The sequence below is a fragment of the Streptomyces sp. NBC_01474 genome (assembly GCF_035918215.1).
Classification (GTDB): Bacteria; Actinomycetota; Actinomycetes; order Streptomycetales; family Streptomycetaceae; genus Streptomyces; species Streptomyces aureus.
This window is the reverse complement of sequence record NZ_CP109449.1, coordinates 1,310,443-1,368,113: the sequence shown is the minus strand read 5'-3', so window position 1 is coordinate 1,368,113 and position 57,671 is coordinate 1,310,443. Positions and strand designations below refer to the sequence as shown.

General features: G+C 71.1%; 45 protein-coding genes and 2 pseudogenes (2 of these 47 only partly in view). 22 read left to right on the top strand and 25 right to left on the bottom strand.

The features are described from left to right. On the bottom strand, positions 1 to 529 hold the 5' portion of the coding sequence (locus tag OG758_RS06545; protein WP_326709080.1) for a GntR family transcriptional regulator. Its footprint begins 242 nt before the window's first position; only the first 529 of its 771 coding nucleotides appear in the window; its start codon is at positions 527 to 529; its stop codon lies beyond the left edge, outside the window. Between the two features lie 269 nt (positions 530 to 798). Here OG758_RS06545 and OG758_RS06540 point away from each other — a divergent pair, with 269 nt between their 5' ends. Together OG758_RS06540 and OG758_RS06535 are read left to right on the top strand one after the other, a co-directional pair. Continuing rightward, on the top strand, positions 799 to 2,466 hold the full coding sequence (locus tag OG758_RS06540) for an FAD-dependent monooxygenase (RefSeq protein ID WP_326709079.1): 1,668 nt from the start codon (positions 799 to 801) through the stop codon (positions 2,464 to 2,466). A 100-nt stretch (positions 2,467 to 2,566) separates the two neighbouring features. Next, positions 2,567 to 3,235, top strand: coding sequence for a DUF2238 domain-containing protein (locus OG758_RS06535; RefSeq protein ID WP_326709078.1), 669 nt, complete (start codon positions 2,567 to 2,569; stop codon positions 3,233 to 3,235). Positions 3,236 to 3,373: 138 nt separating this feature from the next. On the opposite strand, the gene OG758_RS06530 is transcribed toward OG758_RS06535, so the two are convergent. The 3 genes from OG758_RS06530 to OG758_RS06520 are packed head-to-tail and all read right to left on the bottom strand — an operon-like array spanning position 3,374 to position 6,282. Beyond that, complete coding sequence (locus OG758_RS06530; protein ID WP_326709077.1) at positions 3,374 to 3,694, bottom strand: hypothetical protein; 321 nt, start codon at positions 3,692 to 3,694, stop codon at positions 3,374 to 3,376. Positions 3,695 to 3,737: 43 nt separating this feature from the next. Then, entirely contained in the window at positions 3,738 to 5,240 is a 1,503-nt protein-coding gene (locus OG758_RS06525) for a long-chain-fatty-acid--CoA ligase (protein ID WP_326709076.1), read from the bottom strand. Next, positions 5,191 to 6,282, bottom strand: coding sequence for a TauD/TfdA family dioxygenase (locus OG758_RS06520; RefSeq protein ID WP_326709075.1), 1,092 nt, complete (start codon positions 6,280 to 6,282; stop codon positions 5,191 to 5,193). Before OG758_RS06520 ends, OG758_RS06525 begins: the two co-directional genes overlap by 50 nt. A gap of 243 nt (positions 6,283 to 6,525) precedes the next feature. On the opposite strand from OG758_RS06520, the gene OG758_RS06515 reads away from it, so the two are divergent. The 7 genes from OG758_RS06515 to OG758_RS06485 all read left to right on the top strand — a co-directional run bounded on the left by OG758_RS06515 (position 6,526) and on the right by OG758_RS06485 (position 14,583). Continuing rightward, complete coding sequence (locus OG758_RS06515) at positions 6,526 to 7,545, top strand: AraC family transcriptional regulator (RefSeq protein WP_326709074.1); 1,020 nt, start codon at positions 6,526 to 6,528, stop codon at positions 7,543 to 7,545. A gap of 169 nt (positions 7,546 to 7,714) precedes the next feature. Further along, positions 7,715 to 8,773 carry a 3-keto-5-aminohexanoate cleavage protein gene (locus OG758_RS06510; protein WP_326709073.1) on the top strand — a complete coding sequence of 353 codons (1,059 nt, stop codon included), beginning with the start codon at positions 7,715 to 7,717 and terminating at the stop codon, positions 8,771 to 8,773. 123 nt (positions 8,774 to 8,896) lie between these two features. Beyond that, on the top strand, positions 8,897 to 9,868 hold the full coding sequence (locus tag OG758_RS06505) for a quinone oxidoreductase family protein (protein WP_326709072.1): 972 nt from the start codon (positions 8,897 to 8,899) through the stop codon (positions 9,866 to 9,868). Between the two features lie 33 nt (positions 9,869 to 9,901). Next, positions 9,902 to 10,777, top strand: a complete 876-nt coding sequence (locus OG758_RS06500) for a TauD/TfdA dioxygenase family protein (RefSeq protein WP_326709071.1) — start codon at positions 9,902 to 9,904, stop codon at positions 10,775 to 10,777. Positions 10,778 to 10,781: 4 nt separating this feature from the next. Next, positions 10,782 to 12,047 (top strand): MFS transporter, encoded by a 1,266-nt coding sequence (locus OG758_RS06495; protein WP_326709070.1) that lies wholly within the window; start codon positions 10,782 to 10,784, stop codon positions 12,045 to 12,047. Continuing rightward, positions 12,044 to 12,637 (top strand): RBBP9/YdeN family alpha/beta hydrolase, encoded by a 594-nt coding sequence (locus tag OG758_RS06490; protein ID WP_326709069.1) that lies wholly within the window; start codon positions 12,044 to 12,046, stop codon positions 12,635 to 12,637. The genes OG758_RS06495 and OG758_RS06490 overlap by 4 nt, the downstream gene beginning before the upstream one ends. After that, on the top strand, positions 12,634 to 14,583 hold the full coding sequence (locus OG758_RS06485) for an acetoacetate--CoA ligase (protein ID WP_326709068.1): 1,950 nt from the start codon (positions 12,634 to 12,636) through the stop codon (positions 14,581 to 14,583). Before OG758_RS06490 ends, OG758_RS06485 begins: the two co-directional genes overlap by 4 nt. A 114-nt stretch (positions 14,584 to 14,697) precedes the next feature. On the opposite strand, the gene OG758_RS06480 is transcribed toward OG758_RS06485, so the two are convergent. Continuing rightward, positions 14,698 to 15,819, bottom strand: a complete 1,122-nt coding sequence (locus tag OG758_RS06480) for a PP2C family protein-serine/threonine phosphatase (RefSeq protein WP_326709067.1) — start codon at positions 15,817 to 15,819, stop codon at positions 14,698 to 14,700. A gap of 293 nt (positions 15,820 to 16,112) precedes the next feature. Between OG758_RS06480 and OG758_RS06475 the strand changes: the two genes are divergently transcribed. After that, on the top strand, positions 16,113 to 17,141 hold the full coding sequence (locus OG758_RS06475; protein ID WP_326709066.1) for a helix-turn-helix domain-containing protein: 1,029 nt from the start codon (positions 16,113 to 16,115) through the stop codon (positions 17,139 to 17,141). A 223-nt stretch (positions 17,142 to 17,364) separates the two neighbouring features. Further along, entirely contained in the window at positions 17,365 to 20,754 is a 3,390-nt protein-coding gene (locus tag OG758_RS06470) for a S8 family peptidase (protein ID WP_326709065.1), read from the top strand. Between the two features lie 133 nt (positions 20,755 to 20,887). Here OG758_RS06470 and OG758_RS06465 read toward each other — a convergent pair whose 3' ends face one another. The 6 genes from OG758_RS06465 to OG758_RS06440 all read right to left on the bottom strand — a co-directional run bounded on the left by OG758_RS06465 (position 20,888) and on the right by OG758_RS06440 (position 30,118). After that, a complete protein-coding gene (locus OG758_RS06465; RefSeq protein ID WP_326709064.1) occupies positions 20,888 to 21,493 on the bottom strand; it encodes a GOLPH3/VPS74 family protein in 606 nt (201 codons plus the stop codon). A gap of 217 nt (positions 21,494 to 21,710) precedes the next feature. Beyond that, on the bottom strand, positions 21,711 to 22,691 hold the full coding sequence (meaB, locus tag OG758_RS06460) for a methylmalonyl Co-A mutase-associated GTPase MeaB (protein WP_326709063.1): 981 nt from the start codon (positions 22,689 to 22,691) through the stop codon (positions 21,711 to 21,713). Between the two features lie 12 nt (positions 22,692 to 22,703). Further along, positions 22,704 to 24,890 (bottom strand): methylmalonyl-CoA mutase, encoded by a 2,187-nt coding sequence (scpA, locus tag OG758_RS06455; RefSeq protein ID WP_326709062.1) that lies wholly within the window; start codon positions 24,888 to 24,890, stop codon positions 22,704 to 22,706. Next, positions 24,890 to 26,698, bottom strand: coding sequence for a methylmalonyl-CoA mutase subunit beta (locus tag OG758_RS06450; RefSeq protein ID WP_326709061.1), 1,809 nt, complete (start codon positions 26,696 to 26,698; stop codon positions 24,890 to 24,892). Before OG758_RS06450 ends, scpA begins: the two co-directional genes overlap by 1 nt. Positions 26,699 to 26,997: 299 nt before the next feature. Next, positions 26,998 to 28,509 carry an amino acid permease gene (locus tag OG758_RS06445; RefSeq protein WP_326709060.1) on the bottom strand — a complete coding sequence of 504 codons (1,512 nt, stop codon included), beginning with the start codon at positions 28,507 to 28,509 and terminating at the stop codon, positions 26,998 to 27,000. A 262-nt stretch (positions 28,510 to 28,771) separates the two neighbouring features. Beyond that, complete coding sequence (locus OG758_RS06440; RefSeq protein ID WP_326715826.1) at positions 28,772 to 30,118, bottom strand: diaminopimelate decarboxylase; 1,347 nt, start codon at positions 30,116 to 30,118, stop codon at positions 28,772 to 28,774. A gap of 493 nt (positions 30,119 to 30,611) precedes the next feature. On the opposite strand from OG758_RS06440, the gene OG758_RS06435 reads away from it, so the two are divergent. Then, positions 30,612 to 31,853: an RNA-guided endonuclease InsQ/TnpB family protein gene (locus OG758_RS06435; protein ID WP_326709059.1), complete on the top strand. Its 1,242-nt coding sequence runs from the start codon at positions 30,612 to 30,614 to the stop codon at positions 31,851 to 31,853. On the opposite strand, the gene OG758_RS06430 is transcribed toward OG758_RS06435, so the two are convergent. After that, complete coding sequence (locus tag OG758_RS06430; protein WP_326709058.1) at positions 31,850 to 33,508, bottom strand: PucR family transcriptional regulator; 1,659 nt, start codon at positions 33,506 to 33,508, stop codon at positions 31,850 to 31,852. The genes OG758_RS06435 and OG758_RS06430 overlap by 4 nt on opposite strands. 255 nt (positions 33,509 to 33,763) lie before the next feature. On the opposite strand from OG758_RS06430, the gene OG758_RS06425 reads away from it, so the two are divergent. Then, a complete protein-coding gene (locus OG758_RS06425) occupies positions 33,764 to 35,278 on the top strand; it encodes an SDR family oxidoreductase (RefSeq protein ID WP_382061319.1) in 1,515 nt (504 codons plus the stop codon). Between the two features lie 96 nt (positions 35,279 to 35,374). Here OG758_RS06425 and OG758_RS06420 read toward each other — a convergent pair whose 3' ends face one another. Beyond that, positions 35,375 to 36,007, bottom strand: a complete 633-nt coding sequence (locus OG758_RS06420; RefSeq protein WP_326709056.1) for an amidase family protein — start codon at positions 36,005 to 36,007, stop codon at positions 35,375 to 35,377. 173 nt (positions 36,008 to 36,180) lie between these two features. Here OG758_RS06420 and OG758_RS06415 point away from each other — a divergent pair, with 173 nt between their 5' ends. Beyond that, on the top strand, positions 36,181 to 36,639 hold the full coding sequence (locus OG758_RS06415) for a hypothetical protein (RefSeq protein WP_326716291.1): 459 nt from the start codon (positions 36,181 to 36,183) through the stop codon (positions 36,637 to 36,639). Continuing rightward, positions 36,528 to 36,914, top strand: a complete 387-nt coding sequence (locus OG758_RS06410; RefSeq protein ID WP_326709055.1) for a class I SAM-dependent methyltransferase — start codon at positions 36,528 to 36,530, stop codon at positions 36,912 to 36,914. The genes OG758_RS06415 and OG758_RS06410 overlap by 112 nt, the downstream gene beginning before the upstream one ends. Before the next feature lie 512 nt (positions 36,915 to 37,426). On the opposite strand, the gene OG758_RS06400 is transcribed toward OG758_RS06410, so the two are convergent. Further along, positions 37,427 to 38,701 carry a glycoside hydrolase family 10 protein gene (locus OG758_RS06400; RefSeq protein WP_326709054.1) on the bottom strand — a complete coding sequence of 425 codons (1,275 nt, stop codon included), beginning with the start codon at positions 38,699 to 38,701 and terminating at the stop codon, positions 37,427 to 37,429. Positions 38,702 to 38,820: 119 nt separating this feature from the next. On the opposite strand from OG758_RS06400, the gene OG758_RS06395 reads away from it, so the two are divergent. The 5 genes and pseudogenes from OG758_RS06395 (at position 38,821) to OG758_RS06380 (ending at position 44,227) form a co-directional block, all read left to right on the top strand. Next, positions 38,821 to 40,110, top strand: a complete 1,290-nt coding sequence (locus OG758_RS06395; RefSeq protein WP_326709053.1) for a peptidoglycan recognition protein family protein — start codon at positions 38,821 to 38,823, stop codon at positions 40,108 to 40,110. 867 nt (positions 40,111 to 40,977) lie between these two features. Further along, positions 40,978 to 41,253 carry a hypothetical protein gene (locus tag OG758_RS06390; RefSeq protein WP_326709052.1) on the top strand — a complete coding sequence of 92 codons (276 nt, stop codon included), beginning with the start codon at positions 40,978 to 40,980 and terminating at the stop codon, positions 41,251 to 41,253. 426 nt (positions 41,254 to 41,679) lie between these two features. Beyond that, positions 41,680 to 41,832 carry a hypothetical protein gene (locus tag OG758_RS06385; protein ID WP_326709051.1) on the top strand — a complete coding sequence of 51 codons (153 nt, stop codon included), beginning with the start codon at positions 41,680 to 41,682 and terminating at the stop codon, positions 41,830 to 41,832. Positions 41,833 to 42,205: 373 nt separating this feature from the next. Then, positions 42,206 to 42,552, top strand: a pseudogene (locus tag OG758_RS48840) (IS481 family transposase); the annotation flags it as partial. A gap of 202 nt (positions 42,553 to 42,754) precedes the next feature. Next, a complete protein-coding gene (locus OG758_RS06380) occupies positions 42,755 to 44,227 on the top strand; it encodes a sialidase family protein (protein WP_326709050.1) in 1,473 nt (490 codons plus the stop codon). A 148-nt stretch (positions 44,228 to 44,375) separates the two neighbouring features. Here OG758_RS06380 and exaC read toward each other — a convergent pair whose 3' ends face one another. The 7 genes from exaC to xylB all read right to left on the bottom strand — a co-directional run bounded on the left by exaC (position 44,376) and on the right by xylB (position 53,550). Continuing rightward, positions 44,376 to 45,899 (bottom strand): acetaldehyde dehydrogenase ExaC, encoded by a 1,524-nt coding sequence (exaC, locus tag OG758_RS06375; protein WP_326709049.1) that lies wholly within the window; start codon positions 45,897 to 45,899, stop codon positions 44,376 to 44,378. 54 nt (positions 45,900 to 45,953) lie between these two features. Further along, on the bottom strand, positions 45,954 to 47,252 hold the full coding sequence (locus OG758_RS06370; protein WP_326709048.1) for a GAF domain-containing protein: 1,299 nt from the start codon (positions 47,250 to 47,252) through the stop codon (positions 45,954 to 45,956). A gap of 157 nt (positions 47,253 to 47,409) precedes the next feature. Next, positions 47,410 to 48,006 (bottom strand): N-acetylmuramoyl-L-alanine amidase, encoded by a 597-nt coding sequence (locus OG758_RS06365; RefSeq protein WP_326709047.1) that lies wholly within the window; start codon positions 48,004 to 48,006, stop codon positions 47,410 to 47,412. Positions 48,007 to 48,066: 60 nt separating this feature from the next. Beyond that, positions 48,067 to 49,098 (bottom strand): acetamidase/formamidase family protein, encoded by a 1,032-nt coding sequence (locus OG758_RS06360; RefSeq protein ID WP_326709046.1) that lies wholly within the window; start codon positions 49,096 to 49,098, stop codon positions 48,067 to 48,069. After that, entirely contained in the window at positions 49,095 to 50,588 is a 1,494-nt protein-coding gene (locus OG758_RS06355) for an APC family permease (protein WP_326709045.1), read from the bottom strand. The genes OG758_RS06360 and OG758_RS06355 overlap by 4 nt, the downstream gene beginning before the upstream one ends. Before the next feature lie 240 nt (positions 50,589 to 50,828). Continuing rightward, positions 50,829 to 52,034 (bottom strand): ROK family transcriptional regulator, encoded by a 1,206-nt coding sequence (locus OG758_RS06350; protein WP_326709044.1) that lies wholly within the window; start codon positions 52,032 to 52,034, stop codon positions 50,829 to 50,831. A 76-nt stretch (positions 52,035 to 52,110) separates the two neighbouring features. Next, entirely contained in the window at positions 52,111 to 53,550 is a 1,440-nt protein-coding gene (gene xylB, locus OG758_RS06345) for a xylulokinase (protein ID WP_326709043.1), read from the bottom strand. Between the two features lie 166 nt (positions 53,551 to 53,716). On the opposite strand from xylB, the gene xylA reads away from it, so the two are divergent. Further along, entirely contained in the window at positions 53,717 to 54,883 is a 1,167-nt protein-coding gene (gene xylA, locus OG758_RS06340; protein WP_326709042.1) for a xylose isomerase, read from the top strand. Between the two features lie 247 nt (positions 54,884 to 55,130). Beyond that, a pseudogene (locus tag OG758_RS06335) lies at positions 55,131 to 55,247 on the top strand (GNAT family N-acetyltransferase); the annotation flags it as partial. Positions 55,248 to 55,271: 24 nt separating this feature from the next. Here OG758_RS06335 and OG758_RS06330 read toward each other — a convergent pair. The 4 genes from OG758_RS06330 to OG758_RS06315 form a co-directional block, all read right to left on the bottom strand. After that, a complete protein-coding gene (locus tag OG758_RS06330) occupies positions 55,272 to 56,666 on the bottom strand; it encodes an NADP-dependent succinic semialdehyde dehydrogenase (RefSeq protein WP_326709041.1) in 1,395 nt (464 codons plus the stop codon). 91 nt (positions 56,667 to 56,757) lie between these two features. After that, on the bottom strand, positions 56,758 to 57,222 hold the full coding sequence (locus tag OG758_RS06325; protein ID WP_326709040.1) for an NUDIX domain-containing protein: 465 nt from the start codon (positions 57,220 to 57,222) through the stop codon (positions 56,758 to 56,760). A gap of 18 nt (positions 57,223 to 57,240) precedes the next feature. After that, positions 57,241 to 57,378, bottom strand: coding sequence for a hypothetical protein (locus tag OG758_RS06320; protein ID WP_326709039.1), 138 nt, complete (start codon positions 57,376 to 57,378; stop codon positions 57,241 to 57,243). Positions 57,379 to 57,430: 52 nt separating this feature from the next. Beyond that, positions 57,431 to 57,671: the end of a cation:proton antiporter gene (locus OG758_RS06315; protein WP_326709038.1), read on the bottom strand. The gene runs 1,052 nt beyond the window's last position; the window shows 241 of its 1,293 coding nt (coding positions 1,053–1,293); its start codon lies beyond the right edge, outside the window; the stop codon is at positions 57,431 to 57,433.

Sequence of the window (57,671 nt, the reverse complement as noted above, 5' to 3'; positions counted from 1 at the left end):
CCGTGTTCTCCAGATCGCAGCCGAGCAGGTCACCGCCGACATCCATGGGCAGATACGACAGGTCCAGGGACAGTGGCAGTCCGTCGAGTCGGCGCAACCGCTCGATGCAGAGCACGTCGGTGTGGTCGGGCAGACCGAGCCGGCGCGCCACGGGGCCGGGAGCGCTGACCGGTCCGACGGTCCGGACCTCGTTGGTGACCCGGCCGTGCTCGTGCAGGGTCTCGGCCAGGCCTTGCAGCCGGTCGAGGCGGTGCGGGTACTTCTCGCAGACCACGACGGTGCCGACGCCGGCCTTCCGCTCGACGAGCTGCTCGACGCGCAACAGGTCGAGGGCCTGTCGGACGGTGTTGCGGCTGGCCCGGTAGTCGGCGGCGATGACGTCCTCCAGAGGGAGGACGCCGCGCGGGAATCCGCCCGACAGGATCTGGTGGCGCAGCAGATCCGCGAGCTGCCGGGCCTGGTCCGCACGCAGCCGCCGACGGCGCGCGGCGGCGACCGGAAGCGAGGCGGGGATACGTTCGGCTGGCATGGCAGGGAACGTACCGGCGCCGCGGCTCCGATGGTGTTGCGGCAGCATTGCGCCACCTGACGGCTCCAGCCGCACCGCTCTGACCTGCTGAATCGACGGCCGACGAACAAGATCCGCCACTTGACCGCCCACCACGTGGACAGTGGTCGACCGCGGCGCGGTCGGGGGAGTGCGGGCAGGAGGGCGGGCGGCCGGCTCGCCCCCGGCGCGGCGGCGGGCGACGATGGAGGACGGGGCCGGTTCCGGGGGCCAGGTACTGGGAGGTGCCCGTGGAGCACGCCCGAACAACCGACGTACTGATCGTGGGCGCCGGCCCGGTCGGGCTGAGCGCGGCCGCGGAGCTCCGGCGGCACGAGGTGCGCTGCCGTCTCGTCGACCGCCTGCCGGCCCGCCTTCCGTACGCCAAAGCGGTCGGCATCCAGCCGCGCACACTCGAGATCTGGGACCGGATGGGCCTGGCCCGCGCCGCCCTGGAGGCCGCCGTCCCGATGCGCGGCCAGCTGATCTACGTCAACGGCCGGGAGCAGGCCCGCATCGACCTCGTCCTGCCGCCCGAGGTGCCCTACGGATTCGCCGCGCTGCCTCAGTACGAGACCGAACGCCTCATCGAGGAGTACGTCGGCGGCCTCGGTACGTTCGCCGAACGCGGCACCGAACTGCTGTCGTTCAGCCAGGACGAGGACGGAGTCACGGCTCTTCTGCGCACCGAATCCGGCGCCGAGGAGGAGCTGCGCGTCCGCTATCTGATCGGCTGCGACGGAGCGCACAGCACCGTCCGCAAAGGGCTGGGCCTGAGCTTCGAAGGCGGGGCCTTCGACGAGGGCTACATGCTGGCCGACGTCGAGGCCGACTGGGACATGCCGCACGGCTACGGCGTACGGTCCATGCACCGCGGCGACGACGGCTCCACCGACGACGTGCTGGTCTGCATCCCGCTGCCCGGAAACGGCCGCTACCGCATGTCCACGCTGGTCCCGCCCGAGCTCTCCGAGCCGGGCGCCGACCGCGGGCCCGCACAGGGGGACGGTGTGGCGCACGGCCTGCAGAGCGGTGGCGCCCCCGAGCTGTCCCACATCCAGGCCGTCGTCGACCGCCTGGCCCCTACGCCGGCCACCCTCTCCCACATGCGCTGGTCGTCCGTCTTCCGCATCAGCCACCGCATCGTCGACCGCTACGCCGACGGACGCGTCTTCGTCGCGGGCGACGCCGCCCACATCCACCCGCCCACCGGTGCTCAGGGCATGAACACCGGCATCCAGGACGCCTGCAACCTGGCCTGGAAGCTCGCCCTCGTCGTCCGGGGCGAGGCGGGACCCGCCCTGCTCACCAGCTACGACGCCGAGCGCCGCCCGGTCGGCGAGGAGGTCGTCGGCCGGACTGTGCGACACGCCACGAAAGGCATCGAAGCCGACCCCGACGACCCGCGGACCATCATGCTCCGCGAGGCCCAACTGCTCATCGGCTACCGGGACGGACCGCTCGCGGGGAGCCCGCACGGGTCCGCCGACGCGCCCCAGCCCGGTGACCGCGCCCCGGACTGCACCGGGCTGACCGAGCCCGTGGCCGCCTACCCGTTGCGCCTGCTCGACATCCTGCGCGGCCGCACGGCGCACGTCGTGCTCCTGTACGGGGCCGGCGCCGCCGGCCTGGCGGAGGCCGCCGAGACCGTCCGGGCCGAGGGGCTGCCACCGACAGCCGACGGGACTGTCCAGGACACTGTCGCCGTCCTCGCCCGTGAAGCCGAGCCAACTGGCCTCGACTCCCTGGCCGTTGCCGGATACCGCGACGCCGCAGGGGAGTTCGCCCGGCTCTACCGCCCCGACGGCCCCACCGGGTTCGTCGTACGCCCCGACGGATACCTCGGCACCCGCTTCCCCCTCGCAGACACGGTGGCGGCCCTGTCCGAGTACCGGGCGGAGCTGTCGTCGCTGACGTGATCACCACCGCCACTCGCCCGCTCCTGATTGAGTAGCCGTACTCAGGCCACCCGGCTTCTGGGCCGCCACGATGAGGCGACCGAGAAGAAGGAGTGCCCCGATGTCCCTGATCGCCACTGTCCGTCGCCGGGCGGCGAACACTCCGGCCCCCTCCCTGGCCCCGTCGCCGGTGTTGCCCGGCGTCTGCGTCGCCGTCGTGGTCGCGGGGGTCGCCCTCTCCGCCTGGGCACCGCGCGACCGGACGACCTGGCTGCTGGAAGTGGTGTGGGTACTGATCGGACTGCCACTGGTCCTCCTGACCTGGCGACGCTTCCCGCTGTCGGGGATGCTGAGCTGTCTCCTCGCGGCGCACGCGCTGGTGCTCGCGCTGGGCGGGCACTACACGTACGCCGAGGTGCCGTTGGGCGAATGGGTGAAGGACGGACTGGGGCTGTCCAGGAATCCGTACGACCGGTTCGGGCACCTGCTGCAGGGCTTCGTACCGGCCATCCTGGTCAGGGAGTTGCTGGTCCGGACGTCTCCTCTGCGCGGCAGCCGATGGCTGGCGCCGCTCACGGTCTGCGCGTGCCTGGCGTTCAGCGCCGTCTTCGAGATGTTCGAGTGGGTGGCGGCGGTCATCGGCGGGCACGCGGCGGACGCCTTCCTCGCCACCCAGGGCGATGTGTGGGACACCCAATGGGACATGTTCTGCGCGCTGATCGGCGCCACCGTCTCGCTGCTGCTGCTCAGCAAGTGGCACGACCGGCAGCTCACCCGCCTGACCGGCTGATGCCGGACCGCCGCGTCAGCATCGTCACGGGCTCTACGCCGTGCGCACCCCTGAGAAGCTGTCGCGCATCGACCGCGAAACCGCCGTGAGCCGCTGACCCTGTAGCGAGATAGCCGCGTCGGACAGGTTGCCCGTAGGTCACGCGGGCTCGGAGGCGGGTGGCCGGGTGGGGCCGGGAAGTCGGGCGGGGCGGCCGTGTTCGTACTGGTCGGCCTGGAGGCGGTACATCTGCGCGCGGCGGCCGGCGGGTTCGGCGGCGAACAGTTCGGCGTGACTGCCCTCCTCGATCAGCCGGCCGTCGTCCAGGACGAAGACGCGGTCGACGCGGCGCACCGCGGCCATGCGGTGCGTGACCAGGACGAAGATGCGGTCCGGCCCCGCGAGGCCGAGGATCTGGGCGAACGCACGCTGCTCCGCGTCCGGGTCCAGGGCGGACGCCGGCTCGTCCACGATGATCACGCAGACGACAGGGAAGTGGGCGCGGGCCGGCCCGGTCGCCGGGTCAGGTTCCCGAAGGCTCCGGCGGGGCGAGCGCGATGTCCCGCTTCAGGATCTTGCCGGTCGCCCCCTTGGGGAGTTCGTCGACGAATCTCACGATCCGCGGGTACTTGTAGGCCGCCACCCGCTGTCGTACGTAGTCGCGCAACTCGTCCGTCGTGATGCGGGCGCCGGGCCGGAGAACCACCACGGCGGCCACCTCCTCGCCGCGCGTCGGGTCGGGCACACCGATCACCGCGGCCTCCGCGACGTCCGGGTGCCGGTACAGAACCTCCTCGATCTCGCGCGGATAGACGTTGTAGCCGCCGCGAATGACGAGGTCCTTCTTGCGGTCGACGATGAAGTAGTAGCCGTCGTCGTCGACGCGGGCGAGATCACCGCTGTGGAACCAGCCCTCCTGGAACGCCCGCGCGGTGGCGTCCGGCCGGTTCCAGTACCCCTTCATGACGTTCTCGCCCCGGATCGCCAGCTCACCCACCTCGCCGGGGCCGACCACACGGCCGCCCTCCGCGACGAGCCGCAACTCGACCCCCCGGACAGGGAGCCCGATGGAACCCGGCTTGCGGGGCCGGTCCGGCGGGTTGAAGCACGCCACCGGCGACGTCTCCGACAGGCCGTAGCCCTCCAGCACCGTGACCCCCAGCTCGCGCTCGGCGGCGTGCAGCAGTTCCACAGGGAGTGCGGAGCCGCCCGAGACTCCCAGCCGCAGCCGCGGCAGGGCAGGCCCGACGCCGCTCTGGAGCAGCGCGGTGTACATCGTCGGCACGCCGAGGAAGACGGTCACCTCGTCGCGGCGCAGTATCTCCAGTGCCGTGGCCGAGTCGAAGCGAGGCAGGAGGGTCAGACAGGCACCCGCCGCGATCGCGGTGTTCAGGGCGCAGGTCTGCCCGAAGGCGTGGAACAGCGGGAGCCCGCCGAACAGGACGTCGTCCGGTCCCACGCACAGCAGCGTCCCGGCCGCCGTCAGCGCGTTGCTCACCAGGTTGCGGTGCGTCAGCTCCGCTCCCTTGGGCGTCCCCGTCGTGCCGGACGTGTAAAGGATCACCGCGGTGTCGTCGTCGGCGTTCCCGGCCGCTCCGGTCATCGGCGGGGCCAGGCGCAGCTGCGCGTCGAGGGTGGCCGGGTCCGCGACCAGGTATTCCACGCCGGCCATCGCCGCCGCCGGAACGGCCTCGTCGGCAGAGGACGGCGAGGCCACCAGGAATCGGGTGGCGCAGTCACGCAGCACGAACGCGATCTCGTCCGCCTTCAGCAGCGGATTCATCGGGACGACGACACCGCCCGCGCGCAGGATGCCGTAGTACACGACGGGAAAGTGCAGGACGTTGGGGAGGACCATCGCCACGCGGTCGCCCGCCCGCACGCCCCTGGCCCGCAGCAGCGCCGCGAACCGGGCGGTCAGGTCGTCGAGTTCCCCGTACGTGAGGACGCGGTCGCCCTGACGGACAGCGGTCCGGTCAGCGTGGGACCGGGCGGATCGCGCCAGAAGTGCGCAGAGGTCGGACATGTGGCTTCCCTTTCGTCGGGGGGTGCGGGGTGATCACGTCGCGCGGCGCGACCCCGCCGCGCCCGCCGGTGCGGGAATGCTCATCGCCCCAGAACACCGGTGGCAGTGAACGTGGTTGATGCGGCGTCAGCCACAACTGGAGGAGATGAAAGGAGTGTTCGCGGTCCGGATCGTCCTCGCGCGGCGCGCGGGCGTGCAGGACCGCGTGGTTGTTGAGCAGCAGCAGGTCGCCGGGGGCGAGGTCGATGTCGAGGCGCAGCTCCGGGGAGGACGCCGTCTCGTCCATGAGGTCGAAGAGCTCCCGCTCCGTCGAACTCAGACGCCGTACCTCGGGATACCGCTGCGCGGACTCCAGACGGCCGCGGTCGTAGCGCAGGCTGAGCCTGTCCCCGTCCCGGTGGGCGAGCGGCACCGCCTGCCAGGGGAGCCCGCCCGGGAGCTGTTCTCCGCGGCGGTCGAGGAAGTGCGTACGACTCAGGCAGTCGAGCAGCTCGGGCCTGTGAGCCAGTACGGCATTGTGCACCGCCGCCGAACTGGCGAGCGTCGTACGCCCCCGGGAACCGGTCGCCTCCAGGCACAGCAGCGCCAACGCGTCGGCGGCCTCGGTGCGTGGCGACAGCGCGGCCCGGGCGTCGGGCCCCTCCCGCAGATGCCCGAGCATGTGACCGGTCGCGTCCTGCGACACCGGGATCCCGAGGTGCTGTCCGACACCCCACAGGAGGACAGCGGCCGCCTCCTCGCTGTACCGCTCCACCGGGATGCCTCGTACCAGTACGAAGCCCCGGCCGTTCTCCAGCTCGTCGGCCGCACCGCGCAGCTCGCCCGCAAGGGTCGGCAGCGGGAAGTGGTCGGCGGTCACCTTCAGCAGAGGGGTGCCCCGGGCTCGCACCGTCCGCAGGGCCGCGTCCAGCTCGTCGAGCCGCGCCGGTGACAGGTGCAGCGCCCAGGCCGGGGAGGCCGAGAGATCCCGGCCCCGCCACACGGCCGGACCGGTGCAGGGGCGGCGGGGGAGTTCTGGGAATTTCCCACGCACCATATTCATCCTTTCTCCGCCGGGGAATTCCATGAGAAATAAGCACCGGGACCCGGATTCGCCGACTCTTTCGCGGCCTCTTCGTCGCGGTACCGACCCCTTTTCAAGGAGCCTATGCTTTGCCAAGGTGTCTTCCATCGGAATTCCGTGCGGCCTTCGCGGTGGTGCCACGCTAAGTGACGGCCCCGTGCCGCGCTTGACCTCACGGGACGGATGACTTATCAATCTGGGACACAGCTCTGGAGCGCGCCGATGAAACCGCTGGTCCGCAACGCAGCCCTGAGCAGCTACATCGAGCTCAGCCAGTCCCTGGGTATCGACCCCCGTGCCCTCATGAAGCAGGTGGGTCTCGACCCCGTAGGGCTCGCCGTCCAGGACCGCTGGATTCCCGGCGCGGCCGTCGCCGAGCTGCTCGAACTGTCGGCGGCGACAGCGCGGCGCGAGGACTTCGGCCTGCTCCTCGCCGAGCGGCGCCGCTTCTCCAACCTCGGCCCGATCAGCCTCGTCCTGCGCGAGGAACCGGACGCGCGCAGCGCCGTCCGGCTCCTGGTGCGCCAGGAGCGCATGTACAACGAGATGCTGCGCAGCCGGCTCACGGAGGCGAACGGGCTCGCCACCTTGAAGGTGAGCCTCGCCCTCGGCGAGGTGCGTGAGGCCCGGCAATCCGTCGAGCTGGCCGTGGGCGTGCTGCATGGGTTTCTCCGGGTGTTCCTCGGCGCCCGCTGGCAGCCACTGTCCGTGTGCTTCTCACACGGCGCCCCCCACGACATGGCCGCACACCGGCGTTTCTTCGGGCCCGTAGTGGAATTCGACCAGGAATTCAACGGCATCGTTTTCTACGCGACCGAACTCGACACCCCCAACACGATGTCCGATCCCCTGCTGCGCGGCTACGCCCGGCAGTATTTCGACTCCCTCGCGGTCTCCGAGGACACCACCGAGCTCGACCGGGTGCGCGAGCTGATCGAGGTCCTGCTGCCGACGGGGCGTTGCTCGATCGAACAGGTCGCCGGCAGCCTCGGCGTCGACCGCAGGACCGTCCACCGGCACCTCGCCACATCGGGCGAGACCTTCTCCTCGCTCGTCAACGCCACGCGCACCGAGCTTGCCGAGCAGCTCGTGGCGAATCCGAGCCGTTCCCTCACGGAGATCGCGGGACTCCTCGGCTTCTCCGCGCCCAGCGCCTTCTCCCGTTGGTTCCGGGATCAGTTCGGCAGCAGCGCCCGCGAGTGGCGCGCCCAGAGGTCCGACCCCGGCCCTGTCCCCAACTGACAAGTCTCCTGTCACCTGCGGTAAAGCGCCGCGCGTAACCCGCTCTTAACGTGGCCGTACCGCAAGGGCCACTTCGGCTCTGTCGATCAAGGCCCTTGCCCCAGCCACGAGTCGGGTCGCTGTGCCCACGAAGGCCTGCCCCGGCGCGTCCGCGTACCAGGAGATGACGATGCACTTCCTCGATGACTCCCTGCTGCCCGAGAACCAGCAGAAGCTGGTGATCCAGGTCGCTCCCTACGGCCCCGAGTGGCTCCCCGGCGACGCCGACGACCTCCCCCTCACCATGGACGAGCATGTCCAGGCCGCCGTGGACTGCTACAACGCCGGTGCCACCGTCCTCCACATCCACGTGCGGGAACTGGACGGGCACGGCTCCAAGCGCATGTCCAAGTTCAACGAACTCATCGGCCGGCTGCGCGAGGCCGTACCGGACATGGTCCTGCAGATCGGCGGATCCATCTCGTTCGCCCCCGAGGACGAGGGATCCGAGGCGAAGTGGCTCAGCTACGACACCCGCCACCTGCTGGCCGAACTCGACCCGCGGCCCGACCAGGTGACGATCGCCATCAACACCAGCCAGATGAACATCGTCGAGATCATGTCCGACGACGACCTCGCCGGGACGTCCATCGCCAAGCCCGACTACTACGCGGCGTACCGGGACATGGTCGTCGAGGCGGGCCCCGACTTCTACCTTGAACACCTCAAGCGCCTGCACGCGAACGGTATCCAGCCGCACTTCCAGCTCGCCACCCTGGCTCAGCTGGAGACCGTCGAGCGCCTCATCCGCAGCGGCGTGTACACCGGCCCCCTGGTCCTCAACTACGTGGCCATCGGCGGTGGTTTCTCCGGGCGGCACCCGGCCGACCTGATCGAGTTCGTCCGCCGTGTCCCCGACGGTGCCGTCCTCACCATCGAGTCCTCGATGCGCGCCGTCGCCCCCATGAACGCCATCGGCATCGCCCTCGGCGTCCACGTCCGCGTGGGCAACGAGGACAACCTGTGGGCCCGCAAGGGTGAGCGCATGAGTTCCGTGCAGCAGGTCGAGCAGATGGTCAGCATCGCCGACACCCTCGGCCGCGACGTCGCGAACGGCGCGGAGGCCAAGGAGATCTACCACATCGGCGAGTACTACTCCGGCACCGACCAGACCCTGGCCGCACTCGGCATGGTGCCCAACCGGCGTCCCGGACAGCGCGGCTTCATGCTCGGCGGCACCACCGGCTGACGTCGACTACGTCGCCAGGTCGTCGCCGAACAAGCACAGCGAGCCCACCGGCAGCATGCCGGGCCGGCACATCCCGCACCCAAGCACAGCAAGCCGAACAACCCGAACGAAGAGAGCATTGCCGTGGCATACGCCATCCGCTTCCACGAGACCGGCGGCCCCGAGGTTCTGCGCCGTGAACAGGTGACCGTCGGCGCCCCCGGCCCCGGCGAGGTCCGGGTCCGGCACGAGGCCGTCGGCCTCAACTTCGCCGACACCTATTTCCGCACCGGCCTGTACCCGGCCCCGCTGCCCGCGGGAATCGGCGTCGAGGCCGCCGGCGTCGTCGAAGCCGTCGGCCAGGGCGTCACCCACGTCGCCGAGGGTGACCGTGTCACGTACACCGGCAGCCCGCTCGGCGCGTACAGCTCCGAGCGGGTCATGCCCGCCGACTCCCTGATCCGGCTCCCCGACGGCATCGACTTCGAGACCGCGGCCGCCATGACCATGCGAGGCCTCACCGCCTCGTACCTGCTGCGCCGCATCCACCCGCTGAAGCCCGGCGACACGATCCTGCTGCACGCCGCCGCGGGCGGCGTGGGACTGATCGTCTCCCAGTGGGCGAAGCTGCTCGGCCTCACCGTCATCGGCACCGTCTCCACCGAGGAGAAGGCCGCACTCGCCCGCGCCCACGGCTGCGACCACACCATCCTGTACCGGCAGGAGAACGTCGCGGAGCGCGTGCGGCAGCTGACCGACGGGGCCGGTGTCCCGCTCGTCCTCGACAGCGTCGGCAAGGACACGGTCGCCGGGTCCATGGCCTCGCTGCGCCGCCGCGGCCTGCTGGTCTGCTTCGGCACCTCGTCCGGAGTGCCGCCCCTGGACGCGATGAAACTCGTCCAGCACGGATCGCTGTTCGTGACCCGCCCGGCGCTGGCCGACTACATCGCCGACCCCGCCGAGCGGGACGACCTCGCCGGAGAACTGTTCGGCCACGTCGCCGCCGGCCGCATCGGGATCCGCGTCGGCCAACGCTTCGCCCTCGAGGACGCCGTGACCGCGCACCGCACGCTCGAAGCGGGCCGCACGACGGGCTCGTCCATCCTCATCCCCTGAGCCACCCGTCCCCCGTACCCCAGGAGAGCACCCATGCCCCGGACCGCTGCCCGCACCCGGATCCAGGTCGAACCGCTGACCTGCACCATCGGCGCCGAACTGCACGGCGTCCAGCTCAGCGACGCCGTCCACGACGACGCGCTCTTCGCCAAGATCAAGGAACTCCTGCTCCGCCACAAGGTGCTGTTCCTGCGCGACCAGGACATGAGCCGCGCCGAGCACGTCGGGTTCGCCTCCCGCCTCGGCCCGCTGGAGGACCACCCGGTCCTCGGCAGCGACCCCGACCACCCCGGCCTCGTCCGCATCTACAAGGACCTGGACAGCAAGCCCGAGCACTACGAGAACGCCCTGCACTGCGACGCGACCTGGCGCGACCGCCCGCCCATGGGCGCCCTGCTCCGCTGCGTCGAGACGCCCGACGTCGGCGGCGACACGATCTGGGTCGACATGGCCGAGGCGTACCGCAGGCTCCCCGAACACATCCGCACCCAGATCGACGGGCTGCGCGCCCGGCACAGCATCGAGGCGAGCTTCGGCGCGGTCATGCCGACGGAGCAGCGCCACCAGCTCAAGGCCCGCTACCCGGACGCCGAGCACCCGGTCGTGCGCACCCACCCCGAGACCGGCGAGAAGATCCTCTTCGTCAACTCCTTCACCACCCACTTCGTCAACTACCACACCCCCGAGAACGTGCGGTTCGGCCAGGACCACGCGCCCGGCGCGAGCCACCTGCTCAACTACCTCACGAGCCAGGCGGCCGTCCCCGAGTACCAGGTCCGCTGGCGCTGGACCCCGAACAGCGTCGCCCTCTGGGACAACCGATCCACCCAGCACTACGCGGTCCAGGACTACTGGCCCGCCATCCGCAAGATGGAGCGTGCCGGGATCGCCGGTGACAGGCCCTGCTGAGCCGATGACGCGTCGCTACGCGTGGTTGGTGTTCGCCCTCAGCTTCGGGCTCCTGCTGTCCGACTACATGTCGCGGCAGGTCCTGAACGCGGTGTTCCCGCTGCTGAAGGCCGAATGGCTGCTCTCCGACACCCAGTTGGGAGCGCTGAGCGGCATTGTCGCCCTGATGGTCGGCGTGCTGACCTTTCCGCTGTCGTTGCTCGCGGACCGGTGGGGCCGGGTCAGGAGCCTGGTCCTCGCGGCGGTGGTGTGGAGCCTGGCCACCCTGGGCTGTGCCGTCTCCGCGAGCTACGGCGAGATGTTCCTGGGCCGTTTCATGGTGGGCGTCGGTGAGGCGGCCTACGGGAGCGTGGGCATCGCGGTGGTGCTGAGCGTGTTCCCGGTGGGTCTGCGGGCCACGCTGTCGGGAGCCTTCATCGCGGGCGGCGCCTTCGGCTCCGTACTCGGTGTGTCGATCGGCGGAGTGGTGGCCCAACACTTGGGCTGGCGCTGGACGTTCGGCATCATGGGCCTGTTCGGGCTGGTCCTGGCCGCGGTCTACGGCGTCGTCGTGACGGAGCGGAGACTCGCGCCGGCCGGCTACGGCACCGGCCCCGCGCCGGGTACGGGAGGCCCGGTACGGGCGCTGCTGCCCCGGCTGTTCTCGTCGGTGTCCGTGCTGTGCGCCTATGTCGGCAGCGGCCTGCAGATGTTCATCGCGATGGCACTGCTGGCCTGGATGCCCAGCTTCCTCGACCGCTACTACGGCCTGCCGCCCGGCAAGGCCGGACTCGCCGCCGGAGGATTCGCCCTGATCACCGGGATCGGCATGATCGGCGGCGGCATCGTCAGCGACCGGCTCGGCCGCAGCAACCCCCACCTCAAGTGGACCGTCGCCATCGTGTGCAGCTTCGGCTCGCTGGTCCTGCTCACCGGCGGGTTCCAACTCCCGCCCGGAACGCCGCAACTCCTCCTCGTGGGCGCCGGGACGCTGCTCTCCAACGCCACGGCGGGACCCGCCGCCGCCATGGTGGCGAGCCTGACACCGGCCGCCGTCGCGGCGACGGCCATGGCGACACTCACCCTCGCCAACAGTCTGCTGGGCCTGGCGCCCGGCCCCGCGGTCACCGGCATGCTGGCCGACCGCATGGGCCTCGACGGCGCACTCCGCCTGGTCCCGCTCGTCGCCGTCGTTGCGGGCCTGGCGTTCGCCCTCGGCAGACGCCACTACGACAAGGGCCTCATCTCGGCATCGGCCCCGGCCCTCGAAAAGACGGAGATCTCCGCATGAACCCCCTCCCCGCGCCCACGGTCGTGCTCGTGCCCGGCCTGCGCGACCACGTCCCCGACCACTGGCAGACGGCTCTCACCGCCCGCCTCCCCGGTTCCGTGACCGTGCCGCCCCTGACTGACCTCAGGCTGAGCTGCGACGCTCAGGTCACCGCTCTGAACGACGTGGTGTCCGGCATCGAGGGACCGGTCGTGCTCGTCGCGCACAGCGCCGGCGTCCACACCACCGTCCACTGGGCGGCCCGGCACACCCGCCCGGTGCGCGGCGCCCTCCTCGCGACACCGCCCGACTTCGAGACCCCGCTGCCGGACGGCCACCCCGAACCGCGGACCCTGCGTGACAACGGCTGGCTGCCGACGCCGAGCGCCACGCTGCCGTTCCCCAGCGTGGTCGCCGCGAGCACGAACGACCCCCTGGCCCGCTTCGACCGGGTCACCGCACTGGCCGACGCGTGGGGCAGCCGCCTGGTCGATCTCGGCCCCGTCGGCCACCTCAACCCCGCCTCCGGCTACGGCGAGTGGCCCCGCGCACTGGAGATCCTCCAGGCCTTCGGCTGCCGTGCGACACCCGACCCGAAGGCGTCGGCATGAGCGCGCGGAACTCCAACATCACCGCGTTCCTGGCCTGGTTGGCGCAGGAGCGCGGACGGTCGTTCACCGACTACGCCGAGCTGTGGCGGTGGAGCACCGACGACCTGCCCGGCTTCTGGTCGGCCGTGTGGGAGTTCTACGGCCTGGACACGGTCAGCGACTACGACGAGGTGCTCGCCGACGCGAGGATGCCCGGCGCGACCTGGTTCACCGGGGCACGCCTCAACTTCGCGCAGCAGTGCCTCGCCCACGCCACCGACGAACGCCCCGCGCTCATCGCCGTGTCCGAGACCGGCGACCCCGTGGAGATCTCCTGGGACAGGCTCACCAGGGAAGTGGCGGGCACGGCCGCGGCCCTGCGAGAAATGGGCGTCGGCCCCGGAGACTGCGTCGCCGGGTACCTGCCCAACGTTCCGCAGGCCGTGGTCGCCCTCCTGGCCACCGCCGCCGTCGGCGCGACCTGGACGGTCTGCGCACCCGAGTTCGGCACGCCCAGCGTCCTCGCCAGGCTGCGCCAGGCCCGGCCGACGGTCCTGGTGGCCGCGGACGGCTACCGCCACGGCGGCAAGAAGTACGACCGGCGCCCGCACATCGCCGAGATCCTGGACGGTCTTCCCACGGTCCGCCACCTCGTCGCCGTCGACCACCTGCACACGTCCGCCGCCGGACCGGCATGGTCACGGCGGCGGGACGTGACGCAGTACGACTGGTCCGTCATGGCCGACCGTGAAGCCCCACTCGACTACGCCGACGTCCCGTTCGAGCATCCGCTGTGGATCCTCTGGTCATCGGGCACCACCGGCGTCCCGAAGGGAATCGTTCACGGCCACGGCGGCATCGTCGTCGAGCTGCTCAAGGCGCTCGGGCTCGGCGTGGACCTGCGCGCCGACGACCGTTACCTCTTCCACACCTCCACCAGCTGGATGGTGTGGAACTTCATGGTCGCCGGCCTCCTGCACGGCAGCACGCTCGTCCTCTACGACGGCAGCCCCACCCACCCCGACATCAACGGCCTCTGGCGGATCGCCGAACGCACCCGCGCCACGACGGTCGGCGTCGGCGCCGCCTACCTGATCGCCGCGGAGAGGGCGGGCGCCCACCCGGCCGCCGCCACGGACCTCGGCGCCCTGCGGACCATCCTGCAGACCGGCTCGGCGATGCCCGACAGCACCTGGCGCTGGGTACACGACCGGCTCGCCCCGAAGGCCCGGCTCCAGTCGATCTGCGGCGGCACCGACATCTGCTCGGTGCTCGCCGGCGACTCCCCGCTGCTGCCGGTGCGCACAGGCCGGATCTCCGGCCCCTCGCTGGGTGTCGCCCTCGCCTCCTGGGACGCCACGGGGCGGCCGCTCGTGGGGGAGCAGGGCGAACTCGTCGTCACGGCACCTCTGCCGTCGATGCCGCTCCGCTTCGTCGGCGACCCCGACAACGCGCGCTACAGGAGCAGCTACTTCGACGTCTATCCCGGCGTGTGGCGGCACGGCGACTGGGTCACCATGAACCCCGACCTGTCCGTCGTCGTGGCCGGCCGCTCCGACTCCACGCTCAACCGCATGGGCGTGCGCATGGGGTCCGCCGACCTCTACGCCGTCGTCGAACGGCTTCCGCGGATCGCGGACAGCCTCGTCATCGGCGCCGAACTGGCGGACGGCCGCTACTACATGCCGCTGTTCGTCGTGCCCGCGGACGGCGAGCGGTTCGACGACGCCCTGCGTGCCGAGATCGTCGGCGCGATCAGGCACAGCCTGTCACCCCGACACGTCCCCGACGACGTCGTCCCCATCGAGGCCGTGCCCCGCACCCTCACGGGCAAGAAGCTGGAGGTCCCCGTCAAGCGCATCCTCCAGGGCGCCCGCGTCAGCGAGGTCAGCGCGGAAGGGTCTGTGACCCGGCCCGACATGCTCGCCTGGTTCGCGGAATTCGCGGCCGGCCTGGGACAGCCCTGAGGACGTACGGCAGCGAGGCGCCTGACGGGCACAACCTGGTCAGGCTCCTTCGCCCCGTACGGGGTAATCCTGGCGGGCGTGACGTGCGATCGCGTGATGCCTTGCGCCACGTACTCAACGGAAAGGCGACCGCCGGACGCACAGGATCGCGACGTCGTCGTGCTGACCTCGCTCCCCGGCGAACGCGCTCGCGTCGTCGTAGAGGGCGTGTGGCAGGTCGGTGGGGGAGAGGGACACCCGCTCGGTGAGGCGTTCGGTGACGGGGTAGAACGTGCCGTCGGCGCCGCGGGTCTCGGTGAGCCCGTCGGTGGTCAGCAGCAGTGTCGCCCCGGCCGGGAAGGCGAACCAGTCGACGGTCACCGGTTCGGTGGCGAGTTCGGCGAGACCGAGGGGAACGCCGGAGTCGAGGGCCGGCGTGCTGATGGTGGCGTCGTGCAGCAAGTGGGGCGCGATGTGTCCGCAGTTGACGACTTGTACTTCGTCGTGCGCGTCGACGTTGAGGATGAGCGCGGTGACGAACCGTTCGTCGTCGCCGGTCCGTGCGGCGTAGGAGTTGTGCCGTACGACAGAGGCATCGAGGGCGTCGACGAGCGCGGTCAGGGTCGGCTCCCGGTGGGCCGCCTCCCGGAATGCGCCGATGACCGCGAACGCGGCACCGACCGCGGGCAGGCCCTTGCCCTGGACATCGCCGATCAGGACCCGGGTTCCCCAGGGAGACTCGACGACGTCGTAGATGTCGCCGCCGACCAGCCGGTCCTCCTGGACGGGCTCGTACGCGCCGTCGACCAGGACGTCGTCGGTGAGCAGAGGCAGCGGGCGCAGGATGTGACGCTGCATCGCCGCGGCGGTGGAGCGCAGCCGCAGCATCTCGTCCTCGCGGCGGATACGACGGTGGCAGGCGTAGACGGAGGCCGCGCCCAGGGCGAGGGTGAGCAGCATCATGAGGCTCCTGTCGAGCCACGACCGCCCGTCGCCGTGCCGGAGCAGCACGATGACCACGACCACGAGCGCGATCCACGCAGCCACGAACTTCGTCTGGCGCACGGTGCACAGCGCGGACGCCGCCGCCGGCAGGAATACGAGGAGCCCGAGAAGCCACACCGGGGAATCGGACAGGGCACCGAGGATCAGCACCAAGAGGGTTACCAACGCAACGCCGATCACCACCTCGACGTTGCGCGGTGGTTCGATGCTCTCGACGGGGCGCGCGAAACGCTTCGGATGGTTTTGCGGCACGGAACCTCCCGGGCAGGTGGTGTACTCCCCGTACGTTAGGCAGGCCCGGACGTGGGTGAGCCGCGCCCCGCCGGACGATGCCCCCGTGCGGCGAACGGCGTGACCAGCGATCCGGGACCCGGGATCCGGGTGTGCGGGCGGTGCGAGGCACACCCCCGGTCCGGGCGATTCAGGCGCGTCCACAACAGGTTCTGGGAAAGGCGACTTCCTGAGAGTGGGGTAATGTGCCGCCGCGAAGAATCCGCCCGAGCCGCGCCGAGGCCGGACACGGTGGCCGTCCGAGGGGGAGCTGGATGCTGCAGTCATTGGGGCTGGGCCCGGCCGAAGAGGCCGTCTACACCGCACTGCTGGCCCGCCCGACCGCCTCCGCGCAGGACCTTGTCCGGCAGACGGGACTTGACGAGGCCGAGACCACCCGCATCCTGCTCGACCTGACGACACGTGGTCTGGCCGCGGTCGCCACCGAGGCCCGGAGCGGAGTGTCCGGGCCGTCCGACTGCGACGCCGGCAGCCGGCCCGCCCGCTACCGGCTCACACCGCCCTCAGTGGCCCTGGCCCCGATACTCGTCGAGCAGCGCAACGCACTGCACCGGGCCGAGACGGCGTTCTCGATGCTGACCGAGCAGTACCGCAGTACCGCCGCGCACCCCGCGGGCAGTGTCGTGGAGGTGGTCGTCGGCGTGGAGCAGGTGGCACACCGGTTCCACCAACTGCAGCGTGGCGCCCAGCGGGAGCTGCTTGTCTTCCTCGTCGGCGCTCCCACCGCGGTGCCGCGCGACGACGCCGACTTGTCGGAGAGTTCCGCCCTGGACCGCGGAGTCGATTTCCGTGTCGTGGCTGCCAAGGACTATCTCGACGGTCCCGACGTGGCGCGGGACGTGAAGGCCGGCATCGCCGCGGGCGTCGAGGTGCGCCTCGCCGACTCGGTGCCGCTGAAGATGGTCGTGTCGGACCGGGAGCGTGCCATGGTGCCACTCGACATGACGGACTCCGGCGGTGAGCCGAGCGCCATCGTGGTGCACCGCAGCGGTCTGCTGACGGCCCTGGTCCACCTCTTCGAGAGGGAATGGGCCGAGGCCCGGCCTCTGTACGCCACCACCACGGGGGTGCGCGCGCAGCAGACCACCGACCAGCAGCCGACCGAGGGGGAACTGGAGGTCCTCGCCCTCCTGCTGGCAGGGGTCTCCGACCGGCGTGCGGCCTCTCAACTCGGCCTTTCCATACGCACCGTGGAGCGGCGGACGCGCCGTCTCATGGACCTCGCGGGCGCTGACTCGCGCCTGCAACTGGGGTGGCACGCGGCACGCGCGGGCTGGCTCTGACGTCCTGACCGGCCCTGAGGGCCCCTCCTCGACGACGTCGATCCGGCCGAGGCCGCGGCGTGCGGCCCGGGTTTCCACGGTGCTGAGGAACCTGTAGACGGGACCGCGTGTCGGAAAACCGACATGCGGGAGACCCGTCACGCGCGGCATCACTCCACGTTCCGGATGTCTGCCAGGCTGCAGCGGCAGCACGGCATGTTCACGGTTTCGAGTGGGGAGATCCATGCGCTCCATAACGCGTATAGCCATGGGCGCGGCTACCGCCGCCGCCCTGGCCGTCACGGCGGTCGCGCCTTCCGGGGCGGCGGATACGCCGCCTGACGGCGCCTCGGGGAAGAGACCCGTCATCGGCAGCGGGGCCGGGGCGACGGGAGGCAAGCAGACGACGGTCACGCTCGTCACCGGCGACAAGGTGGTGGTGACCACCGACAGGTCGGGTCACAGCTCCGCGGCCGTACTGCCCCGCGAGGACGGCACGCAGCCGGTGGTGCAGACCTACCAGCTGGGCAAGGACCTCTACGTCTACCCCGAGGCCGCCTCCGCGGCGATCGCCGAAGGCAAGGTCGACGAGCAGCTGTTCAACGTCACCGGGCTCATCCGCCAGGGATACGACGACGCGCACACCGACGCGCTGCCGCTCATCGCCACCTACCGGAACAGCGTGGACGTCGCGAAGAGCGCGCCGGCGGCTCCTCGCGGTTCCGAGCGGGGCCTGAGCCTCCCGGCTGTGGACGGCGTCGCGCTCAAGGCGGGCAAGGACACCGCCGCCACGTTCTGGCGGGACGTCACCGACACCCGCTCACGTGCTGCCTCCCCGCTGAAGAAGCTGTGGCTGGACGGCAAGGCCGAGGCCACGCTGGACCGTTCCACCGCGCAGGTGCACGCGCCGGAGGCCTGGGCGGCCGGCTACGACGGCAAGGGCACCAAGGTCGCCGTGCTGGACACCGGCGTGGACGCCGAGCACCCGGACCTGGTGAGCCGGGTCGCCGCGTCGAAGAACTTCACGGACTCCAGGACCACCGACGACAAGGTGGGCCACGGCACCCACACCGCCTCCACGGTCGGCGGGTCCGGGGCCGCCAGCGACGGCCGCAAGAAGGGCGTCGCCCCGGGTACCTCTCTGCTCATCGGCAAGGTCCTCAACGACCAGGGCTACGGCCAGGACTCCTGGATCATCGCCGGTATGCAGTGGGCCGTCGACCAGCAGGCCGACGTCGTCTCCATGAGCCTGGGCAACCCCACGATCCGCGACTGCGCCGACCCGATGGCCCAGGCCACGCAGCAGCTCTCGCAGAACACCCACACCCTGTTCGTCGTCGCCGCGGGCAACGCCGGTTCGGCCACCGAGACCGTCTCCTCGCCCGGCTGTGTGCCCGGCGTGCTGACCGTCGGCGCCGTCGACCGCGACGACACCACCGCGGCGTTCTCCAGCCGCGGTCCCGTGGCCGTCACCCACACCCTCAAGCCCGAGATCGCCGCTCCCGGCGTCGACATCTCGGCGGCCAGCGCGGGCGGCCGCGGTGTCTACGCCTACCGCACGATGTCCGGCACCTCCATGGCCACTCCGCATGTCGCGGGCGCCGCGGCCGTCGTCCGCCAGGCCCACCCGGACTGGACCGCGCAGCAGATCAAGGCCGCCCTGGTCTCCTCCGCCCGCATCGGCGGCAAGGTCGCGGGCGCCGACCAGACCGGCGGTGGCGTCCTCGACGTGTTCGGTGCGGTGAACCAGAGGGTGCTCTCCGCACCCGCCGTCCAGGCCGGCAGCTACAACTGGCCGCAGGACGCCTCGGACCGCACCACCGTGCAGGTGCCCTTCACCAACACCGGCAAGAGGGACCTCACTCTGAGCCTGAAGGTCAGCGGTGTGCACGGCAACGACGGCAGCGAGGTCCGCTCCGGCATCGTCAAGCCGGCGGAGGGCAAGGTGAAGGTCCCTGCGGGCGCCACCGCTCAGGTGCCTCTGCGGATCGACCCCACCGCCCGTCTGACGGACGCCCAGTACGGTGCGGTCACCGGCCGGATCCTCGCCACCGGCGGCGATGTGCATGTCTCCGTGCCCGTCACGCTCTACGTCCAGCCGCAGACGGTCACGCTCCGGGTCAAGGCCATCGACCGTGACGGCAAGCCGGCCACCGGGTCTTCCTCCCTTGACCTCGTCAGCCTCGACACCGACCGGGGCGAGCGCCGCAACAACAGCGGCGCGACGGATCAGACGTACAGCGTGCGCCCGGGTGACTACTCCCTCAGCAGCTTCGTGACCACGTACGGCGCGGGCAACGCCCTTGAGTCGGTCAGTTACCTCGCGAACCCGCAGTTGCGGATCACCCGTGACACCACCGTCGTCCTCGACTCCCGCAAGGCCCACCAGGTGAGCGTGCGCACGGACCGTCCCTCGACGGTGACCAACACGACGCTCAGCTACGCCCGCACGTGGGACGACACCTGGGAGATATCCGGGTCGCTCGTGGCCGACAGCACGGTCCAGAAGTTCTACGCGGACATCGACGGGCGTGCCGGGAACGGCACCTTCGAGTTCCGGCCCACCTGGCGTGCCTCCGGCTCCGAGGGCGGCTCGCCGTACGTCTACAACCTGTCGTTCCCGACGCCGGGTCCGCTGCACTCCGACCAGGTCTACCGGCCCAAGGACGCCAAGCTGGCCCAGGTCGCCGAAACGTGGAACGCCATGGGCAAGGAGGCCGACTACCTCGACGCGTTGTTCCTGCGCCCCGCCGGTAGCAGCGGCTCCTACCTCCCCGTGAGCGCGTTCGCCACGTTCCACGTGCCCGGTACCCGCACCGCCTACTACTCGACCGGCGACGACGCCTGGTACCACGGCGCGATGACGAGCTTCCCGTTCGCCGCGTTCATGGGTGACCAGGAGCGCACCTACCGGCCCGGGGAACGGCGTACCGAGGAGTGGTACGGCGGTGCCCTGCGGCCTGGCGCGCCGCGCGACGCCGACGGCAAGCTGATGCTGGCCGCCGAGCGGCAGGGCGACCTGATGGGCTTCCAGAACGCGCTCTGGGTCGACGGATCGGGCGACCACTGGTCCTACGGCGGGTCGTTCGGCGACCTCGGCAACCTGGAGCTGAAGCGCAACGGTGAGCGGATCGGCGGCAGTTACGATCCGTACGGCGTGTTCCAGGTGCCGGACGAGGACTCCGCGTACGAGCTCACCCAGAAGCTGGAGAAGATCCTTTCCGCCGACCGGAACTGGCTGCGCTCCACCGCTGTCACCACCACGTGGAGCTTCCGCTCCCACCGGGAGCCGGACGTCTACTCGCGCGGCCTGCCGATCCTCTCCCCGGTGTACGACCTGCCGGTGGACGGCCTGAACACCCTGCCCGCGAAGAGCGGCATCAAGGTCGGCCTGTCGGTCGAGGGCCACGCCGGGTACACCCCGGCCGCGATCACCAAGGCCTCGCTGTCCTACTCCTACGACGGCGGCACCACCTGGATCCAGGCGCCGACCCAGAAGAAGGACGGCGAGTGGACGGCCGTCGTCGACCACACCGGTGCCACCGGCAAGCAGGTCATGACGAAGGCCGAGTTCACCGACGCCAACGGCAACGCGGTCACCCAGACCGTCACCCGCGCCTACGACGTCCGCTGACCACGCGGTCTCCCGCCGGGCGGCCGTACAGCTCGTGTGAGCCGTACGGGTAGCGGCGGCGCGCGCCGAGAAGGGCCCCTGACAGGCAGATGCCTGTCAGGGGCCCTTCTTCGCGCGTGGGCAGGGACAGATCTCAGTAGCCGCGCCAGACGTTGTCGAACGCCGCGTCCTCGATCGCCCTGCGCTGCCGTACGGCCTGCAGTTCTTGAACGGCGGTCCCGACGGCGGCCAGGACCGCCGCGACCGCGTCCCCGGCGAGCTCGGGGGCGTCATCGGTCGGCTCGTCCCGGATTCCGGCGGCGGCCGCCAGGGCGGCGAGTACGGGTTCGCCCGCCGCCCAGCGCTCCTCGGCACGGCGCCGGTCCGCCGAGTCGACCGGCTCCGTCCGCCCGCCCCTCAGCGGATTCCGAAGGCCCCGCGGCCGGGTCGTCAGCCCCTCCCGCTCCAGCTCGTCGACGTACCCCGAGGACAGCCCGCGGCCCCGGCGCCACAGCCAGTCCTCGACCGACTCGTACGGTTCCTGCCGCACGAGAGCCGCGGCGGCTTCATCCAGCAGGCGGTCCCCGGTGGGCGCCTGGGCGCTGGGCAGGATGCGGTCGCCGTCCACGATCAGGGCCTTGGCCTCGATGAGGTCGAACACCTCGGCCCCCGCGAGCGCCAGCGACAGCTCGCCCTGCTCCACGGGATGGTCGGGTGTCTCGGCCATGGCAACGATCGCGAGGTCCCGTGCGGTGGTCATGAGCGGCTCCACATCAGTCGGCCGAGTGCGGGGTGAGAGCGTCGGCGGCTCCCCGGTCGATTGTCGCCGTGCTTCGGGCGCTGCGTGCCCTCTTACGACCATGTCGTCCGGGAATCCGATCCGCAGCATGGAGGGGGCCAGAAGATCGTCATCTGAGCGGGGGAGGGATCCATCCCCCCTCGCATCGGTGTCGTTCCGGGCCGGGCCGGGGGCTTGCTCAGCGGCTCCTGAAGGCATCCAGGATGCGCTCGGCGGCCAGCGTGGCGGTGAGCCGGCCGTCGCGGACCTGCTGTTCGAGATCCGGCGTCAGGGAGCGGACCGCCGGGTCGGTGTGGAGTCGGCCGAGGAGCTCGTCATGGACCATGGCCCAGGTCCAGTCGAGCTGCTGATCGCGCCGGCGGGCGGCGAGGCGCCCGGTGGAGTCGAGCAGGGCGCGGTGCTGTTCGAGCCGTTCCCAGACAGTGTCGAGGCCGGTCGACTCGCGGGCGCTGCAACTGAGCACAGGCGGTGTCCAGAAGGCGTCCTTTCCGTGCATCAGGCGCAGCGCGCCCGCCAACTCCCTTGCCGCTGCCTGCGCGTCGCGCTCATGTGGGCCGTCGGCCTTGTTGACGCTGATCACGTCGGCCAGCTCGAGGACGCCCTTCTTGATGCCCTGAAGCTGATCGCCGGTACGGGCGAGGCTGAGCAGCAGGAAGGAGTCGACCATGTTCGCGACCGTGGTCTCGGACTGGCCGACGCCGACGGTCTCCACGAGCACCACGTCGTAGCCTGCGGCTTCCATCACGATGATCGACTCGCGCGTCGCCTTGGCGACACCGCCGAGCGTGCCAGCCGTGGGGGAGGGGCGTACGAAGGCCGCCGGGTCGACGGCCAGGCGCTCCATGCGGGTCTTGTCGCCGAGGATGGAGCCGCCGGTCCGGCTGGAGGACGGGTCGACGGCGAGCACGGCGACCCGGTGCCCGAGACCGGTGAGCATCGTGCCGAAGGCGTCGATGAACGTCGACTTGCCGACGCCCGGCACACCGGTGATCCCGATCCTGCGGGACCGTCCGCTGTGCGGCAGCAGCTCGGTCAGCAACTCCTGGGCCAGCGCCCGGTGTTGGGGCCGGGTGGACTCGACGAGCGTGATGGCGCGAGCGACGAGCGCCCGCTTCCCGCCGAGAACACCCTTGACGTAGGTGTCGAGGTCGATGGCCATGGACTCACCGGCTCACAGGTCGTCGTGCCCGAGCCCGGCCGCCAGCCGCGTCACCAGGTCGTGGGCGGCATCCGGGATCACCGTGCCGGGCGGGAACACCGCGGCCGCTCCCATCTCCAGGAGCGTCGGCACGTCCTGCGGCGGGATGACACCGCCCACCACGATCATGATGTCGCCGCGCCCCTCCTCGGCGAGTGCCTCGCGCAGCGCCGGTACGAGGGTGAGGTGACCGGCGGCGAGCGACGACACCCCGACGATGTGCACGTCCGCCTCGACGGCCTGCCGCGCCACCTCGGCCGGGGTCTGGAACAGCGGGCCGACGTCCACGTCGAAGCCGAGGTCGGCGAAGGCGGTAGCGATCACCTTCTGGCCACGGTCGTGGCCGTCCTGGCCCATCTTGGCGACGAGGATGCGCGGCCGACGCCCCTCGGCCTCGGCGAACTCGTCGACGCGAGCCCGGGTGCGGTCCACCGACGGTGACTCGCCTGCTTCGTTCCGGTACACACCCGAAATCGTACGGATCTGCCCGGCGTGGCGGCCGTACACCTTCTCCAGGGCGTCGGAGATCTCCCCGACGGTCGCCTTCGCGCGGGCCGCGTTCACGGCGAGCTCCAGCAGGTTGCCCTCGCCGGCCGCCGCCCGGGTGAGGGCGTCGAGTGCGTCCTGGCAGGCGGTGGCGTCGCGTTCGGCACGCAGACGGCGCAGCTTGGCGATCTGCTGCGAGCGCACCGAGGAGTTGTCGACCTTGAGGACCTCGATCTGTTCGTCGGAGTCCACCCGGTACTTGTTCACCCCGATCACCGGCTGCCGCCCGGAGTCGATCCGTGCCTGGGTGCGGGCCGCGGCCTCCTCGACGCGGAGCTTGGGAATGCCCGCGTCGATGGCCTGCGCCATGCCGCCCGCGGCCTCGACCTCCTGGATGTGCTGCCAGGCGCGGCGGGCCAGGTCGTAGGTCAGCTTCTCGACGTACGCGCTGCCGCCCCACGGGTCGATGGCCCGGGTCGTGCCGGACTCCTGCTGGATCAGGAGCTGCGTGTTGCGGGCGATGCGCGCGGAGAAGTCGGTGGGCAGCGCCAGCGCCTCGTCGAGGGCGTTGGTGTGCAGCGACTGGGTGTGTCCCTGGGTCGCGGCCATCGCTTCGACGCAGGTACGCGTGACGTTGTTGAACACGTCCTGCGCGGTCAGCGACCAGCCCGACGTCTGCGAATGGGTGCGCAGGGAAAGGGACTTGGCGTTCTTCGGGTCGAACTGCTTGACCAGCTTCGCCCACAGCAGCCGAGCGGCCCGAAGCTTGGCGATCTCCATGAAGAAGTTCATGCCGATCGCCCAGAAGAACGAGAGCCGGGGCGCGAACGCGTCCACGTCCAGGCCCGCCTCCAGTCCGGCGCGGAGGTACTCCACGCCGTCGGCGAGGGTGTACGCCAGCTCCAGGTCGGCTGTCGCGCCCGCCTCTTGGATGTGATAGCCGGAGATCGAGATGGAGTTGTAGCGTGGCATCCGCTGCGAGGTGTACGCGAAGATGTCGGAGATGATCCGCATCGACGGCTTCGGCGGATAGATGTAGGTGTTGCGGACCATGAACTCCTTGAGGATGTCGTTCTGAATGGTCCCGGCCAGCTTCTCGGGCGGTACGCCCTGCTCCTCGGCGGCCACGATGTACAGCGCGAGTACGGGGAGCACGGCGCCGTTCATCGTCATCGACACGGTCATCCTGTCCAGCGGGATGCCGTCGAAGAGCTGCCGCATGTCGAGGATCGAGTCGATCGCGACACCCGCCATGCCGACGTCACCGGTGACCCGTGGGTGGTCGCTGTCGTAGCCGCGGTGCGTGGGCAGGTCGAAGGCGACGGACAGGCCCTTCTGGCCGGCCGCGAGGTTGCGCCGGTAGAAGGCGTTCGACTCCTCGGCCGTGGAGAAGCCCGCGTACTGGCGGATCGTCCAGGGCTGGTTCACGTACATCGTCGGGTACGGGCCGCGCAGGTACGGGGCGACGCCCGGGAAGGTGTCGAGGAAGTCGAGGCCTTCCAGATCCTGCCCGGTGTAGAGCGGCTTGACCGTGATGCCTTCGGGGGTGTCCCACAGCAGGTCGTCGCCGTCGGTCGCCCGCTTGACCGCGCTACGCCAGTCGTCTTTGCCGGCGCCGACGGCCGGTGTCCCGAGCTCTACCGCCGAGAAGTCGGGGACGGAGGGGATGGACATCAGGACACTCCCATGCGGTCGAGCGTGGCGGAGAGCACGGCCACGGCGTCACAGCCGGCGAAGACGTAGGTGTCGACCCCGGCATACGGTCCGGGCCGGCCCGCCAGGAACACGTGCCGTGCGCCCGCGGTCCGCAGAGTCCCGGCGGTGGCCTCGGCCTGCTCCTCGTACACCGTGTCGCTGGAGCACAGGCACACCTCCTGGGCCCTGCTCTCCTCGAACGTGCCGTCGGTGACGGCCTCGATGCCGCCCGCCTGGAACAGGTTGGCTGCGAAGGTGAGGCGTGCGGTGTGCGCGGCAGCCGGGCCCAGCGCGGCCAGATACACCCGGGGGCGGCCGCCGGTCGCCGCGAGGTGACGGTCCGAGCGGGCCCGCAGAGCCTCGAACGCCTCGTCCCGCCGTACGCGGGGCAGACCACCGGAGGGCGGAGCCTCCGCGGGCACGCGCTCGACCGGCTTCTCGCCGAGGTGCGGGAACTCGCTCACGCCGGTGACGGGTTCACGCCGCTCGGCGAGCCGCACGCTGCGTGCCGACCAGGTCTCGGCGAGCCGTTCGCGCACGAGACCGGAGCGCAGGGCAGCGGCCTGACCGCCCTCGCGTTCGATGATCCGGAAGAACTCCCAGGCGGCGTGGGCGAGTTCGTCGGTCAGCCGCTCCACGTACCAGGAGCCGCCCGCGGGATCGATCACCCGGGACAGGTGCGATTCCTCGATGAGGATCGTGGAGGTGTTGCGCGCGATACGGCGGGCGAACCCGTCGGGCACACCGATCGCGCTGTCGAAGGGCAGCACCGTCACCGCGTCCGCACCGCCCACGCCGGCGGCAAGCGTCGCGACCGTGGTCCGCAGCATGTTCACCCACGGGTCACGGCGCGTCATCATCACCGGCGACGTCACGGCGTGCTGCAGCTGGGCGCCCGCCTGCGACGCCCCGCACACCTCGGCGACCCGGGCCCACAGCCGGCGCGCGGCGCGCAGCTTGGCGACGGTCAGGAACTGATCGGCGGTCGCGGCGAACCGGAACTCCATTTGCGCCAGGGCCTGTTGAGTGGTGAGCCCCGCATCGGTGAGCTCGCGAAGGTACGCGACGCCGGTCGCCAGCGCGCAGCCGAGTTCCTGTGCGGCCGAGCCGCCCGCCTCGTGGTACGGCAGGGCGTCCACGGTCAGCGCGCGCAGTCCCGGGTGCTGCCTGGCACACAGTGCGGCCAGCTCGGTGACCGGCGCGCCGTCGAAACGCTGCCCGGTGCGGGCCTCGTGGCCCAGCGGGTCCGCGCCGAGGTTGCCGCGCGCCGCGTCCGGGGCGACACCCGACTCCTCGTACAGGCGCAGCAATTGACGTGCGGCGGCGTCGACTTCGGCGCCGGCGTCCAGGACGATCGGAGCCAGATCCAGATAGACACCGTCGAGGGCGCCGGGCAGCGCGGACACGGGAATGCCGGAGGAGCCCACCGTGAGCCACAGAGAGGTGACGCCGTTCTCCAGGTCGGCCAGTACGGCTGCCGGGCCGGCGGCGGTATGCCGTTGGCGCACGTCCCAGCCGCCGACGCTGTTCCCCTCGGCGCGTCCGCCGCGCACGAACGGCGCGAAGCCGGGCAGGCCGGTGGCAGGAGCGTCATCGCGCGCGGTGTACAGAGGGCGGGCACGGAGCCCGTCCTCCAGCGCGGTGGACAGGGCGTCTTCCGCTGCGGAACTCGAGACTTCCTTGCCCGACTTGCGCAGGACACCCGAGACCAGGTGCTGCCACTGCTCATATGTCGCGTCAGGAAACTCGGCCGCCAGGGAGAGCCCGTCGTCAGGCAGGACCGTCATGCTCGGATGCTAGGTCAGACCGACAGAAGAGCAGCACACCGTAGGGGTGTGACCTTGTTCTCCTTGCCCAAGGGGCGCGGTTCGTCTATTGGCCGGGAACCGGCTGCTGTCCGTGCGTGACGCGTATGGAATGCATGCACGTTTTCGGCCGTCGCGGTCAAACGGCGATGTTCACACGTGAGTTGGTCCGCCCCCAGCTGTCACCGACTGAGGTTCTTCGCCGTTCACGCTGACGCGAGGCACCGTTGCCGACCCGCCGGGGCGCGGCGAGTCGGCAACGGTGCCACCATCTGTGTCGTTCAGCCCTGCTGCTCGGCCGGGTGCTGTTCGACCGAAAGATGTCCGGTCGCCTGCCGCTCGGCGACCCGGCCGCGGACCGCGAACCAGCCGATCACCAGACCGATGGCGATCAGCGGGACACAGGCCACCGACCAGGCGGCGTCGCCACCGTCGACGCACATGAGCACCACGACGACGCCGAGGAAGGCGAGCGTGAGCCAGGAGGTGAAGGGCGCGCCGGGCAGCCGGAACGCCGGGCGCTCCAGCTCGCCGCGCAGCGCCTTGCGGCGCAGCACCATCTGGCAGACCATGATCATCACCCAGGTGCCGATCATGGTGATCGCGGAGAAGTTCAGCACGATGGAGAACGCCCGCTCCGGCACGACGTAGTTGAGGACGATGCCGAGGATGTAGCAGCACGCGGTCAGCAGGACGCCGCCGAACGGCACGCCCCGCTTGTTCATCTTCGTGGTGAAGGCGGGCGCCGAACCGGCCAGGCCCATCGAGCGCAGCACGCGGCCGGTCGAGTAGAGACCGGAGTTGCAGCTGGAGAGAGCCGCCGTGAGGATCACGAAGTTCATGATGCCGCTGATACCGGGAACGCCCAGCTTGCCCATCAGCGTCACGAAGGGCGACTCGCCGGCCTTGTACGCGGTCCACGGCAGCAGGAGGACGAGCAGCAGCACGCTGCCGACGTAGAAGAGCACGATGCGCCACGACACGGAGTTGATGGCGCGCGGGATCACCTTGCGCGGGTTCGCGGTCTCGCCGGCGGCGATGCCGACCATCTCGATCGCGGCGTAGGCGAAGACCACGCCCTGGATGAGCACGACGGCGGCGAGCAGGCCGTTGGGCAGCATGCCGCCGTTGTCGGCGATCAGCTGCGGGCCCGTGCCGTGGCCGTCGACGGGGTGCCGGCTGGCCAGCAGCCAGCAGCCGATGGCGAGGAAAGCCAGGATCGCGGCGACCTTGATGATCGAGAACCAGAACTCGAACTCGCCGAACCAGCGCACCGAGATGAGGTTCGCGGCAAGCACCACGAGCAGCGCGAACAGGGCCAGCGTCCACTGGGGAATGTCCCGGAACGCCGCCCAGTAGTGCAGATACATCGCCACCGCGGTGATCTCCGCGATGCCGCTGCACACCCAGTGCAGGAAGTAGACCCAGCCCGCCGTGTACGCGGCCTTCTCGCCGAGGAACTCACGCGAGTACGAGACGAACGAGCCGGACGTCGGCCGGTGCATCACCAGCTCGCCCATGGCGCGCGAGATGAAGAAGGCGAACAGGCCCGTGAGCGCGAAGATGACGACCAGCGACGGGCCGGCCGCGTGCAGCCGCTCGCCGGCGCCGAGGAAGAGTCCGGTGCCGATGGCGCCGCCGATCGCGATCATCTGGACCTGACGGTTGCGCAGACCAGCCGTGTAGCCCCCCTCGCGGATGGCGCCGGCCGCGCCGGTCGCGCTGCCCCCGGTCGCAGCGGCAGGGGCCTGCGCCGGCCGGGCCTTCGGCTCGGCTTGTGCTGTGTGCTCCATGTTTCTCCGACGTGCATAGCGGTACGCCGCACCCCCGCGCACGCGAAAGCGAACGCCGGCAAGCGGCGCGGCATACCTGTTGGACAGGGCCCGTCCCCCCGTACGGCGGGCCGGCAGAGCGGGACAGCGGCGGACCTGGCGCGATGCTGTGCGGATCACGCGAGGAACACAGTGTCCCGGTGGGGCGCCGCGGGATGACCACGCGGCGACACGCCACCTTAAACCGTTTCCTGGGGCAACTTTTCCCAGGTGGGGAGCGCCCCTACGATGAGGGCCGGCCGGTCAGCCCGAGCAGCGAAGCGGCCTGCGCGGCACCCGACTCCGCGACCACCTCGGCCACCGTCTGGGCGGACCTGACCGGAGCGAACGTCACCACGCCCGCATCTGACACGACATATCCGTATACAGCGGGACGCGGAAGGCTGTTGTAGTGGAAATGGGTCGAGAAGTAGTAGGCCCCGGTGTCGTACAGCGCGACCAGGTCACCGGGCGCCAGCTCGGGCAGCTCCCGCTCCCGCGCCACCAGGTCCCCGGCGAAGCAGCACGGTCCGGCGACGTCCTGCACCAGCGGCTCGGTCGCCCTGGGTCGGCCGTCGGCGTCGTACGCGCCCACGCGCAGCGGCCACGACTCGGGCACGAACACGGTGCGCGTGGCCACCTGCGCCCCGGCGTGCGTGACGGCGATCCGCCGGCCGCCGGAGGTCTTGGTGTACTCGACGTACGCCATGATCAGCCCCTGCTTGGCCAGCAGCGCACGGCCGAATTCGGTGACGAGCGTGTAGCGCCCGTCGAACAGGCCGGGCACGGTCTCCCGCAGCAGCCGCGCGTACTGCGCGAAGGCCGGGGTCACCTCGTCCGAGGCGAAGTTCACGGGCAGCCCGCCGCCGATGTCGAGGGTGTCGATCTGCTGCCGACCGAGGTGCGCGTTGATCTTCTCCGCCAGCTCGTACGCGGCCCGCACCCCTTCGGCCATCAGTTCCAGGGCGACACCCTGGGAGCCGGTGTGGGTGTGCAGCCGGGTCATCCACGGGCGCAGACGGTAGGCATCGAGCACCCACTGCTCCGCGCCCTCGTCACGCAGCGCCACGCCGAACTTGGACGTGGCCGTCGCCGTGCTCATCGCCCCGATCGAACCGCTGCCGACCTGCGGGTTGACCCGCAGCCCCACGGGCGCGCAGCCGACGCCGAGATCGGCGACGACGGCGTCGACCCGGTCCAGCTCCTGCGGGTTGTCGGCGTTGACCGCGATGCCGTGGGCGAGAGCGTCGCGCAGCTCGTCCATCGACTTGGCCGGGGAGTCGAAGACGATCCGCTCGGCGGGGACGCCCGCGGCGCGGGCCAGTTCCAGCTCTCCGGCGCTGGCGACCTCCGCGCCCACACCCTCCTCGTTCAGCAGCGCGAGGACCGGCACCAGCGAGGCGGCCTTCACCGCGAACGTGTGCTGTACCGAGACCCCGTCGAAGGCGAACGCCTCGCGCAGCTCGCGGGCTGCGCCACGGATCCCTTCCACGTCGAGGAGACCGAGGACCGGCGCCTGCACGCCGACCAGGCCCTGTTCGGCGGCGGCGCGCACGGCCGCCTCCCTGCGGACGACGGATTCCGGGGCCATGGTCATGGGGTGTTCCTGCCTTCTCACTGCGCACTGCCGGCTACGTGCCCGGCGGATCGTTCGCCGGGCGGGCCGCCGACTGCGGCGGCCGCGGGCGGTGTCCACGCCACCGGCTCGTCGCCCGTGCGCTCCGCCCCGGTTCACTGTGCAGCCCCGGGTCCCGCGCTGTCTGCGTGCTCCGGCACGAAGTCCGGGCCGCTCCCGTCGTGGCCGCGCACAGGCACTGGGCCTCGTCCATATGTCCATGGTGCGTCCGCACGACGGTGAGGCGGACGACGTGGTGCGCCCGCACCACACCGGTTCAGCGGCCTCTTGCGAGGAACCCCGGGGGCTTCACCTCCGGGAGGGAGGAAGCGCATCCGGTGATGGCGATGCGGAGCCTCGCCGCGGCAAGGGGCGCGGCGTGCCCGCAAGAAATGCGGGCCGGATTGCCCGGTGAGGAATGTGCGCTGTTCGAATGCCGGTATGTCGCGCGGCGGGTAACGTCGCGGTCGTGAAGTTGACCGTGCAGGTGAAACTCCTGCCGACGCCCGTGCAGGCGGCGGCACTTGAAGAAACCCTGCACGCCTGCAACGAGGCCTCGACCTGGGTATCGTCCGTGGCATTCGAAAGAGATGTGAAACGCAACTTCACCCTGCGTGAGCACACCTACACCCAGGTCAAGGATCAGTGGGGGCTCGGAGCCCAGGCCGCCCAGCACGTCATCAAGAAGACCTGCGATGCCTACACCACGCTCAAGGCGAACCTCAAGGCAGGAAACCTCGGCAAGCCCTCCTCTAAACGGTACCGGCGGGCCACCGAAAAGCCGATCGCCTTCCGGGCGGAGGGCGCGCAGCCGTATGACGACCGGATGCTGTCCTGGCAGTACACCGAGCGCACCGTGTCGATCTGGACCCTGTCCGGCCGGATGAAAGACGTGGCGTTCACCTCCTCGCCCGAACATTTGGCCCGCCTTGCCTTGTATCGCAAGGGCGAGTCTGACCTGCTGTTCCGCGACGGCATGTGGTTCCTGGCCGCTACCTGCGAGGTCCCCGAGGCCGAACTCGACACCAGCGTCACCCAGTTCCTCGGGATCGATCTGGGGATCGTGAACATCGCGACCACCTCGGACGGTCAGATCATGGCCGGACGCCGCCTGAATCGCGGACGCCTCCGTGAGCGCACGCTGCGCACGAAACTCCAGCGTAAGAACACCCCGTCCGCCAAACGGCGCCTGAGGAAGCGGCGTCGTAAGGAGGCGCGGCGGGTGCGGGACATCAACCACAAGATCGCGAAGCATGTGGTGGCCGAGGCAGAACGCACCGGTCGCGGTATCGCCCTGGAGGACCTCACGGGCATCCGCGCACGGGTACGGCTTCGCAAGCCCCAACGGGCCACCCTCCACTCCTGGGCCTTCGCCCAGCTCGGAGATTTCATCGCGTACAAGGCCCGCAAGGCGGGTGTAGTGGTGGTGCACGTCGATCCGGCGTACACCTCCCGCACCTGCGCGCAGTGCGGGCACATCGACAAGGCGAACCGGGTCTCCCAGGCTCGCTTCGTATGCCGGTCCTGCGGATTCGTTGATCACGCAGACCGCAACGGCTCCCGCAACATCCGCCACCGTGCGGAAGAGTTGTGGAGATGCGGGGTGCAGTCAACTGCCCCAGACCCACCCCCGAACACCGGGCGTGGGACAGAACGCAAACGCAGCACCACAGCCAGTGGCGCCCGTTGTGCAAGGCCCAGAACTTTTTAGTTCCGGGGCGTTGACGGCAGCGGGATCAGCCCGGCCCGCCGCAGCCCCAGCTCCACCAGCAGCCGCACGTCGGGATCGGTGAGGTCGATGCCGCACAGTTCGCCGGCCCGGCGCAGCCGGTACCGCAGCGTATTGGTGTGGACCCCCACATAGCGGGCGGTGGCCGCCGCGTCACCGAAGAACACCAGGTGCGCGGCGACGGTGCGCGGCAGGTCCGTGCCGTGCCGCTCGTCGTGCTCGAGCAGCGCCGCCACCGCGTCGGCGGCCGACGGCACGTGCTCGGCGACCGCATCGGTCACCCGGAGCGCGTCCATGGCGAACCGGACGTCCTCGGCGCCGGCCGTCTCGGGACCGCCGCGCTCGCGCAGCACCCGCAGGACCTGGGCGGCCCCCGCACGGGAGGCGGCGGCGTCGCCGAGCCCTCCGACGGCGGGTCCCACCGCGACCAGCGGCCGCACCCCGGCGCCGCGCAGTACGGCGGCCAGGTCGCGTGCCAGCCGGTCCACGCCGTCCCCCGCCCCGGTCCCGGCCACCAGGACGTCGAGCCGGTCGCCGTCGCGGTGCGCGAAGGCCGGGGTGTGATGCGCGGCGACGCGGAGGGAGGCCAGATGGAAGGCCCGGTCCAGTACGTCCGGTGCGATCGCCGCCGCGGCGGTCGCCGTGAGTACGGTGCACGCCTGTCCGGCCTCGACCCCGAGCACGGCCGCCGCCGTGGCCACGTCCGGTGGGCGCTCTTCGAACAGGGCCCGCACCGCGTACCGGCGGCGGCTGGCGGCGGACCGGGACCGCAGCCGGTGGTGCAGCAGATGCGGTACGGCGATGACGGCCGCCTGCCGCAGCGCGTCCCGGGCCCCGGACGGCAGCGGTTCACCGTCGGCGGCCGCCCACAGCGACCCGAGGATCTCGTCGCCGGCCCGCACCGCGACGGCGAGGCGTTCGGGGAACCGCGCGTCCGCGGGCCGGTGCACCACGTCGCCGCTCGCCCACAGCGTGGTGAGGAAGCCGCTCTCGGCGAGTTCGGTCACCCGCCAGCTCGGTACCCGGCGGCCCAGGATCGTCAGCCTGCGCAGCGGGTCGGCGGTGTCGGCGGTCGGGGAGTACGCCAGGACGTTCGACTCGGGGTCCTCGACGGTGATCGCGCCGCCCACCAGCGCTGCCAGCGCCAGGGCGAGCCCCGGCAGATCACCGAGCGCCACATCGGCCGACGCCTCGGCGGGCGCCGTGCCGGTACGGGCGATGGCCGCCCGCAGCAGCCCGATCAGCTCGCCCCACTCGATCCACGGGGCCCGGGCGAGCAGGGCGGTCGACACCTCGTCGGCCGCCTCGGCGAGCGAGGGCGCGATCCCCTGGGCGCCACGCCGCAGCACCACGGCCGCCGCCCCGGCGCGGTCCGCCGCGCGCAGCACGCCCGCGGCGCCCGGCGCGGACGTGTCGACGCCGGGCGCGATGAGAATCCGCCCCCGTGCCTGCAAGGTCTCGCCCTCGTCGAACACCCCGGCCCCGCTCACCGGCACGTCCGTGCCGCACGGCGCCCGCAGCACCTCGAGCACGTCCGGCCCGACGACACCGACGGCCTGCCCCAGCGTGGGCGAACCACCACCGTGCGCGGCGGCGGCATCGGGCGAGGGGGGAGGGCCGGGCGGGGAAAGCTGCATGACCCAAGTGTCACCGATGCCGCCCGGCTGACGGCCCGGGGCGAGCGCTCGCCCGGCTCCGGAGCCGATCCCGGCGCTGCCTTCCACCACGGTTTCGGCCGGTTGAGGCGACGGGTGCGCAAGGGATCACCTGGTACTCGGGCTGAGTTGTGGCGACCGTCCTCAGCGCGTTGCGGGGACATCCGCGGGGCGGCAGTCATGATCGAACGGGAGAACACGGGAGCAGCGTCGGATCGAGTGCGTGGAGAGATGGTCGTGGACACGGACGGAAAGCACGGCGCGGAGCAGCTGCACTGTCTGGTCACCGGAGCGTCCGGATACATCGGAGGGCGCCTGGTACCGGAACTGCTGGAGGCCGGTCACCGGGTTCGCTGCCTGGCCCGCTCGCCGGACAAGCTGCGTGACCACCCCTGGGCGCCCGCCGCCGAGACGGTACGCGGAGACGTCACGGACGCCGCGTCGGTCGAAGCGGCCATGCGCGGCGTCGATGTCGCGTACTACCTGGTGCACTCCCTCGGATCCGGGTCCGGTTTCGAGGACACCGATCGCCGCGCGGCCCGGATCTTCGCCGAGCGGGCGCACACGGCCGGCGTACGGCGCATCGTCTATCTCGGAGGGCTCACACCGCAGGACGTACCCGAGAAGGCTCTCTCCCCGCACCTGCGTTCCAGGGCTGAGGTCGGTCGCATCTTCCTCGAAGCCGCGGTGCCCGCCACCGTGCTCAGGGCCGCTGTCGTCATCGGCTCGGGATCGGCGTCGTTCGAGATGCTGCGCTATCTGACCGAGCGGCTGCCGGTGATGGTCACGCCGAGCTGGGTGCACACCCGCACGCAGCCCATCGGGGTCCGCGACGTGCTGCGCTATCTCGTCGGCTCGGCCACCATGCCGACCGACGTCGACCGGGCCTTCGACATCGGCGGGCCGGACGTCCTGACGTATCGGGAGATGATGTGCCGCTACTCCGAGGTCGCCGGACTGCGGCGGCGGATCATCGTGCCGGTGCCCGTGCTCACCCCGCGGCTGTCCAGCCACTGGGTCGGCCTCGTGACCCCCGTACCGGCATCCATCGCCCGGCCCCTCACCGAGTCGCTTCGCCACGAAGTCGTCTGCCACGAGCACGACATCGCCCGCTACGTGCCCGACCCTCCGGGCCGGCCTCTGCCGTTCGACGAGGCCTTGGCACTGGCGCTGCGGAGGGTACGGGAAGCGCAGGTCGCCACCCGGTGGTCGTCCGCCGCCATTCCCGGGGCGCCCAGCGACCCGCTGCCCACCGACCCCGACTGGGCCGGCGGCAGTCTCTACCAGGACGAGCGGCAACTGCCTGTCGAGGCTTCCCGGGAGGCCCTGTGGAAGGTGATCGAGGGGATCGGCGGCGACAACGGCTGGTACTCCTTCCCGCTGGCCTGGGCGGTCCGCGGCTGGCTGGACCGGTTCGTGGGCGGAGTCGGCCTGCGCCGCGGACGACGTGACGCGGAGCGTCTGCGGGTCGGCGACTCGCTGGACTTCTGGCGCGTCGAGGAGATCGAGCCCGTACAACTGCTGCGGCTGCGCGCGGAGATGAGGCTGCCGGGTCTGGCGTGGCTGGAGATGTACGTCGAGACGGGGGCCGAGGGCGTTACCCGCTACCGGCAGCGCGCTCTGTTCCACCCCCGCGGCCTGCTGGGCCATGCTTACTGGTGGTCCGTCTCCCCCTTCCACGCCGTCGTCTTCGGCGGCATGGCCCGCAACATCACCCAAGCCGCCGCCAAGGGCATGAGCGCACGGAAGTAGGTCCCGCACCGGCTGCGTCCGGCACCCGTACCGCGAGCGAGACGGCGGCGAAAGCGCACACACCCCACGTCACCGCCAGGAAGTGAGCCCGCGCGGTCAGCTGACAGCCGGCCGGCGACCGGCCCAGGGGAGCACGAGTTCGAGGGTGTGGGACACCTGGAGCAGGAGGTCCTCCCGCCACGGCGCGGCGACGATCTGGATGCCGACGGGCAGGCCGGTGGCCTCGTCGTGGTGGACGGGGAGGGAGATCGCCGGCTGGCCGGTCACGTTGAAGACCGACGTGAACACCCCCATCGGACCGCTGTTCCGCAATGCCCTCAGGGGATCGTCCTCGGTGCCCGTCCGCCAGGCACCGACGAGCGGCGGAAGGCAGGCCATCGACGGCGTCACGAGGAGGTCGAAGCCGGCGAGGAGGCCCTCGACGATGCGCCGTGACAACTGCTGCGTCCTGCGCACCCCTTCCGCGTACGCCCACGAGTCGATCGCTCGTGCCGCCTCCCGCAGAGCGCGATTGTGCGGCTCGACACGGTCCGATTCCGCGAGCGTGGTCCCGGCACCGCCGACGTTCCACAGTGTCGTGAACGCGGTGACCAACTCGTCGGCCGGCGGCAGCGGAAGAGGGGTGTCGACGATGTGCCGGCCGGCCGATTCGAGCGTCCGAAGAGCGACGTCGACGGCTTCGACACACGCCGGGTGCACGCGTATCCCGTCGATCGGGGAACGTCGCATGGGCCGCCCCCGCGTACCTGTCCCCCTCTTGACCGTCTTGACCCGCGGTCCGCACCCGGCAGGCACGAGGCGACCCGGCGGGCGGGCCACCCCGCGGGCACGAGGCCAATCATGCGGGTCTCGGGGGACATTTCTACAAGACGCCCGGCAACCGAGCCGGTGACACTGCGAGCATGTCCAACAACCGGAAAGACTTCCCGCTGCCGGACGTCCGGTGGCCGCGCTACGGCGTTGACGCTCCAGCGTTCCCGGCGCTGCTCGGCGCCGCAGGCGCGGCCTGCTGCCTGGCCACCGGCCGGTGGCGGCCGGGACGGAAAGCGCTGGCAACCGCGGGGACAGCCCTGATCGCCCAGACCGGCATCTACCTGCACACCACTTTGCGCGGCAAACTGCGCGTCTGGAGGCGGGAGTTGGACCGGGCCGCCTTGAAGGGCGACGAGCAGCTCCTGGACCTGGGCTGCGGTCGCGGCGCGGTGCTGATCGAGGCGGCCAGACGGCTGCCGACGGGACACGCCGTGGCGTGGACCTGTGGTCCGGAAAGGACCAGAGCGGGAACCGCCCCGAAGTCACGCTCGCCAACGCCGCCGCGGCCGGGGTCTCCGACCGGGTGGACGTACATACGGCCGACATGACCGCATTGCCGTTCGCCGACGGCTCGTTCGACGTCGTGACGAGCGCGCTGGCGATCCACAACATCCCGTCGCCCGAGAACCGATACCGCGCGGTGGACGAGGCCCTGCGGGTGCTGCGCCCCGGAGGCCGCTTGATCGTCGCCGACTTCTGGCCCATGGCCAGGCAGTACGCCGACCACATCGGGCAGGGCACACTGCGCGGGCTCGGCCCCGAGTACTGGTACGGCGGCCCATGGCTCGGCGTCACCCTGCTGTACGCCGTCAAGGAGCGCTGAGCACGTTTGCACGGCGAGAGGCGCCTGACAGGCAAGTGCCAAGGCCGGGCGCCTCCTTGCCTCATCGCGGCCTCCGGAAGAACCCGAGCTCCTGCGCCGAGCAGCCCACCAGCAGGCACTTCGTCTACCGGCGGTACAGCGGCTTCGCCCACGCTGACCAATGAAATCGGTGCTCGGTGGGCCGCCTTGGGCAGGGCCGGTCCGGAAATGGACCGGCCCTCGGGACGCTGGGCAGGGGCCCTGCCGTCGGCGCCTGCCTCCACGGCTGCGGTACCTGCGACATCGCCCGTGCACACGGCGTGCCGGTCCCGTGCGACGGCAGGCTGGAGATCGGCGCGGGCCGCGCCACCCCTGCGGCCCTGCCGGGTTTCACTCGCCCTGGCGACGCCTCGGCCCCACATCGGGGCTCGCCGTGGAGTGCCACCGCAGCGGCGACCCAGCACCTCGCGGTGAAGCGAAGCCCGGCCGCCTCTTGGGCCGAGCCGCGCCCGGCGGTGCGCAGGGGTCCGGCCTCATGGCGTGCGAACCCGAGTCGGGTAGTGGTCGGCGACCACCCGGCTCATCGCGCCGAGCGGATCGGCGGCGACCTGCGTGGCCGAGAAGTAGACGTTGCCGCGCACCTGTGGGTAGTGGGTGTCGAAGTCGAGGTGACGGGAGAGCTCGGCCTGGTCCTGCCACGCGGCGGGCTGTCCGGCGACACCGACCTTGTACAACGCCTCGCCTACGTAGAGCTGGACACGGGTGCCGGAGACGACGTCGGACCACCAGGGCACCAGCACGCCGTAGTCGGCGGCGGCGAACCCTATGTTCCAGTACACCTGCGGAACGATGTAGTCGATCCACTCCTCCTGAACCCACTTGCGGGTGTCGGCGTGCAGATCGTCGTAGGTCTGCACGCCGGCAGTGGTTGCCGAGCCCAGCGGGTCGGTGCCCGCGTTGCGCCACACGCCGAACGGGCTGATGCCGAACCGCGTCCGTGGCCGGATCCGCTTGATGCGCTCGGCCATCTCCCGCACCAGCAGGTCGGTGTTGTTGCGGCGCCAGGCGTCGCGGTCGGGAAAGCCTGTGCCGTAGCGGGCGTATGCGTCGTCGTCCTGGAACGTCTGCCCGGCGACGGGATACGGGTAGAAGTAGTCGTCCCAGTGGACCGCGTCGATCGGGTAGCGGCGGACCGCGTCGAGCATGGCGTCCTCGACGAAGCGGCGCACTTCGGGCAGGCCCGGGTTGTAGTAGAGCTTGCCGCCGAACGACACGATCCACTCCGGGTGGAGGCGGGCCGGGTGTGTGGGCGCCAGAGCGGTGACATCGGTCGTGAGCGAGACGCGGTAGGGGTTGAACCAGGCATGCAGCTCCAGGCCGCGGCGGTGCGCCTCGTGCACCGCCGTCCCCAGCGGGTCCCAGCCCGGGTCGCGCCCCTGGACGCCGGTGAGGTACCGCGCCCACGGCTCGTAGGGCGAGGGCCACAGGGCATCGGCGGTGGGCCGTACCTGGAACATCACGGCGTTCAGGCGCCGTTCGACCGCCACGTCCAGCAGGTCGCACAGCTCCTGCCGTTGCTCCTCGGGCGAAAGGCCCGGCGCCGAAGGCCAGTCGGTGTTGGCCACGGTGGCAATCCACATGCCGCGCAGTTGCCTGTGCCCGGCGCCGTGGCCGCCGGCTACCGGCGCGTGCTCCGTCCCGGCACCCGCAGCCGGTGTGTCCGCCGCCTGTGCGTTGGCCGGCAGGGTCACGGCAGCGAGCGTGCCCGCGGCCGCGGCGGTGAAGGTTCTACGCGAGAGTCTCTCCATGTGTGCCTCCTGATCCTCCATCACGGTCCGCCGATAATGGGCCCGTTCTCTCCTTGGCGGCAACCACAAAATGGTCTAGTCCACTGTCGGATTCCCGCGGCTCTCCGCCCAGTGAGGGCTTGGCCGCGCAGTCGCCGGATCAGCTCAGCGGCGACAAGGCTGTTGGCGAAGAAACTCGTGAACTACGCCTGGTGAGCGTGTCGTTCGCCGCATATTCTCCGACGGGTCGCCCCCTCGACCCTGGTCTTTCCACTTACTTCGGAGTCCCCATGGTGATGCACGAGCACGAAGTCGATCGGCGCACCCTGTTCCGGGTCGGCCTCGGCACGGCAGTCGCCGCTGTCGTCGGCACGGAGGTGGCGTTCCCCGCCGCTGCCGGTGCGACCCCCTTGCCACAGTTCCCCTGGATCATCGACTGCGACACCTGGGGTGCGCGGCCGCCGGCCAGCCCGATCCAGATCACCGGCAACACCACCAACAAGATCATCCTGCATCACATGGATTTCCCTAACGTCACGGACTACTCCCGTGAGCACGCCATGCAGTTGGCGCGTGACTGCCAGGACCTGCACATGGACACGAACGGCTGGGCGGACACCGGCCAGCACTTCACCGTCAGCCGCGGTGGCTACGTCCTGGAGGGCCGCCACCGCAGCCTGGAGACCCTCGCCGCCGGCGAGCACCAAGTGACGTCCGCCCACTGCCCCGGGGAGAACGGCAACGCCATCGGGATCGAGAACGAGGGCACATACATAACGGAGACCCCGCCCCCGGCACTGCTGCACTCGCTGGTGAAGTTGTGCACCACGGTGTGCCGGCAGTTCCACCTGAACGCGTGGGACATCTTCGGTCACTGGGACTTCCGCCTGGGCACCGACTGCCCCGGCATCGCCTTCTACCGACTCTTCCCCCAGATTCGCAAGGGGGTACTGCATTCCATGGGTGTGTCGCCAGCCGCGGCACCGGCACGGCGCTGGCCGGACATCTGGCGGTTCGTCGACAGCCAGGTGGTACAGGTCGCCCAATACCTGCTGGTGAACGCCGGCTACAGCGACCTTTCCATCGACGGCGTGTTCAGCACCGAGATGAACACCGTCGTCGCCGACTTCCAGACCAGCCACGGTCTCGCCGTCACCCCCGACGCCACATTCGACACGGCCACCTGGGAAGCACTCGCGCCCTCCCTGGACAAGGACGCCTCCGGGCTGCCTGTCCAGGCCGTGCAGTATCTGCTCACCATCAAGGGCTACGCCGACACCGTCGGCATCACCGGCACCTATGACCACAACACCATGAAGGCGATCCAGGATATGCAGCGCCTGCACAGCCTCCACCCCGACGGCAGGGTCGACCTCAGCACGTGGTGTGCGCTGACCGGCGGCACCGTCCGTGAGGCTCTCACCCACTGAGCCATCTCCAGCTGACGGCCGACAACCGCACCCTCGATGAGCGGCCGCAAGGCCGCCCGCTCCAACCTTCGCTTCCACGGCCATCACGGCGTCGACCTCGAAGCTGAGAACGCGGGCACCTGAGAACCCCGGGGGAATTCCGCTCAGTCCGGTCCGGTGACCAGGGGAAACCCGTGGTCACCGGACCGCGATGGCGTCCCGCCGAGTGGTGTGACAGCGATCTCCGCGTAGCCCCTGGTCATGGGGTGGCCACCGCGCACCTCTGTGGTGGCCCGTCGCGGCGTTCGTCGCGGACAGCGTGCCCTGGCCCGCCGACCGCCAGGATCTGAGCTCCGCGCGGTATCTCCGCACGCGCGAGGAGCTGGCGGGCGGATTCGGGCGAGCGCAGGAAGTGCTGTCCCAGGTCCGCACGTACCTGGGAACCCCTGCTGCCTGCAACGTCGTGCGCGCGGCAGTGGCTGCAGCAGCGACGGCTGTGGCAGTGGCCGCCCTGCTGGCCCCTGCGATCTGCCTCATAACCCACCGTCACGTCCAACGCCCTTTGTCAGGACCTCTAAGCGCAGGCTCGGTTACTCAGTGCGGCCGGTCCCGGGTGCCCAGGACGGGCGAGGGAGAGGATGCGACGCTGGAGTGAGGAGCCCGCGAGTGGAGGTCCGAGCGCGTCACATCCGGTCCTGGGCCCTCTCCTTCGGCCTGGTGACCGCGTCCCGGTACGGCTCAATGGCTGCGGCGCAGATCCGAGCGGTCAGTCTGTGAGACCGCCGGCCAGCGGCACCACTCACCGAGCGTCGCCAGGCGGCGTCACCGCGTGGATCCGGCCCGCCGGGACCAGGACCGCGCGACCAACCCGGAAGGCAGGTGCGTCCCATGCGCACGTCGACCCGTATCGCCGGTGCCCTCACCGGCCTGACCCTCACCCTCGGCGGTGCGGTCCTCGCCGCCCCCGCGGTCCGGGCGGACATCCCCGCCTGCACACAGATGGCCGGACAGGCCGGTGCCACCGATTCCGGCGCCGTCACAGCGGCCTGCAGCCGTGGCGTGGTAGGAGACCTGCAGAGTTGTGTGACCGGGCTGACCGGGGCCGGAGTGGCGGGCGGCGCCGCGACCGGTGCCTGCCGGGCGGCGGCCCATGAACCGCGTTAGCGGCGGCCCACGAACCGCGTGAGCTGGCCGCGCGCCTGTCGGCCCCCGGTACCAGCCGGAGGCAGGGCACGGCCCGTCTCCTCTCCAACCTCCGGCCTGCCCGGGCACAACGCGGCTCCGGTGGGCAGCCTCGACGGCAAGCACATCGACGGCGCCCCGCTCTCTGCCGACGCGCACGCGGCGTACCGATGCGGCCGGTCGAGGGCGGTGACATCGTGCCTCTCCGGGGCCGGGCAGTCACCGCCCGGGCGCGGCGCCGGCCTCCCCTCGCGGGCCTCATGCGCAGCGCCCACGCTGAGTAGGAGGGCGCCGTCGTCTGGAGACTTGTCCTTCCCGAAGGCCGGACGAAGGCGCCTGAGAGGAGGAGGAAGTCATGCGCAGGCGAAGAATTCTGGCCTCGCCCTGGCCGCGGCAACTCTTGCCGGCGTGAGCGCCGTCGGCGCTGCCGGCGCCGAGGCCGCCTCGTCTCCGAACATCACCAGAGACGAGTGCACGGCCGCCGGCGGACAGGTCACGGCACGCCCCAACGACGGCTACGTCTGCGCGATGCCTGACGGGACCTCGCAGCCGATCACTTGATCAGTCAGTGCACCGCTGGGCAACCACCCCGGCCGGTGCACCCGCCGCGGTGCGTACGGCGTGACGGCACCCGGTCCACCGTCGGTGGCTCGCCCACACCCGTCCCGACACCGCGGCACTCGCGATGGTGGACGTCGACCGCCCCGAAGCCGAGGCCGTCACCGCTTCGAGGCGGTCCGCGGCGTCATGAACACCGCGCTCGCCGCTGTCCTGAAACGGCCTCGGCCACGTCGTCGTACGGGGACTGACGAGGTTGTCCGGATGTCCCAACTGTATGAATCACGAAGGTTGTTGACGCTCGGCAGGTCCTGAACTCGGCGAAGACCTCCGATGTGGTGGGAGCTGTCCAGGAACTCACCGCACGGAGGTCTTCGTGTCCCACCGTGATGCCCCGCTGACCGTCTTCGGTGGGCGGCTGCTGGTCTAGCGCGTCTGCTCGGGCCGACCGGTCGCGCCTGTTGCGGCCGAGCTCGATGGGCACATCCGGTGCCCCTGCCCACATGCCGGGCACCACGACCGCTCCATCCGCCCTGGGCCACTTTCTGCCGGACCCTCCCCGCCGTCGCGCCCCGCGTCTGCGACCTGCGCCGGAGCCGCAAGCTCGACCCCGCGGGGATCGATACGATCCTGACGCCTTCCCACCTTCCTGCCGCCGCCTTGCCCGTGCACCCGATCCCGGCCCGACACGGCCCGAACCGTCCGGCCTTGCTGGACAGGCCCGGCCGGCTCGTCCGCCGCGCCATGCTCCTCCACGACCCCGGGGAGGACTCCGCCTTTCGGCCCATCAAGGGCACCGGCGACAACGCCGAAAAGGATCAAGCGGAGTCGCCCCACCCCCACGTTCCGGTACGCCTCCGTGCCCCAGGCCGCCCCGATGACGGCGGTCCCGTACCCCGGCCGCGAGGCCCGGAGGAGATCCCGCATGCGCGTCTTCCTGCCCCTGACCGCCGTCACCACCGCCGCGCTCCTGCTCGTCTCGGTCACCGGCGCGACTCCCGCCGCAGCGGACCGGAACCCCGGCGGCACACGACTGGTCAAGGTGTCCCACGGCGACCCGTACGCGCACTGCACCATCGGCGCGAGGTCCCCCGACAGCATCGTCTACCCGGCCACCGAGGTCGAGCCGTACCTGTCCGTCGATCCGCGCCACCCGAAGCGCGTGGTCACCGTGTTCCAGCAGGACCGCTGGAACGACGGCGGCGCCCGCGGCCTGGTGGCCGGCTGGACCACGGACGGCCACACCTTCCACCGGAGCACACTGCCCTTCAGCCTGTGCGCCCCCGGCGGCGCGGACTTCGAACGGGCCACCGACCCCTGGGTGAGCACCGGACCGGACGGCACCGTCTACGCCGGCGGGGAGGGCGTCGACTTCACGAAGAGCACGCGCACAGGCCTCCTGGCCGTCACCTCCCGCGACGGCGGCCGCACCTGGCGGAACCTCACCACCACGCACGTCGACAAGCAGCCGTTCTTCAACGACAAGCCCTCAATCACCGCCGACCCCATCCGCAAGGGCACCGCCTACCAGGTCTGGAACCGCCTCGACAACGACCCGCCCGGCCCCAGCTCCCTCGACGGTCCCGGCTACATCTCCCTGACCCGCGACGGCGGGCGCACCTGGAGCAAGGCCCGGCCGTTCGTCGACACCAGCACCGTGCCCAACACGCAGACCATCGGCCACCAAATCGTCGTCGACCGGCGCACCGGCACTCTGTACGACTTCTTCGACCGGATCACTTACGCCGACGACCTGAGCACCGTCGTCGAAGCCCACTACGCGATGGTCACCTCGACCGACGCCGGAAAGACCTGGAGCGCCCCGGTCACCGTGGCCCGGGACACCTCCGTACCGGAGGTCGACCCGAACGACCCCACCAAGCTGCTGCGCGCCGGGTCCACCCTGCCCAGCCCGGCCATCGACCCCAAGACGGGCACGCTGTACATGGCCTACGAGGGCGCGGACTTCTCCGGTGGCAAGTTCGACTCCGTCCAGCTCGTGCGGTCCACCGACCGCGGACGCACCTGGGGGAGCCCGGAGCTGATCAGCCCCATGGGCGTACCGGCCTTCTCCCCCTCGATCGCGGTCGACGAGCGGGGCACGGTCGCGCTCACCTACTACGACCTGCGCTTCCTCAAGCCGGGCGACACCACCACCCTGCCCACCGCCTACCAACTGGCCACGCTGCCCCACGGAAACCCGAAGCGCCGGACCGAACGGCGGATCTCGCGGGTATTCGACTGGCTGCAGGCGCCGTTCGCCGGTGGCTACTTCCTCGGCGACTACCAAGGCCTGGTGGCAGACGGCAAGGGAGTACGGGCGGTGCTCACCGAGACCCACTCCGGCGCACCACACAACCGTACGGACGTGTACACCAGCAGTCTCCGCACCCGCTGACCGACGCGGACGCCGTCGGCCGGCCCGACAGCCGACGGCTGCAGACAGACTGCTGCTGCCGGTCATCCCCTCGATTCTCGCTCCGAGCGAGTCGAGCCAAAGGCGCCTGCCGGGCAAAGGCCCCGGTCAGGCGCCTTTTCTCGTGCCCCTAGAAGAAGCCGAGCTTCTGGGCCGAGTACGACACCAGCAGGTTCTTCGTCTGCTGGTAGTGCTCCAGCATCATCTTGTGGTTCTCGCGGCCGATTCCCGACTGCTTGTAGCCGCCGAAGGCGGCGTGGGCCGGGTACGCGTGGTAGCAGTTCGTCCAGACGCGGCCCGCCTGGATCGAACGGCCCGCCCGGTAGGCCGTGTTGATGTCTCGGGTCCACACGCCCGCGCCGAGGCCGTACAGCGTGTCGTTGGCGATCTTGATGGCGTCGTCGTAGTCGGCGAACGAGGCGACCGAGACGACCGGGCCGAAGATCTCCTCCTGGAAGATCCGCATGCGGTTGTTGCCCTCGAAGATCGTGGGCTGGACGTAGTACCCGCCCGCCAACTCGCCGTCGTACTCGATCTGCTGACCGCCCGTCAGGACCTTCGCGCCCTCCTGCTGGCCGATGTCCAGGTAGGAGAGGATCTTCTGGAGCTGGTCGTTGGACGCCTGGGCGCCGATCATCGTGTCGGTGTCGAGCGGGTTGCCCGGCTTGATGGCTTCCGTACGCGCGATCGCCGCGTCGAGGAACTCGTTGTAGTGGCCCTGCTGGATCAGCGCACGCGAGGGGCACGTGCAGACCTCGCCCTGGTTGAGGGCGAACATCGTGAAACCCTCGAGGGCCTTGTCGCGGAAGTCGTCGTCCTTCGCCCACACGTCGTCGAAGAAGATGTTCGGCGACTTGCCGCCGAGTTCAAGGGTGACCGGCTTGATGTTCTCGGACGCGTACTGCATGATCAGCCGGCCCGTCGTCGTCTCGCCGGTGAACGCGACCTTCGCCACGCGCGCGCTGGAGGCGAGCGGCTTGCCCGCCTCCACGCCGAAGCCGTTGACGACGTTCACGACACCCGGCGGCAGCAGGTCGGCGACCAGGCTCAGCCAGTAGTGGATGGACGCCGGGGTCTGCTCGGCGGGCTTGAGGACGACCGCGTTACCCGCGGCGAGCGCCGGGGCCAGCTTCCAAGTGGCCATCAGGATCGGGAAGTTCCACGGAATGATCTGCGCCACGACACCCAGCGGCTCGTGGAAGTGGTACGCGATCGTGTCGTCGTCGATCTCGCTGAGCGAGCCCTCCTGGGCGCGCAGGGCACCCGCGAAGTAGCGGAAGTGGTCGATGGCGAGCGGGATGTCGGCGGCGAGCGTCTCGCGGACCGGCTTGCCGTTCTCCCAGGTCTCGGCGACCGCCAGCTTCTCCAGATTCGCCTCCATCCGGTCGGCGATCTTGAGGAGGATGTCGGCGCGCGCGGTGGGCGACGTACGGCCCCAGGCGGGGGCGGCGGCGTGCGCCGCGTCGAGGGCGCGCTCGACGTCCGCCTCGGTGCCCCGGGCGATCTCCGTGAACGGCTTCCCGTTGACCGGACTCGGGTTCTCGAAGTACTGGCCGAGGGCCGGCGGCACGTACTCGCCGCCGATGAAGTGGTCGTAGCGGGCCTGGTAGGAGACGACTGAGCCGTTGGTACCGGGCGCTGCGTAAAGGGTCATCTTGGCTGGCCTCCCGTGCGAGCCGCCCGCCGTTGGGCAGCTTTCGCACGGAGGCTAGGCGCGCGGACGTTGCAGATACGTTGCGTACGACGTCGGGGAGCTTGGCGCGGCCTGCTCCGCGTCGAGCTCCCTGAGACGGGCCAGCACGGGCGGCGCGGGACGCACCGAGGCCAGCGCCCGCCACACGTCGAGGTCCTCCTCGCCCCACGGTGCGTGTGCCCAGTCCGCCAGCAGGTCGGGGTCGCCCCGGGCGATGAGCGCGGCCCGTATCTCGTCGGTGAGCCTGCGCCGTACACGAACGACGGCCGGAGCCTGCGAGCCGGGCAGCAGCGGTCCGCCGAACGCGGCGGCGGCCGCCGTCACCGCACCCGTCCCCAGGCGTCGCTCGACCGTCCCGAAGTCGGACTCGACGGGGGACGCCAGGCGGTAGGGGCGCGAGCCGAGGATGTCGGGGCCGAGTACCCGGCGCAGGCGGGCCAGTTCGGCCCGCAGCGTCACGGGTGTGACCGACTCGTCCTCGTACAGCGCGCACAGCAGCTCGTCGCCGGTCAGGCCCTCCGGGTGGCGGGCCAGCAGGACGAGGATCTCGCTGTGCCGGCGGCTGAGTCGGATCTTGCGTCCGGCACTGGTGACGATCAGGGCCTCGTCCCGGCCGAGCGCCGTGAGCCGGAGGCTGTCCGCGTCCGAGGGCGGCGGTGCGAGCAGCGCGAGCTGGGACTCCGCCGCACGGGCCACCGCCTGCACGAACGCCAGGCTGTGCGGATGGGCCAGCCCGTCCCCGCCCGTGATGTCGACGGCGCCGAGCAGCCGCCCCGAACGCGGATCGTGCACGGGGGCCGCCGCGCAGGTCCACGGCTGGACGCGCCGGATGAAGTGCTCGGCGGCGAACACCTGGACGGGCCGGTCGACCGCCACGGCCGTACCCGGCGCGTTCGTCCCCATCGCCGTCTCCGACCAGCGCGCGCCGGGCACGAAGTTCATCGTCCCGGCCCGCTGCCGGGTCGTCCGGTCGCCCTCGACCCACAGCAGCCTGCCGTGCGCGTCGCACACAGCGAGGAGATGCTCGCCGTCCCGGGCGAACGTCCCCATGAGTTCACGGAACAGCGGCATGACCCGGGCCAGGGGATGCTCGGCGCGATACGCCCCGAGATCGCCGTCGCTCAGCTCCACCGACGCCGACGCGTCCGGGCTGACGTGCGCCCCGGCGGAGCGCCGCCAGGAATCGGCCACCACGGAGCGCACCGGCCGGGACACGGTCCCCGCGGCGGTGAACCTCTCGTGCGCGCGGCGCAGGACCCGGACCCGCTCGGACGGATCGGTGCCCGGCTCCAGGGCCACCCATGGATCGGTCAAGTCGGCCTCCCCGGCGGGCGATGCGGCGGTGCATCGCTGTGGGGACATCGTCGCGCCGGGGACGCATACGGACAAGCGTCCCGACACTGATCCGCACGGATGCGTCACAGTGCGTGCGCGCCGGGCAGGCCGACCCCGCTGCGGTCCTGCCCGCCCCTCAGGCGAAGTTGACCATGCGGATGTAGCGGGACCAGTCCCAGTACGGGCCCGGGTCTGTGTGGTCCGTGCCGGGGACCTCGGAGTGCCCGAGGATGTGCTCGCGGTCCATCGGAATGCCGTACTTGGCGCAGATCGCTGCCGTGAGGTTGGCGGACGACTGATAGAGGGCGTCGGTGAAGTACTCCGGCTGGTCGACCCAGCCCTCGTGCTCGATGCCGATGCTGCGGGTGTTGTAGTCCCAGTTCCCCGCGTGCCAGGCGATGTTGCGCTCGCGGACGCACTGGGCGATGTGGCCGTCGGACGAGCGGACCACGTAGTGCGCGGAGACCTGCTTGGCCGGGTTCTGGAAGATGGCCAGGGCGTCGGCGTACGTCTCCTGAGTGACGTGGATGATCACGTAGTTCAGGGGATAGGTGGTGGGGCGGCTGGACGCCGTGTAGTTGGAGGTGCTGGCCGGGACGGACTCGGCGCCCGGATAGTCGACGGCCTGCGCTCCGGCGGAGGCGCGGGCGGCGGGAAACAGGGCTGCGGGCACGGCGGCGAGGGCGCCGGCCTGGAGTAACCGGCGCCGGCTCGGAAGTGGCCTTCGGTCCATGACGGGTCTGCCTCTCTGGTGGGGGCGGTGGGGCAGGGCCTTGTCAACGATCGTGTGTCGTCAGAAGGTGCGGTGGTCCGGGCGGGGGAGCGTCGCGGCGACGTCCCTCAAGTGCGCGTGCAGCCCACGGTGGGTGTCCCGTGCCGGCAGCCATTCCTTACGGAGCTTCGCCACGCAGGTGTAGTTCGTGTCGCAGACGTTGGCGATCGGGGACTCGACGGTCTGCGAGGCGAACTGGTACGCGTCGAGCTCACTGAAGCCGTAGTCGCGCTCCAGCCAGCGCACCAGGTCGAGTTGGGATATCCGGAACGCGTCCTCGAGGGGCCGCGCCGACCCCGTCGAGATGATGTGCGTGTCGGACTCGATGCGTGGCCACGGTGTGGCGACTCCCTTGAGGAGCTCGACGATCACGACGGTCCGCATGGCGCACTCGACGGCGACGCCGCACGTCTCACCCTCGCCCTGCCGCGCGTGCCCGTCACCGAGGCTCAGCAGCGCGCCCTCGACATTCACCCCGAGATAGCAGGTGACGCCCGCGCGCATCTCCGGCGAGTCCATGTTGCCGCCGTGCGCGTCCGGGACCAGGGCCGAGCGGACCTCGAGGTTCGCGGGCGCCACGCCGACCGTTCCGTGCATCGGATCCATCGGCAGCTCGACCTGGAGGTCGCTGTCGTGCGCGGTGAACCGGGCGGTGCGTCGCTCCCGGTCGAGGTGCCACATCCATACGACCTCGGGCAGCGGCGGCTGGAGTGTGGCCGTGGTGTGGGTGGACGTGAGCGCGCCGAACAGCGGGACCGTCGTGGAGGCTGCCCAGTCGCGGGCCGGTTCGACGGACACGAAGTGCACCGCGACCGTGTCACCGGGTTCGGCTCCCTCGATGTGGAAGGGCCCGGTCTGCGGATTGAGGAACGGGAGCTCGCACACCTGCGACACCAGATCCTTCTCGGACCGTACCCGCCCACCGAAACAGTCCTCCGTGTACAGGTCCAGGACCGTGCCCGGTGCGATCCTCGCGACGGGTGGCGCCCCGCCGAATGTGTAGGCGTACTCGCCCGGCTCGGGCCGCACGGTCAGGATCCGGGGGTCGCTCATCGCTGTACTGCTCCACTCTGTGAGGTGGGCGCGTCAGGGTCCGCGCCCCGGTCCGGTTCTCCGTCGGATGCGTCGTCGTCGAGATGGACGCGTCCGGTCTCCGCTATTCGTTCCGGATGGCGCCGCAGGAGCACTGCGAGCACCACGATCCCCGCGAGCATCCACACGGCGACGACCGGGCCCGCGTAGGACACCGGCGCCGTCAGCTCCGACACGAAGTCGAAGACCGGTAGGCCCGCGGCCGTCAGCAGCGCGGGCACGAAGGCGACGATGCCGAGGAGCGGGAAGACGAGATGGCGCACCGGGCGCAGCGCGGAGCGACCGCGGCGCAGGAAGTATCCGCCACAGGAGAGGTTCGCCACGATGTACACACCGATGATGACCGTGACGATCACCGTCGCCAGGAGCAGGAACGCCGTCACCGGGTCGTAGGCGAAACCGAGCCCGAGCATGGCCGCGACCGCGACGACGAACTGGACGGCGACGCCGGTGACGGGGGAGCGGCGCTGCGGGTGCAGGCGCGCGAAACCGCTCGGGAAGACGCCGATACGGCCGAGAGCGAACGCCGTGCGCGTCGAGACGTTGGCGCACGCGTTGGCGTTCGCGATCGTCGAGTTCACCACGGCAAGGAACACCAGGACCCAGAAGAGGCCGAACGACGCGCGGGCCACGCCCTCCCACGACGCGGCGCCCTCCGCCCCGAACGTCGCGAACCTGCCGGGCCCGAAGTACACCGACATCGCGTACGTCGTCAGTACGTAGAAGAGCCCGATCGCCAGGGCCGCCCCGAGGACCGCCCGGTGCATGGTGCGCCGCGGATCGCGGGTCTCCTCGGCGAGGGGCGCCGCCGCCTCGAACCCGGCGAACGCCAGCACCGTGTACACCGAACCGGCGAAGACGCCGCTCAGGCCCTCGTATCCCGGTGCCGTATGCGAAGTGCCGAACACCGAAAGGGTGTTGTGGCTGCCGGCCTTCGAGATCAGCAGGATCGCGAACGCCAGGAAGACGACCACCTCGAAGGCGCCGAGCACCGTCCCGAAGCGGGCCGACGCCCGCACTCCGAAGTAGCCCGCCACAGCGATGATCACCGCTCCGGCGAGCGACCACGGCCACCACAGATCCGCGGGGTACGACGACCACTCGTTGTGCAGCGTCCCGGCCGTGGTGAAGCCCAGTTGCAGCAGAAGCAGGGGCGGCACGAGGGCCTCCACGAACACATAGCCCCAGCCGACGAGGAAACCCACGCTCGGATGGAGGCCGCGCGCGGCGTACGTCGCTACGGAGCCGGCCGCGGGCAGTTCGCGTGCCAGCTCCGCCACGCACGACGCCGTGAACAGGCAGGCCACCAGCGCGATCAGCACGGACAGCGGCAGACTGCCGCCCGCGAACGCCGTACCCGCCGGGATCGACGCGGCGACCGCGGCCGCCGGGGCCATCGCCGTAATGCTCTGGAACAGGACCTCGCGCAGCCCGATCGCCCCGCGTCGCAACTCCGTTCCGTTCTGAACGCTTGCGCCCGACACCTGAATCCCCCGATCCACGTGGACGCGCCACCGCGCCGAGGCGGTGGCGTCCCGCGTGAATTACGTTAAGGGCCTTGGCGGTTGGGGCGGAAGAGGGCGCGGCGCGCCTGTGGATAACTCGCGGGTTGTGAACAACCGCACGTCAGAGGTCCGAACCTCTGGCACTTCCGCGCCGCGGCACGAGGGTGTCCCGCGGCCACCGGCGTCCTAAGCGGCCACCGCCACCGGATCGTCGAGCACCGCCCGCACCACCGAGTGCGCCGCCCCAAGCAGGGGGCCGTCGGACCCCAGGCGCGACACCGTCACCCCGGCGGCCGGCGTCGCTGTCCGGCGTGTCAACTCCCGCTCCAGCGCGGGCAGTAGCCACGGCGCGAGCCGCGAGAGGGCCCCGCCGAGCACGACCGCCCGGGGATCGAGGAGGTTCACCGCCCCGGTCAGCGCGATACCCAGGGCGGTCCCGGCCCCGCGCAGCGCCCGCCGCGCATCCGTGTCCCCTGCCGCGGCGCGCTCGGCGAGCAGGCCCACCCGGTCCTCGCCGGGCCCCAGGCCCGCTGCCCGCAGCACGGCTTCCTCGCCCGCGTACTGCTCCAGACAGCCGCGCCCTCCGCAGGGGCACGCCGGGCCCTCCGGGCGAACCGGAACGTGCCCCAACTCGCCCGCGAATCCCCGCGTTCCGCGCAGCAGCTTGCCGTCGACGACGAGCGCGGCACCGATGCCGATCTCGGCCGAGACGTGCAGGAAGTCGGCGGGGGTGCCCTCGCCGAGCCAGAGCTCGGCGAGGGCCCCGAAATTCGCCTCGTTGTCGACGCTCAGCGGCAGAACGGACAGCGCCTCGGTCGGCGTCGGCAGCAGCGCGGAGACATCCGTGTCGTGCCAGTCCAGGTTGGGCGCCCGAACCACCGTGCGGGTGCCGCGCGCGACCAGACCCGGCACCGCGACCGCGAGGCCCGCCGGGCGCAGTCCCTCCCGTTCTGCACGGGCCGTCACCTCCCGGACCAGCACGGACAGTTCCTTCAGGACGGGCCCGGGCGCGCGCCCGCGGTTGGCGACGCGGCGCACGGCACGCGCGCGTACCGCGCCGCTCAGATCGACCGCGCACGCCGCGAGATGGTCGACGCCCACCTCGGCCCCGATCCCGGCGGGGCCGCGGCGGCTGACCGCGAGCGCCGAGCCGGGGCGCCCGACCCGGCCGGGCCGCTGCGGGCCGAGCTCCTCGATCAGACCCGACCGGATCAGTTCGTCGACGAGCGTGGACACCGCGGCCCTGGTCAGCCCGATGCGCTGGGCGACCGTGGCCCGTGACAACGGGCCGTCGGTGGCGACGGCGTGCATGACCCGCGAGAGGTTGCGCCGGCGCATGCCCTGCTGGGTGTCGGGCGTGCCGGGCCGGGGCTCGTGCAGTGGTGCGGTCATGCCTCCGGACGCTCCCATGGGGTCGGGCCGGCGCACGGGGCGGTCGGCCTTCCTGGATCCTCGGTCGGCCGGGTGGTCAGCGCGGGCCCCTGTCCAGGAGCGGGGCCGCGTCGGAGAGTACCCCGGAGATCCGCGCCAGCGCCGCCGCGTCCTGCTTCACGGGGTCGAGAACGGGCCCCTGTGCCGTGCCCCAGCGCCGCGCCACCGCCGCCGGATCCTCCCCGGTCAGCAGTCCGGCGGCCTGTGCCGCGGCGCCGAGCGCGACCAGTTCACGGGCCTCGGGCACCTGCACGGCGCGACCCGAGAGGCGTCGTACGGTCTGCTGCCAGGCCGTTCCCCGGGCGCCGCCCCCGATGAGCAGCAGCGGCACCGACAGGTCGGCGTCCGCGTCGAGGACGAGGTCGAGCGCGCCCAGGAGCGCGTGGACGGCGCCGTCGTAGGCGGCCTGCAGAAGGTGCCCTCCCGTGGTGTCGTGCCGCAGTCCGTGCAACAGCCCTGAGGCGTTCGGCAGGTCGGGGGTGCGCTCGCCGTCCAGGTACGGCAGCAGCGTGATGTCGCCGCCGGGTTCCACGGCCTCGCGGTCCAGGCCGAGCAGCGCGGCGACCCGGTCGACGGCCAGCGTGCAGTTCAGCGTGCACGCGAGCGGGAGCCAGTCGCCGCGCGCGTCGGCGAAACCGGCGACGGTGCCGGTCGGGTCCGCGGGACGGTGCCGCGACACCGCGTACACCGTGCCGGACGTGCCGAGGCTGAGGACGGGGGTGCCGGGTTGGAGGCCGAGGCCGAGAGCGGCCGCCGCGTTGTCGCCCGTGCCGGCGGCTACCAACGTCCCCTTGGAGAAGGGCAGTTCACCCGAGCTGTGGACCGTACCGGCCACCTCCCCGGGGCGTACGACCCGGGGGAGCAGCGCCGGATCGAGGCCCACGCGCGCGAGGATGTCGTCGTCGTACGACTCCGTGGCCGATGCCCACCAGCCCGTGCCCGAGGCGTCGCCCCGGTCCGTCGTGCCGTCGCCGGTCAGCCGCTGCGTGAGGTAGTCGTGCGGCAGCCGTACCGCTGCCGTGGCGCGTACCGCGTCAGGCTCGTGCTCGGCCAGCCACGCCCACTTCGTGACGGTGAAGGAGGCCCCCGGCACGCTGCCCACCCGCTCGGCCCACGCCTTGGGTCCGCCCATCTCGTCGATGAGGCGGCGGGCCTGGGGCGCCGAGCGCACGTCGTTCCAGAGCAGCGCGGGACGCACCGGCCGGCCCGCGGCGTCCAGGGTGACCAGGCCGTGCTGCTGACCTCCGACCGACACCGCGGAGGCCCGGTGCGCCGCGTCACCGCACTGGCGCAGCGCCTCGCACAGGGCGGTCCACCACTGCTCGGGGTCGCTCTCGCGGCCCTGCCCCGCGCTCACCGTGTGCGGTGCCTGGCCGCTGGCCACGACCGCGCCCGTGGCGGCGTCGACGACCAGGGCCTTCGTGGACTGCGTGGAGCTGTCCACCCCGACGACGAGGGGTCCATCGGCTGATGACATCTGGCTCTCCCGTTCCCGACAAGACGATTCCGTGGCTGTCCGAGGTACATGTGCGACAGAGCGTTCACTCAATGCTCTCTCCAGATGCCTCTTCCCAGCGACGTGTCCGCATACTAATTTGTAAAGCGCCATGACGAAATAGGCATGACTGGCGAGGAGCCGAGACATGACGTACCGACCCACCCCCGACGACAAGTTCAGCTTCGGCCTGTGGACGGTCGGCTGGCAGGGACGCGACCCGTTCGGCGACGCCACCCGCGCCGCGCTCGACCCGGCCGAGTCCGTGCGGCGCCTGGCCGACCTCGGCGCCTACGGGGTGACCTTCCACGACGACGACCTGATCCCCTTCGGGGCCTCGGACACCGAGCGCGAGTCACACGTCAAGCGCTTCCGCCAGGCCCTCGACGCCACCGGCCTGATCGTCCCGATGGCCACCACGAACCTCTTCACGCACCCCGTCTTCAAGGACGGCGCGTTCACCGCGAACGACCGTGACGTACGCCGGTACGCCCTGCGCAAGACCATCCGCAACATCGATCTCGCCGTCGAGCTCGGCGCGAAGACGTATGTCGCCTGGGGTGGCCGCGAGGGCGCCGAGTCGGGCGCGGCCAAGGACGTGCGCGCCGCCCTCGACCGGATGAAGGAGGCCTTCGACCTGCTCGGCGAGTACGTCGTCCAGCAGGGCTACGACCTGAAGTTCGCGATCGAGCCGAAGCCGAACGAGCCGCGCGGCGACATCCTCCTGCCCACCGTCGGTCACGCCCTCGCCTTCATCGAGCGCCTGGAGCGGCCCGAGATGTACGGCGTGAACCCGGAGGTGGGCCACGAGCAGATGGCCGGGCTCAACTTCGCGCACGGCATCGCCCAGGCACTGTGGGCGGGCAAGCTCTTCCACATCGACCTCAACGGCCAGACGGGCATCAAGTACGACCAGGACCTCCGCTTCGGCGCGGGCGACCTGCGCTCGGCGTTCTGGCTGGTCGATCTGCTGGAGAGCGCCGGGTACGAGGGGCCGCGGCACTTCGACTTCAAGCCGCCGCGCACGGAGGACTACGACGGGGTCTGGGCGTCGGCCGAGGGCTGTATGCGCAACTACCTGATCCTGCGCGAGCGTGCGGCCGCGTTCCGGGCCGACCCGGAGGTTCAGGAGGCGCTGCGCGCCTCGCGGCTCGACGAGCTGGCGCAGCCGACGGCCGCCGACGGCCTGTCGGGGCTGCTCGCCGACGAATCCGCCTTCGAGGGCTTCGACGTGGAGGCGGCCGCCGCCCGCGGCATGGCCTTCGAGCGCCTCGACCAGCTGGCGATGGACCACCTCCTGGCGGCCCGGGGCTGACGGTCACGCGCGCGTGGTGCCCGACGGGCCCCCACGCGCGCGTAGCGCCCGGTTCGGCCCCCGCCAACTCCTGTGCGGGGGCCGAACCATGGCTGAACGTGCCTCAGTCGTTGACCCTCGGGTGGCACACCGGGACGTAGGCGGCCTCTGTGTACTTCGGCGATGAACATACGCACGACGAGTACGCGGAACCGCCTGGTCAGGAGGGTCCCGAGGCATGCCGGCCGCCCCGCGTCCGGTGGGAGCCGAGGGCAGCGCGGCCCGCCGCCTCTACGAGCGCCACGGCTTCACCCTCGAATCGGAGGACCCGATCGACGTGTTCATGGTGCGTGCCCCACGGGTCATGGCAGAGGCCCGCACCTGACCTCAAGGGCGCGGCGCGGACGGTTCACGCCCCCACCCACACCGTGGTGATGTTGCAGAACTCGCGGATTCCGTGGGCGGAGAGCTCTCGGCCGTAGCCGGAGCGCTTGATGCCGCCGAAGGGGAATGCCGGGTGGGAGGCGGTCATCCCGTTCACGTAGACGCCGCCCGCCTCGATGTCGCGGGCGAAGCGGTCGATCTCCGCGGCGTCGTGCGTCCATACGTTGGAACTCAGCCCGAACGGTGAGTCGTTGGCGAGGGCCACGGCCTCGACCAGGTCGCCGACGCGGTACAGCGTGGCGACCGGGCCGAAGGTCTCCTCGCGGTGGATGCGCATGTCCTGCGTGATGTCGGTGATCACTGTCGGCTCGTAGTACCAGCCGCTCTTGGCGTACGCCTCGGGTCGTTGTCCGCCACACAGCACCGTCGCGCCGCACTCGACGGCGTCGTCCACGAGTTCCTCCAGGTCGGCGCGGCCCTGCTCGCTGGCGAGCGGCCCGATGTCGGTGCTCTCGTCCATCGGGTCGCCGACCCGCAGGGCCCGCATTCCGGAGACGAACAGCTCGGCGAACTCATCGTAGACGTCCGTGTGCACGATGAACCGCTTCGCCGCGATGCAGGACTGCCCGTTGTTCTGCGTCCGCGCCGTCACCGCGACCTTCGCCGCCTTCGCCACGTCGGCCGACGGCAGCACGACGAACGGGTCACTGCCGCCCAGCTCCAGGACGGTCTTCTTGACCTCGTCGCCCGCGATCGAGGCGACGGAACGCCCCGCCGGCTCGCTGCCGGTCAGCGTCGCCGCCACGACCCGCTCGTCCCGCAGCACGCCCTCGACCGCGCGGGAACCGATGAGCAGCGTCTGGAAGCAGCCGTCCGGGAACCCGGCCCTGCGGAACAGGTCCTGGAGGTAGAGCGCTGTCTGCGGCACGTTCGACGCGTGTTTGAGCAGTCCCACGTTGCCTGCCATCAGGGCGGGTGCGGCGAACCGCACGACCTGCCACAGGGGGAAGTTCCACGGCATCACGGCGAGGACTATGCCCAGCGGCCGGTAGCGCACATGGGCGCTGACCGCGCCGGAGTCCTCCACGTCCCGGGCCGAGGGGTGCTCGTCGGCGAGGAGCTCCTGGGCGTGCTCCGCGTACCAGCGCATCGCCTTCGCGCACTTCGCGGCCTCCGCGCGCGCCGCCACGACGGGCTTGCCCATCTCGGTGGTCATGACGCGCGCGATGTCGTCACGGTCCGCGTCGAGCAGGTCGGCGGCGGTCTGGAGCAGCCGGGCCCGTTCGAAGAACGTGGTGGTGCGGTACGTGCGGAACGTGCCGGCGGCGAGAAGGAGTCGGTGCTCGATCTCCTCGTCGGTCAGGGCGTCGTACGTTTTGAGCGTCTCGCCGTTCGCGGGGTTGACCGTCGCGATGGGCATGAGGGTGACCTCCTCTGCGCGGTGCTTCGACCTTCCCGCGTCACGTCGCGCCGCGCAACGCGGACGGGCCGTGTACCCGGTGGCGCGGGCGTCAGACGTGCTCGGCGAGCCGGTCGAGGAAGACGGCCTGCGCCTGCACGACGAGGGCGCGCCCTGCGTCGAGCCCGAGCCAGGCCGCGCGGTCCAGCTCGGGGAACTCGGCCATGCGTCCCGAGCCCTTCGGCCACTCCATCGTGAACGTGCCGGGCACGAAGCCGTCCAGGTCGAGGTCGCCCTCCACGGCCCACACGGTGACGTGCTTGCCGCCGGACTGCACGGTGTCGCCGAGCGGTACCGGCGTGCCGTCCGGCGGTGCAAGACCCAGTTCCTCCTGGAACTCCCTGCGCGCCGCGGCCCACGGCTCCTCGTCGTCCCCGTACTCGCCCTTCGGCACGGTCCACGCCCCGACGTCGCGTCGCTCCCAGAACGGGCCGCCCATGTGTCCGAGCAGCACCTCGGTACCGGCGGCCGAGCGCCGGAACAGGAGCAGGCCCGCGCTCTGCTTCTTGTACGCCATGGGACCAGTGTCGGCGCGCTACATGTGAACGGCGCCCTCCGCGCGGCCCTCCGAGTACGGCGAGGGGGCGCCGCGCGGGTGGAGCGCGAGCGTCACGATGAGGCCGACCGCGTAGAACAGCGCCGACCACCAGCACGCGGGTGAGTAGCCGTCCATGGCCCTTACCGGGCGGCGACCTGGATGGTCGACGCCCGGGCAGGTGACCGGATCAGGACGAGGAGTTCGAGGCCCGCCCGGACGTGCCGTGCGCCTCCGCCTCGGGGACGACCGGATCCTGCGCGTCCCGCGGCGCGGGCACGATCCCCGCGCTGGCGGTGACCGCCGCGGCCGGTGCGTCGCCGCGGTTCCGCCAGCGCGAGACGCGCATCGCGACGGGCTCGGTGAAGCGCGCCGTCAGCGGTCCGACGATGACGAGGATCAGGACGTACGCGGTCGCCAGTGGGCCGAGC

What these genes read in the sequence shown, in the direction of transcription:
- OG758_RS06500 (WP_326709071.1), top strand. Translation starts at nt 9,902, where the DNA reads ATGCCCCGGACCGCTGCCCGCACCCGGATCCAGGTCGAACCGCTGACC.
- OG758_RS06365 (WP_326709047.1), bottom strand. Translation starts at nt 48,006, where the DNA reads ATGGACCGAAGGCCACTTCCGAGCCGGCGCCGGTTACTCCAGGCCGGC.
- OG758_RS06400 (WP_326709054.1), bottom strand. Translation starts at nt 38,701, where the DNA reads ATGGAGAGACTCTCGCGTAGAACCTTCACCGCCGCGGCCGCGGGCACG.
- OG758_RS06475 (WP_326709066.1), top strand. Translation starts at nt 16,113, where the DNA reads ATGCTGCAGTCATTGGGGCTGGGCCCGGCCGAAGAGGCCGTCTACACC.
- OG758_RS06390 (WP_326709052.1), top strand. Translation starts at nt 40,978, where the DNA reads ATGCGCACGTCGACCCGTATCGCCGGTGCCCTCACCGGCCTGACCCTC.
- meaB (WP_326709063.1), bottom strand. Translation starts at nt 22,691, where the DNA reads ATGGCCATCGACCTCGACACCTACGTCAAGGGTGTTCTCGGCGGGAAG.
- OG758_RS06470 (WP_326709065.1), top strand. Translation starts at nt 17,365, where the DNA reads ATGCGCTCCATAACGCGTATAGCCATGGGCGCGGCTACCGCCGCCGCC.
- OG758_RS06440 (WP_326715826.1), bottom strand. Translation starts at nt 30,118, where the DNA reads ATGGCCCCGGAATCCGTCGTCCGCAGGGAGGCGGCCGTGCGCGCCGCC.
- OG758_RS06330 (WP_326709041.1), bottom strand. Translation starts at nt 56,666, where the DNA reads ATGCCCATCGCGACGGTCAACCCCGCGAACGGCGAGACGCTCAAAACG.
- OG758_RS06515 (WP_326709074.1), top strand. Translation starts at nt 6,526, where the DNA reads ATGAAACCGCTGGTCCGCAACGCAGCCCTGAGCAGCTACATCGAGCTC.
- OG758_RS06380 (WP_326709050.1), top strand. Translation starts at nt 42,755, where the DNA reads ATGCGCGTCTTCCTGCCCCTGACCGCCGTCACCACCGCCGCGCTCCTG.
- OG758_RS06495 (WP_326709070.1), top strand. Translation starts at nt 10,782, where the DNA reads ATGACGCGTCGCTACGCGTGGTTGGTGTTCGCCCTCAGCTTCGGGCTC.
- OG758_RS06490 (WP_326709069.1), top strand. Translation starts at nt 12,044, where the DNA reads ATGAACCCCCTCCCCGCGCCCACGGTCGTGCTCGTGCCCGGCCTGCGC.
- scpA (WP_326709062.1), bottom strand. Translation starts at nt 24,890, where the DNA reads ATGTCCATCCCCTCCGTCCCCGACTTCTCGGCGGTAGAGCTCGGGACA.
- OG758_RS06420 (WP_326709056.1), bottom strand. Translation starts at nt 36,007, where the DNA reads ATGCGACGTTCCCCGATCGACGGGATACGCGTGCACCCGGCGTGTGTC.
- OG758_RS06350 (WP_326709044.1), bottom strand. Translation starts at nt 52,034, where the DNA reads ATGACCGCACCACTGCACGAGCCCCGGCCCGGCACGCCCGACACCCAG.
- OG758_RS06415 (WP_326716291.1), top strand. Translation starts at nt 36,181, where the DNA reads ATGTCCAACAACCGGAAAGACTTCCCGCTGCCGGACGTCCGGTGGCCG.
- OG758_RS06525 (WP_326709076.1), bottom strand. Translation starts at nt 5,240, where the DNA reads ATGTCCGACCTCTGCGCACTTCTGGCGCGATCCGCCCGGTCCCACGCT.
- OG758_RS06485 (WP_326709068.1), top strand. Translation starts at nt 12,634, where the DNA reads ATGAGCGCGCGGAACTCCAACATCACCGCGTTCCTGGCCTGGTTGGCG.
- xylB (WP_326709043.1), bottom strand. Translation starts at nt 53,550, where the DNA reads ATGTCATCAGCCGATGGACCCCTCGTCGTCGGGGTGGACAGCTCCACG.
- OG758_RS06450 (WP_326709061.1), bottom strand. Translation starts at nt 26,698, where the DNA reads ATGACGGTCCTGCCTGACGACGGGCTCTCCCTGGCGGCCGAGTTTCCT.
- OG758_RS06430 (WP_326709058.1), bottom strand. Translation starts at nt 33,508, where the DNA reads ATGCAGCTTTCCCCGCCCGGCCCTCCCCCCTCGCCCGATGCCGCCGCC.
- OG758_RS06465 (WP_326709064.1), bottom strand. Translation starts at nt 21,493, where the DNA reads ATGACCACCGCACGGGACCTCGCGATCGTTGCCATGGCCGAGACACCC.
- exaC (WP_326709049.1), bottom strand. Translation starts at nt 45,899, where the DNA reads ATGACCCTTTACGCAGCGCCCGGTACCAACGGCTCAGTCGTCTCCTAC.
- OG758_RS06510 (WP_326709073.1), top strand. Translation starts at nt 7,715, where the DNA reads ATGCACTTCCTCGATGACTCCCTGCTGCCCGAGAACCAGCAGAAGCTG.
- OG758_RS06535 (WP_326709078.1), top strand. Translation starts at nt 2,567, where the DNA reads ATGTCCCTGATCGCCACTGTCCGTCGCCGGGCGGCGAACACTCCGGCC.
- OG758_RS06360 (WP_326709046.1), bottom strand. Translation starts at nt 49,098, where the DNA reads ATGAGCGACCCCCGGATCCTGACCGTGCGGCCCGAGCCGGGCGAGTAC.
- OG758_RS06445 (WP_326709060.1), bottom strand. Translation starts at nt 28,509, where the DNA reads ATGGAGCACACAGCACAAGCCGAGCCGAAGGCCCGGCCGGCGCAGGCC.
- OG758_RS06320 (WP_326709039.1), bottom strand. Translation starts at nt 57,378, where the DNA reads ATGGACGGCTACTCACCCGCGTGCTGGTGGTCGGCGCTGTTCTACGCG.
- OG758_RS06520 (WP_326709075.1), bottom strand. Translation starts at nt 6,282, where the DNA reads ATGAATATGGTGCGTGGGAAATTCCCAGAACTCCCCCGCCGCCCCTGC.
- xylA (WP_326709042.1), top strand. Translation starts at nt 53,717, where the DNA reads ATGACGTACCGACCCACCCCCGACGACAAGTTCAGCTTCGGCCTGTGG.
- OG758_RS06325 (WP_326709040.1), bottom strand. Translation starts at nt 57,222, where the DNA reads ATGGCGTACAAGAAGCAGAGCGCGGGCCTGCTCCTGTTCCGGCGCTCG.